Origin of the sequence: Rhodococcus sp. X156 (assembly GCF_004006015.1) — a bacterium.
Taxonomy (GTDB): domain Bacteria; phylum Actinomycetota; class Actinomycetes; order Mycobacteriales; family Mycobacteriaceae; genus X156.
Map to the genome: position 1 here is coordinate 3,667,846 of NZ_CP034766.1, position 55,873 is coordinate 3,723,718.

A 55,873-nucleotide genomic window follows, 5' to 3' on the forward strand; every position below is an offset into this window, starting at 1 on the left:
ACCCAGCCGCCCAGCGAGTTGCCCGCGACGTGCGGCCGCGCCTCGTCCGGGGCCAGCTCGTCGAGCATCCCGTCCACCGCGTCCAGGATCACCCTGTGCACGTCCTTGGTGCCCGGGGGCACCAGCGGGGAGTCGCCGTGGCCGGGCAGGTCGACGGTGACCACGCGACGACGCTGGACCAGCTCGGGCAGCACCGGGTCCCACGCCTGGCGACGGTGGGTCAACCCGTGCACCAGCACCAGGGTGGGGCCGCGACCGTGAACCTCGTAGGCAAGCTGCATGAGCTCATCCTGCCTGGTCCAAACGTGCTGTGCGCCACGGCTCGCGCGGGTCCGGGCAGCGGGGTCGGGGAGCAGCTTGCCTCGGCTGTGACACCTGTGGGACAAAGGAGGCGGGTCCACCCGGCTCACCGGACGAGCACCGCCGTACCCGGACAGCGACAAGACGGCGCGCATGGAGGTCGTGGTGTCCTGGCTCGTTCTCGTCCTGTCGGGCGTGCTGGAAGCGGTGTGGGCGTCGGCGCTGGGGCGCTCGGACGGCTTGACGCGGCCGGTGCCCACGATGGTGTTCGCGGTGGCGCTGGTGGCCAGCATGGGCGGGCTGGCGTACGCGCTGCGGGAGCTGCCGGTGGGCACGGGCTACGCGGTGTGGGTGGGCATCGGTGCGGTCCTCACCGTGGCCTACGCGATGGCGACCGGCACCGAGGCGGCCTCGCCGATGCGGATCCTGCTGCTGCTGGGCATCGTGGGCTGCGTCATCGGGCTGCGCCTCATCAGCTGACCCGGCCTCATCAGCTGAGCCACCCCTCAGAGGTCGCCCATCCTGGTGTGCATCTCCCACACCAGGACCTCGGCACCGCAGCCTCCGGCCACCACCCGCTGACACTCGCTGCCGGTCACCCGGGCCGCGTCGCCGGCCACCAGGTTCGGCGCACCCTCCGTCCCGTCCTCCAGCGCCACCTCGCCGACCGCCACGAACAGGTGCGCGAACACCGCGGCCGGCAGCTCCACCTGGGCGCCAGGGGCGAGCCGCGCCACGTGCAGGGCGGCGTGGCGCTGGTTGATCCGGATGGCCGCAGCACCGCGGTGCTTGGTCATTCCCGACGCCAGCGGCACCAGCCCGCCGCGGGCGAGCTCGTCACCGATCTCCAGCTGTTCGTAGCCCGGAGGCAGGCCGGGCTCGTCCGGTGGCACCCACATCTGCACGAGGTGCACCGGCTCGTGGTGCTCGGCCGCGCCGGTGAGCCGCCAGGAGTCGTTCTTCTCCGAGTGCTGGATCCCGGTTCCCGCGCTCATCCGCTGCGCCAGTCCCGGGTAGATCACCCCGTTGTGGCCCTCGGAGTCCTGGTGCACCAGGGAACCGCTCAGCACCCAGGTGACGATTTCCATGTCCCGGTGCGGATGCGTGTCGAAACCCGCACCCGCAGCGACCGTGTCGTCGTTGTTCACCAGCAGGAGACCGAAGTGGGTGTTGTCCGGGTCGTAGTGCGAGCCGAAGGAGAAGGAGTGCCGGGAGTCCAACCAGTCGATCTTGGTGTGCAGGCGGTCCTGCGCCCGGCGAATGTCGGTAGCCACGCCACGTTCTCCCGTCAGTCGACTCTGCCCTCGCCATTCTCGCTGCCCGTCCTGACTAGTCTCTGCACAGGCATCCGCGCGACCATCCGCGCGACGAGGGGGAGGAACGCGCCATGAACCCGGTTGAGGCGGTGCGGGGGCCGCTGGGGCGGTTGGGGTCGTCAGTGCTCAACGGCCTGGAGGTGCTCCGCCTGGGCGGGCTGGACACCGAGGACGAGTCCGCGCCCTACGAGGTGGTGACCGAGCGTCGCAACTTCCGGCTGCGCCACTACTTCCCCGCCGCCGACGATGCACGCGACCGTCCGGTGGCGCTGCTGGTGCCGCCGATGATGCTCGACGCCGGGGTCTTCGACGTCTCGCACAGCTCCAGCGCCGTCACCGTGCTCGACTCGCTGGGCATCGACACCTGGGTGATCGACTTCGGCGCACCCGACCGCGAGGAGGGTGGCCTGGAGCGCAACCTCACCGACCACGTCCTCGCCATCAACGAGGCGGTCGACCTGGTGTGCGAGGCGGTGGGCCACGACATCTCCCTCGCCGGCTACTCCCAGGGCGGCATGTTCTGCTACCAGGCCGCCGCCTACCGGCGCAGCAAGAACCTGGTCAGCGTGGTGACCTTCGGCAGCGCGGTGGACACCCGGCCGATCATCGACCACTTCGGCCTGCCCGAGGACCTCACCCTGCGCGCTGCCGGATTCCTGGCCGAGCACGTCTTCCCACGCCACCAGGTCCCGGCGTGGCTGTCCAACACCGGCTTCCGGCTGCTCGACCCGGTCAAGTCGGTGCGCTCGCAGGTGGAGTTCGTGCTGCAGCTGCACGACAGGGAGGCGCTGCTGCCCCGGGAGCGCCAGCGCCGCTTCCTCGGGGGTGAGGGCTTCGTCGCCTGGTCGGGTCCAGCCGTGGCCGAGCTGCTCACCCAGTTCGTGGTGCAGAACCGGATGCTGGAGGGCGGCTTCGTCATCGACGAGGAGTCGGTCACCCTGGCCGACATCACCTGCCCCGTCTTCGCGGTGGTCGGCACCGCCGACTCCATTGCACCCGCCGCCGCCTGCCGGGCCATCGGCCACGCCGCGCCCCAGGCCGAGGTTCACGAGATGCCCATCCGGGCCGGGCACTTCGGCCTGGTGGTGGGCTCGGCGTCCAACACCGTGGTGTGGCCGACCGTGGCTGGCTGGCTCCACTGGCTGGCCGGCCAGGGTCCACGTCCGCAGGCGGTGGCCGAGCTGGGTTCGGAGAACCCGCGCTCGCACGGGCCGTCGGTGCTCACCCAGGGCGTGAACCTGGTCGCTGACGTGGGGCTGGGCACCTCCCGGTCGCTGGTCAGCGCCGCCACCCGCAGTGCCCGGCTGGTGGCCGAGCTCGGTGGCGAGGCGTTCTCCCAGCTGCCGCGCCTGGCCCGCCTCGAGCAGATCACCCCGCGCACCCGCATCTCGATGGCCTCGCTGCTGGACGAGCAGGCCGACCGCGCGCCCGAGGACGTCTGCTTCATGTTCGCCGGCCGGGCGCACACCCACGGCAAGGTCAAGGAGCGCATCGACAACGTCGTGCGGGGCCTGCTCAGCACCGGGGTGCGCCAGGGCGAGCACGTCGGTGTGCTCATGGAGACCCGCCCCAGCGCCTTCACCGTGCTGGCCGCCCTCAGCCGGGTGGGTGCCGTGGCCGTGATGCTGCGCCCCGACGGCGACACCGCCAAGGAGGCGAAGCTGGGGGGGATCACCCGGGTGATCGCCGACCCCGAGCTGGCCAGCCACGCGGTGGCGGCCGAGATCGGCCCGGTGTACGTCCTCGGTGGCGGCGGTGACCCGCGCGAGCTGGACGGCGTGATCGACATGGAGCGGATCGACCCCGCGGCGGTGACCGTGCCGTCGTGGTACCGGCCCAACCTGGGGCGCGCCGCCGACCTGGCCTTCATCCTGTTCACCGGCAGCCCGGCCCAGACCCGGGTGCGGCGCATCTCCAACCACCGGTGGGCGCTGTCGGCGTTCGGCACCGCCTCCTCGGCGTCGCTGTCGCCGGTGGACACCCTGTTCTGCCTCACCCCGCTGCACCACCCCTCGGGGCTGATGACCACCCTGGGTGCGGCGCTGGCCAGCGGGTCGCGGATCGCGTTCACCACCGGCTTCGACCCCGCCACCTTCTGGGAGGAGGTCCGCCGCTACGGGGTGACCGTGGTGTCCTACACCTGGACCATGCTGCACGCCCTGGTGGAGGCGCCGGTGCAGCCCGGGGAGGCCTACCACCCGGTGCGGCTGTTCCTCGGCTCCGGCGCCCCGCGGGGGCTCACCCGCCGGCTCACCGAGCGCTTCGCCCCGGCCAAGGTGGTGGAGTTCTACGCCACCACCGAGGGCGAGGCCATCCTGGTCAACCGTCGTGCCACCAAGCCCGGCTCGATGGGCCGCGCCCTGCCCGGCACCGCGCGGCTGCGCGTGGCCGCCTACGACGTGGACCGCAACGCCTTCATCGAGGACGAGCGCGGCTACGCCCGGCAGGCGGGCACCGACGAGATCGGCATGCTGCTGGCGCGGGCGGACAACGCCATGGACGCCATCACCGACAGCCCGCTGCGGGGGGTGTTCGCCAGGGAAGACGCCTGGCACGCCACCGGCGACCTGTTCTGGGTGGACGCCGACGGCGACCACTGGCTGGTGGACAACGTCGCCACCCTGATGCGCACCTCGCACGGCGTGGTGTTCCAGCTGCCCGTGCAGTACGCGCTCAGCGACACCTGGGGGGTGGACCTGTGCGCCACCTACCCGGTGCCCTCCCCGGTGGACGGCGAGGTCTACGCGGTGGCCGCGGTGACGCTGCGCCACGGTCGCGAGCTCACCACCCAGGACGTCACCGCCGCGCTGTCCTCGCTGGCGCCGCACCTGCGACCCGACCTGGTGCACGTGGTGGACTCCGTGCCCACCACCACGGTCTACCGGCTGGACACCACCGAGCTGCGCTCCGCCGGGCTGCCCAAGCCCGGCCCGACCACGTGGTGGCACGACCCCCGAAAGAACGCCTACGTGCCCCTCACCGCGGCTCGGCGCCGCACGCTGTCGGCCAGCAAGCCCGCCTCGGCGCGCCGCGCCGAGGTTCGCGACCCCGCCTGAGCACACCGGAAAAGCTCGGCTGCTCTGGTGGTGCACGCCGGCGCGGCGACTAGGCCACGTCAATGGTCTCCCTTCTCGGGTCCTCGGCGGGGCGGGTGAGGATCTCGCGGGGACGAGAAGTCGTTGACCGGCGTCGGCGGGCGCACCTATGCTCACTGAAATGATTTCTAGTTATTGAGCCCGTGCCCGCGAACCCCAGGAGCGCCTCGTGCTGACCGACTCGTACACCGCCGCCATCGCCGAGGCCGAGAAGCTCATCGAGAGCGCACCGCACGTGCGCAGCGAGCAGGACCTGGTGGAGGGCTACCAGTACCTGGCCGGGTGCATCCTCGGCGCCACCCACTCCGCCTGGGCCACCGACAAGACCCACCCCACCTTCACCGAGGGCACGAGCCTCTACACCAAGCAGGGGCTGGACAACCCGGACACCTTCTACTACGGCACCCGGGTGCACGCCGACACCGAGTACGTGGTCACCGGCGTGCGCGGGACCACGGTGGACCTGGCCTTCCAGGTGATCGCCGGGGGCTACACCGACGACAACGTCCCCGGCAGCGCCGCCGCCTTCGACGACCGCGAGATCGACGTGGCCGCGGACGGCACCTTCGAGGTCCGCTTCGGACCCGAGCCCGCCAATGGGCGGCGCAACTACGTCACCCTGGCCCCGGGCTCGACCACGCTGGTGGTGCGCGAGGTCTACAACGACTGGTCGGAGAAGCGCGGCACCATCCGCATCCAGCGGGCCGACGCCATGGGCACCGCCCCGGCCCCGCTGGACCGCGACACCGCCCAGCGCCGCTACGACCGGGCCGGCCGCGACCTGGTCACCCGGGTGAAGACCTGGCTGCAGTTCCCCGAGTGGTTCTACCTCAAGCTGCCGGTGAACACCCTCACCGAGCCGCGCATCACCCCGGGCGGCCTCACCACCCAGTACTCCTCGGTGGGCCACTACGACCTCGCCGAGGACCAGGCCATCATCATCACCATCCCGGTGCCCAGCGAGGAGGACTCCCCCTACCTGGGCTTCCAGCTGGGCAGCCTCTGGTACGTCTCGCTGGACTACGTCAACCACCAGACCTCGCTCAACCGCTCCCAGGGTCAGGTGGACCCGGACGGCAAGATGCGGCTGGTGGTGAGCGAGCGCAACCCCGGCGTGACCAACTGGCTGGAGACGCTGGGCCACTCGCGCGGCTACCTGCAGTTCCGCTGGCACCGGGTGGGGCGGCCGATGACCGCCGCCGACGGCCCCACCATGGAGATCGTGCCGGTGGCCGAGGTGGCACAGCACCTGCCCTACGCCGAGCGCAACGCCATCACCCCGCAGGCGTGGGCGCAGCGCATCGCCCAGCGCCAGGCCCAGGTGGCCGACCGCATGCCCGGCTGAGCAGCTGCGCACCGGCCCCCCGAAGCCGCGGGGCTCGGAAGGGACACCCGGACTCGGAAGGGACACAGGGGCGCAACGGTCCTGACGCGTCCGGGAATCCATCTCGCCCGGGGTGCCGCGCTGGGGCATGCTGCGGTGGGAGTCCACTGTCGTACTCGAGGAGACCGCACCATGGCGATGCCGAGCATGCTTCATGACCACCGCCCCTGCGCCGTGGTGCGCGGGACTCCGGTGATCACCGAGCGCCGCGTCCGGGCCAACGGCTTTCGCAGCCGCAGCCTGTCCGTGGACGGCGGCGGACCGCCCATGCTGATGCTGCACGGCTTCTCCGACACCGCCGACACCTGGCGACCGGTGATGCGGGAGCTGGCGGCGCGGGGGCAGCAGGCCACCGCGGTGGACATGCCCGGCTACGGCCGCGCCGACCGCACCCGGCCCGGGGCGATGCTCCCGCAGATCGAGGGGTTCGTGGCCGAGCTGCTCGAGCGCAGCGGCCCGGACACCATCCTGGTGGGCAACAGCCTGGGCGCGCTGGCCTCGCTGCGCACCGCCGCCGCGGTCACCAGCGAGCTGGGCGGGGTGGTGGCCATCTCCCCGGCGGGCTTCGGCCACTCCCGGTTGATCCGCTACGCCGAGCACGCGGGCCTGGCCACCAACCTGCTGCGAGTGCCGTTCGTGCCCAACCGCCTGATGGAGGCGATGGTGGGCAAGGCCTTCGCGCGAATGGCCTGCGGCAACCACGCGCTGGCCGACGCCGAGGCGGTGAAGGCCTACGCCGAGCAGTTCCGCCAGCGGGCCGACGTGCGGCGCATCCTCGGGGCGGGCCCGGCCATCATCCGGGAGATCAAGGCCGCCGCAGACACCCTCACCCTGGACTGCCCGGTGCTGGCCATCTGGGGCTCCCGCGACCGGCTCACCCTGGTGGGTGGCAGCGAGGAGCTGATGGACACCCTGCCCGACAGCGAGCTGGTGGTGCTGCCCGGCTTCGGCCACTGCCCGCAGCTGGAGGTTCCCGACGGCGTCGCCGAGCTGCTGCTGAACTTCTCCAGCCGGACGGCGGCCGCACCCGCTCGGTAGCCTCAGCCGCATGCCGAGCACCGCACGCACCCGTCCCACCGCCCTCGTCACCGGCGCCACCCGCGGCATCGGTGCGGCCACCGCCCGCGCGCTGCACACCACTCACGACGTGCTGCTGGGCGGTCGTGACGTGGCCGCCCTGGAGCGCCTGGCCGCGGAGCTCCCCGGTGCACAGCCGTGGCCGGTGGAGATCACCGACGACGACGCCCTGGCCGCCGCCTGCGCCGACGTCGCGACGCTGGACGTGCTGGTGCACTCCGCGGGCATGGGCGGCATCGGCCCGGTGGCCAGCACCTCCGCCGCGCAGTGGCGGGCGATGCTCGACCTCAACGTGGTGGCCGTGGCCGAGCTGACCCGCCTGCTGCTGCCCGCGCTGCGCAGCGCCCGCGGGCACGTGGTGATGATCAACTCCGGCGCCGGGATCAACGCCAACCCCGGGTGGAGCGCCTACGCCGCCAGCAAGTTCGCGCTGCGCGCGCTGGCCGACTCGCTGCGCGCGGAGGAGGCCGACAACGGCGTGCGCGTCACCTCGGTGCACCCGGGCCGGGTGGACACCGACATGCAGCGCGAGCTGCGGCGCACCGAGGGCGGGGAGTACGAACCGAACAAGTACCTCACCCCGGAGTCGGTGGCCTCCGCCGTGCTCACCGCCGTGCTGGCCGGCGAGGACGGGCAGTACACCGAGCTGGTGCTCCGCCCGCTCACCCGCTGACGGCTAGGGAACCACCGCGCTACAGGACGACGTTGACCAGGCGGCCGGGCACGTAGATCACCTTGCGCGGCTCCTTGCCGTCCACCAGCGCCGCGATCTTCTCGTCGGCCAGGGCCGCGGCGAGCACGGCGTCCTTGTCGGCGTCGGCGGGCACGGTGATCACCGAGCGAACCTTGCCGCCCACCTGCACCGGGTACTCCAGGGTGTCGGCCACCAGCCAGCGCTCGTCCGCGGTCGGGAACGGGCCCTTGACCAGCGACTCGGCGTGGCCCAGCCGCTGCCACAGCTCCTCGGCCAGGTGCGGGGCCAGCGGGGCGACCATGAGCACCAGGGCCTCGGCCACCGTGCGCGGCGCACCACCGGGGTAGGCCTTGGTGAGGTGGTTGGTCAGCTCGATCAGCTTGGCGGTGGCGGTGTTGTTGCGCAGCGCCACGTAGTCCTCGGACACCCCGGCGATGGTCTTGTGCAGCAGCCGCAGCGTCTCCTCGCCCGGCTGGTCGTCCACCACGCGCAGCTCACCGGTGCTCTCGTCCACCACCGACCGCCACAGCCGCTGCAGGAAGCGGTAGGCGCCCACCACGTCCTTGGTGGCCCAGGGGCGGGAGGTGTCCAGCGGACCCATGGACATCTCGTACACGCGCAGGGTGTCGGCGCCGTAGGCGTCGGCCATCTCGTCCGGGGAGACGGAGTTCTTCAGGCTCTTGCCCATCTTCCCGTACTCGCGGTTCACCTCCTGGCCCTGGTGGAAGTACTTGCCGTCGGCCTCGGTCACCTCGTCGGCGGGCACGTAGACGCCCCGGGAGTCGGTATAGGCGTATGCCTGAATGTAGCCCTGGTTGTAGAGACGCCGATACGGCTCTAGCGAGCTCACGTGCCCCAGGTCGTGCAGCACCTTGTGCCAGAACCGGCTGTAGAGCAGGTGCAGCACCGCGTGCTCCACGCCACCGACGTACAGGTCCAGCCCGCCGGGATCGTTGGGGCCGTGCACGTCGGGGCGCGGACCCATCCAGTACGCCTCGTTCTCCGGGGCGCAGAACTGCTCGTCGTTGGTGGGGTCGATGTAGCGCAGCTGGTACCAGGAGCTGCCCGCCCACTGCGGCATGACGTTGGCGTCGCGGGAGTAGTGCTGCAGCCCGTCGCCCAGGTCCAGCTCCAGGTTCAGCCAGTCACTGGCCTTCGCCAGCGGCGGGGCCGGCTCGGACTCGGCGTCCTCGGGGTCGAAGCTCACCGGCTGGTAGTCGGCCACCTCGGGCAGCTCGACGGGCAGCATGCTCTCCGGCAGGGCCACCGGCGCGCCGGCGTCGTCGAAGACGATGGGGAACGGCTCGCCCCAGTAGCGCTGGCGGGCGAAGAGCCAGTCGCGCAGCTTGTACTGCACGGTGCCGCGGCCCAGGCCGCGCTCCTCCAGCCACGCGATGATGGTGGCCTTGGCCTCCTCCACCCGCATGCCGTCGAGGAAGCCGCTGTTGATGGCCACGCCGTCGCCCAGGTAGGCCCCGTCGGTGAAGCCCTCCGGCGGGGCGATGGTGCGCACGATGTCCAGGCCGAACGCGGTGGCGAAGTCCCAGTCGCGGGAGTCCTGGGCGGGCACGGCCATGATGGCGCCAGTGCCGTAGCCCATCAGCACGTAGTCAGCCACGAACACCGGGACCTGGGCCCCGTTGACCGGGTTGGTGGCGTAGGAGCCGGTGAACACCCCGGTCTTCTGCTTGTTCTCCTGGCGCTCCATGTCGGTCTTGGCCGCGGCGGTGCTGCGGTAGGTGGCCACCGCCTCGGCGGGCGTGGGCGCGCCGCCGGTCCAGCGCTCGTCCACCCCCTCCGGCCAGGCGGCGGCGGTGAGCTGGTCCACCAGCGGGTGCTCCGGGGCCAGCACCACGTAGGTGGCGCCGAAGAGGGTGTCCGGGCGGGTGGTGAACACCTCGACCGCCGGGGCCTCGACCGGGGCGTCCACCTCGGCCGGGCTCACCGCGAAGCTGACCTGCGCGCCGCGGGACCGACCGATCCAGTTGCGCTGCATGGTCTTGACCTTCTCCGGCCAGTCCAGCAGGTCGAGGTCGTCGATGAGGCGGTCGTTGTAGGCGGTGATCCGCATCATCCACTGGCGCAGGGTGCGCCGGAACACCGGGAAGTTGCCGCGGTCGCTGCGCCCGTCGGCGGTGACCTCCTCGTTGGCCAGCACCGTGCCCAGGCCGGGGCACCAGTTCACCGGCGACTCCGACAGGTACACCAGGCGGTGGGAGTCGACCACGCGACGCTGCTCGGTGCGGGAGAGCTCCGCCCACGCCCGGCCATCGGCCAGCTCGCGGGTGCCCGCCTCGTACTGGGCCACCAGCTCGGCGATCGGGCGGGCCTTGTCGGCGTCGGTGTCGTAGTAGGAGCCGTGGATCTGCAGGAAGATCCACTGTGTCCACTTGTAGAACTCGACGTCGGTGGTGGCCACCCGGCGGCGCTCGTCGTGGCCCAGGCCCAGCCGGCGGATCTGCGCCAGGTAGCGCTCGATGTTGGCCTCGGTGGTGGTGCGCGGGTGGGTGCCCGTCTGCACCGCGTACTGCTCGGCCGGCAGGCCGAAGGCGTCGAAGCCCATGGTGTGCAGCACGTTGCGCCCGACCATGCGGTGGTAGCGGGCGTAGACGTCGGTGGCGATGAACCCCAGCGGGTGCCCGACGTGCAGGCCAGCGCCGGAGGGGTAGGGGAACATGTCCTGCACGAAGAGCTTGTCCGCGGGCACCGGCCCGTCGGCCAGCGGGCCCACCGGGTTGGGTGCGGCAAAGGTGTTCTGCTCGGCCCAGCGGGTCTGCCAGCGCTGCTCCAGCTCACCGGCCAGCTCGGCCGTGTAGCGGAACGAGGGGATCTCTTCGGTACTCACGGTCAGCAGCGTAGTCGGCGGCCGAGAGGGTCCTGCCGCCCTGCTCAGCGGGTGCTCGTACCCTTGTCCCGTGCTCGACACCGTCGCCCTCGTCCTCGCCGTGCTGCTCGTCGTGGCTGCCCTCGCCCTCGCGGCCGTGGCGCTCGCCGGACTGCTGCAGCGGCTGCCCCGCAACCGGTGGGCCGGCGTGCGCACCCCCGCCTCGCTGGCCAGCGACGACGCCTTCCGCGTGGCCAACAAGGTGGCCGCAGCACCGATGCTCGCCGCCGCCGCGTTCTGCGCCGTGGGCGCGGGCGCGCTGCTGGGCCTGGACGGGTGGCTGCGACCGGTGGCCGTGCTGGTGGCCGTGGCCGCCGCGCTGGTGACCGCGGGTGCTGGTGGCGCGCTGGGCGCCCGCGCCGCGGAGGCGGCCCCGAGCTGCGCTCCCGAGCAGTGCGCGTCGTGCACGGGCTGCTCGCTGCTGGACGCCAGGCAGGGCTAGCCGGTGACCAGCACGCGGCCGGACGGTGGGGTCTCGGCGAGCGTGCTGGCCGAGGTTGCCGCCGCTGGCGCCGAGGACGCCGGTGGCCTGCCCGTGGAGCTGCTGGGCGACTTCCTGCCGGTGGTGACCGCGGCCGTGGTGTCCGGGCGTCCGCTCACCCGCCGCCAGCTCACCGGCTACCAACCGTTCGGGGAGACCGCCGCCCGCCAGGGAGTGGCCCTGCGCGCGCTGCTGGACCTGTACTCCTCCGCGGCCTGGCGGCTGTGGCGGCACCTGCCCGCCGTGGTGGGCGCGCGCCGTGACCCGGAGGCGGTGGTGGTGGCCGGCGAGGTGATGCTGCGCGCGGTGGACGACGTGGTGGCGGCGCTGGCCGAGGGGTTCCAGCTGGCTCAGCGGACGCTGGTGCGCAGCGAGGAGTCGGCCCGTCGGGAGTTCATCGACGACCTGCTCACCGGTGGCGCCGGGGTGGCCAGCGTGCTGCAGCGTGCCGCCGGGTTCGGCCTGCACCTGTCCGGCCCGCACGCGGTGGCGGTGGTGGCCGCCGAGCGCCCCTTCTCCGACGGCACCCCGCTGATCGGCATGCTGGAGCGCGCCGTGCTGGGCAGCAAGGGCGACTCCGACGCGCTGGTGGCCAGCAAGGAGGGCCACCTCATCGTGGTGTTTCCGGCGCCCGACCCGGATGCGGTCAGCCACGTGATGCACCAGCTCACCTCGCGGCTGGGCCCGCGCCCCGACGCGGCCGAGGCACGCGCCCGGACGTGGCAGATCGGGGTGGGCCGTCCCGGGGTGGGCGCCGAGGGGGTGGTGGCGTCCTACCAGGAGGCTCGTGACGCCCTCGACCTAGCCGGGCGCCTGGACCTGCAGGACCCGGTGGTCGACGCCAAGGACATGCTGGTCTACCACGTGATGCTGCGTGACCGCCCGGCCATCAGCGACCTGGTGCGCAGCGTGCTCACCCCGCTGCTGGAGGCCCGTGGTGGGGCAGAGCCGCTGCTGGCCACCCTGGCCGCCTACTTCGGCTCCGGTGGCAACGCCGCCCTCACCGCCCGCCGGCTGCACCTGTCGGTGCGGGCGGTGACCTACCGCCTGGAGCGTGTGCAGCAGCTCACCGGCCACGACCCCACCGAGCCGTCGCAGCAGTTCCCCCTGCAGGTGGCCATCATGGGCGCCAAGCTCCTCGACTGGCCGCACGTCCCCCTGCCCTGACCCCCTTCTTCCGCGGGGCGTTCAGGGCCCTTGACGCCCTCTTCGGGCCGTCCCGGGGGGAGGGCGGCGACGTGAGGACGGTCGCACCTGGAGCAGTGACCTAGGCGCCCAGGGCGATCGACGGCCACGCGCCGCCTCCCCGGTGAACCGAGTGGCCCGGATCGCTGCGCACACCTTGCGACCGCGGCACACTGCGAGGTGACGGCCCGGCCACAGCTCGGCTACGGCGACCACGCAGCCTCGCCAGGGTGTGGGTGGGTCTGGACGAGGACGGGAGCCCCGCTGATGCTGCACCTTCGACGCCTGCCCCGCATCGGGCGCTCGGTGCCGGTGACGCTGTCCTACCTCGGCGCCCTGGGCACGGTCGGGCTGGCGCTGAGCACGGTCGGCACGCACTGGAAGGACGCGGTGATCTCCGCGGCCAGCACCAACGTGCACAACCTCAGCCAGTGGCGGCTGAGCACCCTGGTCTCCAGCGCCTTCGTCATCGCCGAGGGCCCGGTGTGGTTCACCTGCCTGGGCGTGGGCGCCACCCTCGCGCTGGCCGAGCGGGCCTGGGGCGGCTGGCGGATGCTCAGCACCTTCGTGGCGGGCCACCTCCTCGCCACCTCGCTGGTGGCGGTGGGCCTGTGGTTCGGCATCAGCAGCGGCTGGTTCCCGGTCTCGTGGAGCCAGGCCACCGACGTCGGCGTGAGCTACGGGGTGTTCGCCGTGCTCACCGCCCTCACCTTCGCCGTCCCGCGCGGCTGGCGGCTGACCTGGGCCGCGGTGTGGCTGGTGCTGGCGGTGCAGGCGGTTCTCAGCGCGCCCACGTTCACCGCGGTGGGCCACCTGGTGGCCGGCGTGGTGGGTCTGGTGCTCGCGGCGCTGGTCCACCGGCGCCACCCGCTCACCCCGCGCCGCCCGATGACCACCCGCGGCTCGCTGGCCCTGCTGGCGTGGGCGTCGCTGTTCGGGCTGTGCATCGTGGGGTGGGCGACGCCCGGCTGGTGGTCGGCCCCGGTGCTGGCGGCCGTGGTGGTGCTGGCCACCCGGATCCGCCCGGTGGGCCGTGCGGACCTGCCGGTCAGTTGCGCTCCAGCTCGATCGGGTGCGTCGCCAGCAGCGCCATCGGCATCGGTTGTCGTCGCAGCACCCGTCCCCACAGGTCGACGCGCCCTGGTACCACCACGTCGCTAGGCAGCGCCGGCACCACCAGCCAGTCCTCCCGCTCCAGCTCGGCCTCCAGCTGCCCGGCCGACCAGCCCGCGTAGCCCACGAAGATCCGCACGCCCTCGAGCACCGGCGCCAGCTCGTCGGGCTCCGCGTCCAGGTCCACCATCACCACCCGCCCGTGCACCGGGCGCAGGCCGGAGACCCCGTCGGCGTCCGCCCCGGGACGCAGCAGGCCGAGGCACAGCGCGGAGTCCCGCTTGACCGGCCCACCCACGAACAGCGCCTGCGGGCGCACCGTGTGCGGCGCCCAGCCGGGCAGCACGTCGTGCACTGCCGTGTCGCTGGGACGGTTGAGCACCACGCCGAGGCTGCCGAGCTCGTTGTGCTCGATCACGTAGATCACCGTGCGGCGAAAGGTCTGCTCCACCAGCTCGACCGAGGACACCAGCAACGACCCCGACCGCACCTGCGTCAGCTCCACGCCTCAATCCTGCCATCGCCGGTGGTCGGCGGCGGGTGGAACTCGGTTCGCCGCGATGCGGGCCCGCTCAGCCGAGGCGGTGCACGAGCCCCTGGTAGCGGGCGCCGAGCAGCCGCGGCAGGGCGGCGATCACCCGGGAGTCCGGGCCCACCAGGATCCGCGGCTTCTCCCGCTCCAGCCCGCGCATGATGGACCGTGCAGCGCCCTGCGGGGTGGTCATGGCGATCTTGTTGAACGCCTTGGCCGACTCCATTTTGTTCTCCGAGGCGGTCACCCGGGCGTTCTCGGCGATGTTGCTGCGCACCCCCCCGGGGTGGACCAGGCTCACCTGCACCGGCACCTGGTCAGCCAGCAGCTCCATCCGCAGCGCCTCGGTGAAGCCGCGGATGGCGAACTTCGAGCCGTTGTAGGCGGCCTGCTTGGGAAAGGCCATCAGCCCGAAGACGCTGGAGACGTTGGCCAGCTGGCCGTCGCCGCTGGCCGCGAGGTGCGGCAGGAAGGCCTGCGTGCCGTGCACCATGCCGAAGTAGTTGATGCCCATGATCCAGCGGTGGTCGGCGTCGGTGAGCTCGGCGACCCGGCCGGTGACCGACACCCCCGCGTTGTTGACCACCAGGTCCACCCCGCCGAAGTGCTCGACCACCTCCTCGGCGTGGGCGAGCACCGCCTCCCGGTCGCTGACGTCGAGCTTCCACGCCCGGGCCTGCGCCCCCTGCTCCTGGCACTGCCGCACGGTCTCCTGCACGGCGTCGCCCTGCACGTCGCTCAGCGCCAGCCGGGCGCCCCGCTCGGCCAGGTTCAGGGCCAGCGCCCGGCCGATGCCCGAGCCTGCGCCGGTGACCACCGCGGTCTTGCCCGCATACCCGCGGCGCGCCTTCACCGGGTCCGCCGGATCAGGCCGCCCTTGGCCGGGGCCATGGTCACGTGGGAGTGCTTGTGCTTCTCCGCCGCGGGTCCAACGTGCTCGAAGTCCATCGCGTCCAGGATGGTCCGCAGCGCCACCACCATCTCCTTGTGCGCGAACAGCGCACCGATGCAGCGCCGCTTGCCGCCGCCGTAGGGGATGAACTCGTTGGTGGCGAGCTTGCGGTCCAGGAACCGCTCCGGCCGGAACACCTCCGGGTCGCCCCAGATCTTCGGGTCGTTGTGGATGGCCTCCAGCTGCGGGTTGAGCATGGTGCCCTTGCCGAAGGTGTAGCCGCCCAGCTCGATCGACCGGCTCGTCTTGCGGCCCACCCCAGGCAGCACGGTGCGCATCCGCAGCGTCTCGTTGACCACGGCGTCGAGGTAGCTGTCGTCAGAGGTTCGCGCCTTCTCCCGCACCGCGGGGTGCCGGGAGAGCAGCTCCATCGCCCAGGCCAGGGAGGTGGTGGTGGTCTCGTGCCCGGCGCCCACCAGCGACATCAGCTGGTTGCGCAGCCACTCGTTGTCCTTGCCCGAGCTGCGCACCAGCAGGGACAACGTGTCGGTGCGCTCGTCCAGGTCGGACGCACCGCGGCGCTCCTCGATGAAGGCGTCCAGCAGCTCGTTGGTGCGGGCGATGAGCCGGTCGAAGGACCGCCACGGCGGGATCTTGCCCAGCTGGGGGAAGACCATCCAGGTGCTGCCGACCAGGGTGATCTCCGAGGCCTTGGTCACCGCGGTGCGCAGCTCGTCCATCTGCGGGCCGCTGACCGCACCGAAGACGGTGCGCAGGATGACCTCGAGGGTGATGGCGCGGGCCTCGTCGACCATCTTGATCTCGTCGCCGACCTTCCAGGAGGCGATCCGGCGCTCGGTCTCCTCCCGCATGATGTCGGCGTAGCCGTTGATGGCCTTGCCGCGGAACGGCGGCATCAGGGCCTTGCGGGTCTGGGTGTGCTCCTCCCCGTCCACGGAGAGGATGCCCCGCTCCCCGAAGATGGCCTTGAGGAAGATGCCGTTGGTGACGCCGGCGTGCAGCGTGTCGTGCGGGCCGGCGAAGATCGCCGCCACCAGCTCGGGGTCGGCGATGTAGACCGACTTGCCCATCGGGAACGCCTTGGCCACGTGCACGTCGCCGAAGCGGCGCTGCGACCAGCGGGAGAAGCCGATGGTGTGCCGCAGGCCCAGGTACAGCTGGGCGATCCCGGGCATGCGCGACCCCCGGGCTGGCTTGCGGCCGTGGGCAACCGGGCACTGACCTGCGGCCGCGGCGGGTGTCTGCTCCTGGGTGCTCATGCATCAGTTCCTGAACGACGGGGGCAACGACGGGTCAACAGTACGTGCCGCGGCACCGTTCTCAGCACCTGCGCCGCATCCCGCTGGTCAGGGCGTCACCCGACCTTGGGTGTGCTGCGGGCGACGATGGCGGCAGTGTCCAGCCCGGACGGCAGGGTGCCGTAGACGCTGCCCCAGTCCCCACCGAGGCGGCTGGCGCAGAAGGCGTCCGCCACCGCGGGGTGGCCGCTACGGACCAGCAGCATCCCCTGCAGGGCCAGGGCCAGGTGCTCGGCGACGCGGCGGGCACGGTGCTCCAGGTCGCCGGGGTCGGCCAGGTCGCGCTTGACCACGGCGACGGCGGCGTCCAGGCGGCGGTCGGCGCCAGCCACCGAGTCCAGCTCCGCCAGGAACACCGCCAGCGCCTCCGGCTCGCGGGCCATCGCGCGCAGCCCGTCCAGCGCGGCGACGTTGCCCGAGCCCTCCCACACGCTCAGCAGCGGAGCCTCCCGGTACAGCTTGGGCATGCCCGACTCCTCGACGTAGCCGTTGCCGCCCAAGCACTCCAGCGCCTCCGCGGCATGGCCGGGGCCGCGCTTGCAGACGAAGTACTTGCTCACCGACAGCCCGATGCGCCGCAGCGCCGCAGCGTGGGTGTCGCCGGCCTCGGCCTGGTCGGTCAGCCCGGCCAGCCACAGCGCCACGGTGGTGGCCGCCTCGGCCTCCACGGCCAGGTCGGCCAGCACGTTGCGCATCAGCGGCTGGTCCACCAGCTGGGCGCCGAAGGCGGCCCGGTGGGCGGCGTGGTGGCTGGCCTGGGCGATGCCGGTGCGCATGCCGGCGGCGCTGCCGATGATGCAGTCCAGCCGGGTCATGTTGACCATCTCGATGATGGTGCGCACCCCGCGGCCGGGCTCCCCGACGCGCCAGGCCACCGCCTCGTCGTACTCCACCTCCGAGCTGGCGTTGGAGTGGTTGCCCAGCTTGTCCTTGAGTCTCTGCAGGTGCATCCGGTTGCGGGTGCCGTCGGGCAGCACCCGGGGCAGCAGGAAGCAGGACAGGCCGGCGTCGGCCTCCTGCGCGAGCACCAGGAAGACGTCGGACATGGGCGCGGAGGTGAACCACTTGTGCCCGGTGAGCAGGTAGGTACCGGCTCCGCCCGGGACGGCGCGGGTGGTGTTGGCCCGGACGTCGGAGCCGCCCTGCTTCTCGGTCATGGACATCCCGGCGATCAGCCCGCGCTTGCCCAGCGGCGCCCGCAGGCCGAAGTCGTACTCCCGCGAGGTCAGCAGCGGCTCGTAGGCCGCGGCCAGCTCGGGGTTGGCCCGCAGCGCCGGCACGACGGCGTTGGTCATGGAGATGGGGCAGCCGTGGCCGGCGTCCACCGTGCTCCACACCAGGAACTTCGCGGCCCGGGCCACGTGCGCACCGGGGCCGGGGTCGCTCCACGGCGAGCCGTGCAGCCCGTGGGCCACCGCGGTCTGCATCAGCTGGTGGTAGGCGGGGTCGAAGTCCACCTCGTCCACCCGGTGGCCGTAGCGGTCGTGGGTGCGCAGCACCGGTGGGTGTGCCTCGGCCAGGGCGCCCCACTGCTGGGCCTGCTCGCTGCCGGCCAGGCGGCCCAGCTCGTGCAGGCTCTCGGTGACCCAGGAGGCGTCCTCGCGGGCCAGGCCCTCCAGCAGCACGGGCCAGTCAGCCGCGTCGTGGCCCACCAGCGGCGGAACCTGGTTGGTGACCTCGTGCGTGGGCGTCATGCCGTCCTCCGATGCTGCGCTGGGCGCTCACTCGCTGGCAGGCGCGGGCCGGGTCCGGCACCGCCTGCGCGGCCGCGGTGGACGCGGCGACCTCACGGCTGCAGGCGGTGCGGACGACCTCGGCGAAGAGCTCTGCCTTGGTGGGGAAGTACCGGTAGACGGTGCCCGTGCGCGGCCTGCAGCAGGTCGTGCCGCACCGCGTCCAGTCGCTGCTGGACGGCGGGCGTCCTGCGGTAGGCCACGCACGGAGTGAATCACTGTTCAGAACATCACTCAAGGGGCTCCGGGACCCCCGGGATGGACTACTCGAAGAGGGGCAGCACCGACTGCAGCTCGTCGGCGATGGAGGTGGGGACGATGTAGCCGTCCTGCTTCTCGATCTGCTCCAGGTTGGCGGCGATGTCCTCGACGCTCGGCTTGGCACCCTTGCCGGCGAACCAGCCCGGGGTGAGGCCGGTGAAGACGCGGGCGTAGCGACCACCCAGGGCGGAGAAGGCCTCGTGGGTGAGCTCGCTGGCCTCGCTGGCCAGGAACACCGTCATCGGGACGACGAGCTCGGGGGAGAACTGGTCGCCGTTGGCGCCGAGGAGCTCCTCGGTCATGCGGGTGTAGGCCACCGGCATGATCACGTTGCTCTTGATGTTCGACTTGGCGCCCTCGATGGCGAGCACGTTGGACAGGCCCACCAGGCCGGCCTTGGCCGCACCGTAGTTGGCCTGGCCGAAGTTGCCGAACACGCCCGCGTTGGAGGCGGTGAAGACGAAGCGGCCGTAGCCGTGCTCCTTCATGTTGGCGAACGCCGGCTGGCTCACGTAGAACGCGCCGCGCAGGTGCACGTCGAGCACCGCGTCCAGGTCCTCCCAGGACATCTTCAGGAAGCTCTTGTCCCGCAGGATGCCGGCGTTGTTGATGACGATGTCGACCTTGCCGAAGCTGTCGATGGCGGTCTGCACGATCGCCGCGCCGCCCTCGGGGGTGGACACCGAGTCGTGGTTGGCCGCCGCGCGGCCACCCTTGGCGACGATCTCGTCGACGACCTTCTGGGCGGCGCTGTCCGAGCCGCCGACACCGTTGACGGATCCGCCGAGGTCGTTGACCACGACAGCGGCACCGCGGGCCGCCAGCTCCAGGGCGTAGGCGCGGCCCAGGCCGCCGCCCGCGCCGGTCACGATGGCTACGCGGTCATCAAAGGTGATCTCGGACATGTGGATCCTTCCGATCGAAGTCAGGTGGGGTTACCAGCGGGTACACGGTAGCCGCGCGCCGCTCTCCGCCCACCTCCGCGTCGGCGAACCCGTGGTGCGGAACGGGCCCGTGGTGATGAACACTCGACCCACGCGGTGGCCGTCGTGGCTGCTGTCGGACCGACACAGGAGGCGACGAGGATGACCGAGCCAACCACGGCCGGGACCCAGGCGACCCACGGCGAGCTGGGTGCCCCGCTGGTGACCAACAACCCGGACGAGAGCCGGTTCGAGCTGCGGGTGGACGGCAACCTGGTGGGGCTCGCCGACTACCGCGTGCACGCCGGCCGGATGGTGTTCACCCACACCGAGGTCGATCCCGGCCTGGGCGGTCGCGGGCTGGGCGGGGTGCTCATCGGCGCCGCCCTGGCCGAGGTGCGCAACCAGGGGCTCTCCGCCGATCCGCAGTGCTCCTTCGTCGACGACTACCTCAACCGGCACCCCGAGCACGCCGACCTGCGCCACCGCCGCTGAGCATGCTGGTCCCGCGGGCGCTCAGCCCAGGTGGGTGCTGAGCTCCGCGCCCACCACCTGCAGGTGCGGCGGGGCGATCACCTCGGCGTGGGTGCACGGCAGGTCCACCACGCGCACCGAGCCGGACACGTGGTCCTGCCAGCCGCGCGGGTCGAGCCAGTGCTCCCGGCGCGGCGCGGTGGCGGCGAAGAAGAGCACGTCGCCGTCGAAGTGCTGCGGTTGGTGCGCCCGCATCAGCTCGGTGTTGCTCACCACCACCGCCACCATGGCCGAGAGCACCTCCGGGCTCAGCTCGGCCATCGCGCTGTTGGCGGTGCGCAGGGCGGCCACCACGGTGGCGGTGTCCAGCGCGGGCACGGTCTCCGGGTCGATGCCGGCCATGGTCAGCAGCGCCCGCCGGGAGTCCTGCTCGTCGGGCAGCTCCAAGCCCTGCCACTGCTCGGCCGGGTAGGCGTCCAGCAGGGCCAGCAGGGCCACCTCCTGCCCGGCGGCGCGCAGCTGCACGGCCATGGCGTGGGCGACCGCTCCGCCGACCGACCAGCCCAGCAACCGGTAGGGACCCTCCGGCTGGCGGTGCTGCAGCAGCTGCACGTAGCTGGCCGCCATCTCCTCCAGGGACGCGGGCAGGGCGTCGGTTCCGCCGGCGAGCCCGGCCGCCTGCAGGGCGTGCACCCCCACCTCGGGGGGCAGGTGCGGCAGCAGGCGGGTGTAGCACCAGCCCAGCCCGCCGGCCGGGTGCACGCACCACAGCGGGGCGGCGGTGCCCTCCCGCAAGGTCAGCACGCTGCCGGTGCCCGTGTCCCCGCTGCGCTCGCCGCCGTCTGCCAGCACCGCTGCCAGCCGTCGGGGGGTGGCGGCTCCCACCACCGCGCCCACGGAGACCTCCGTCCCGAGCGCCGCGGTCACGCTGCGGGCCAGCACCGCGGCGAGCAGGCTGTGTCCGCCGAGGTCGAAGAAGTTGTCGTCCGGACGCACCTGTCCGACGTCGAGCACCTCGGCGAACAGCCGGCAGAGCAGCTCGTCGCGCGGGGTGCCGGCCACCGTGTGCGCCCCGGTGGCCAGGGTGGGGGCGGGCAGCGCCGCGCGGTCCAGCTTGCCGTTGGCCGACAGCGGCAGCTCGTCGAGCACCACCACGGCGGTGGGCACCAGGTGCGCCGGCAGCTCTCGGCCCACCGCGGCCCGCAGGGCGCCGGGCAGGTCAGCTCCGGGCAGGTCAGCTCCGGGCTCCGCACCGTGGCTTGGCTCGGTCACCACGTAGCCCACCAGCCGCTGGTCGCCGGGGCGGTCCTCTCGCAGCAGGACCGCCGCGGCGGCCACCGCCGGCAGCCGCCGCAGCGCGCTCTCGACCTCGCCCAGCTCGATGCGCATGCCGCGCAGCTTCACCTGTCCGTCGGTGCGGCCCAGGTAGCGCAGCGCGCCGTCGCTGCGCCACTGGACCAGGTCCCCGGTGCGGTACATCCGCCCCGGGCCGAACGGGTCGGACAGGAAGCGCTCCGCGGTCAGCTCGGGGCGGTGGAGGTAGCCCTCGGCCAGCTGCACGCCGGCCAGGTACAGCTCACCGGTGACACCCACCGGGACCGGCCGCTGGTGGGCGTCCAGGACGTAGGTGCGGGTGTTCCACACCGGACGCCCGATCGGTGTCTCGGTGTCGTGTGGTCGGCACGTCCAGGCGGTGACGTCCACGGCAGCCTCGGTGGGCCCGTAGAGGTTGTGCAGGTCCACCCCGGGCAGGCTCCGCAGGAAACGTCCGGCCGACTCCACCGGCAGTGCCTCCCCGCTGCAGAACACCTGGCGCAGCACCACCGTGCAGCGCGACCGGGCTGCGGCGTCGCTGGCCAGCTCGTCCAGGAACAGCCGCAGCATGGACGGGACGAAGTGCACGGTGGTGATCCGCTCGGCGCCGATGAGCTCGGCCAGGTAGCGGGGGTCTCGGTGCCCGCCCGGCTCGGCCAGCACCAGCACCGCCCCGGCGATGCTGGGCCAGAACAGCTCCCACACCGACACGTCGAAGCCGGACGGGGTCTTCTGCAGCACCCGGTCGGCCACGTCGATGGGGTAGGTGGCCTGCATCCACAGCAGCCGGTTGACGATGGCCCGGTGGCTGACCACCACACCCTTGGGGTTTCCGGTGGAGCCGGAGGTGTAGATGACGTAGGCGGGGTCCTCCGGGCGCGGGTCCTCCGGCGAGGCTGCCGCAGCCGGGCCTGCGGGGATCGGATCTGCGGCGGCCAGGTCTGCGGCGGCCGGGTCCACGGTGGGCACGCCAGCAGCTGCGGCGACGTGGGCCAGCCCCACCTCGGCGGTGGTGACCAGGCAGGCGGGGCGGGCATCGGTCAGCAGGTAGGCCAGCCGCTGCTCGGGGTAGCCGGGGTCCAGCGGCAGGTAGGCGGCGCCGGCCTTGAGCACGGCGTGCAGGGTGACCAGCAGCTCGGGACCGCGCGGCAGCCCCACGGCCACCACCGTGCCCCGGCCCGCGCCGGTGGCCCGCAGCGCCGCGGCCAGCGCGTCGGAGCGCTGCGCCAGCTCGGCGTAGGTCAGCTCCCCACCCGCGCCCCGGACCGCCGGAGCGTGCGGGGTGCGCTCGGCCTGCTCGGCCAGCAGCGCCACCAACGTGGTGTCCGGCACCGGGTGGGCGGTGTCGTTCCAGCGGTGCAGCACGGTCTCGCGCTCCTCGGCGGTGAGCACCTCGACCGTGCTGGCCGCCACCCCGGCGCCCTGCTCGCCCACGCTGCGCAGCAGCCCGAGCACCCGGTGCAGGTGGGCGGCGGGGGCGCTCGCGTCGTAGCAGGCGGGGTTGGCCTCCACCGACAGGCTCAGCGCCGGTCCCGCCGCGCGCTGGCGGCGCACCACGGTGAAGTGCAGGTCCTCCACCGGACCGGTGGAGAGCGTGTGGGAGGTGGCTGGAGCACCGCGGAAGGACAGCGTGGGGGCGTAGGCGATGACGTTGACCAGGGGGCCGAACAGCCGCTGGCCGGGCCCGGAGCGGCGCAGGTCACGGCGCAGCTGCTCGTAGCGGTAGTGGCGGTGCCGGGCCAGGCGACGGCGCTGGGCGGTGACCGTGGCGGCCACGTCGGCCACCGTGTCGTCGGGGGCCACCGGCACCGGGGTGGCGGCGATGTTCATGACCATGGCGGGGGTGCTGGCCCCCACTCCGCCCAGGCGGTTCATCTGCGGGATGCCCAGCACCGGCTGGCTGCTGGTCATCCGGTGCAGGTACACCGCGTGCACGGCGAAGAGCAGGTCCAGCCACGACGTCCCGGCCTCCTCGGCCGCGGCCTCGACGGCGGCCAGCTCCTCCGGGCCCAGCTCGGCGGTGGCGGACAGCGCCACGGCCGCGGGGGCAGCCGTGCCGTCGGTGAGGCTGCGGGCGGGCTCCACCTCGGCCAGCATCTCGGTCCAGAACTCCCGGTCGGCGGTGGGCTGGTCGCTGGTGCGGTAGTCCTGCTCGGCGTCGAGCACCTGGGCGAAGCCGCCGTCGGGGCGCACCGGCACCGGCTCGCCCGCGCACAGGGCGGTGTAGGTCTCGGCCACCCGCTGCTCCAGCAGCGCCACGGCGTAGCCGTCGACGGCGAGGTGGTGTGCGCGCTGGTACCAGAGCACGTCGCCGCCGGGCAGCACCAGCAGCGCTGCGCCGTAGAGCGGGTTGGCCAGCGCGCCGGGCAGCGGGGCGGCGGTGCTGTCCAGCTGGGCCGGGCGCGCGAGGTCGGCGTGCATCCACTCCAGCGCCGCCGCGTGCGCGGCCGGTCGGTCGACGTGCCCGGTGAGGTCGACCACCTCCACCCGGGCGGGCACCGGCGGGCCCACCTGCTGCCAGGGCTCACCGTCGGCGCCGGTGCCCAGCACCAGCCGCAGGCTCTCGGTCTCGCTGCTGACCAGCCGGATGGCCTCGCGCAGCGCGGCCAGGTCCACCGGTGCGGGGATCTCCACGTACGCCGCGGTGGACAGCGCGGGGCTCGTCGGGTCCAGGCAGTGCGCCATCCACAGCGCCAGCTGCGCCTCGGTCAGCGGGCGGCGCAGCGGCCCAGCCGGCGAGGGGGTGGGTGACGGGGCGTCCAGGGTGGTGCTCATCGGTACCGGCTCTCCTGCTCAGTGCTGGAGCACGGCGTGCCAGGACCGCACGGTCGGCGTCTCGGACAGCTCGGCGAAGCTCACCGTGGTGCCCGCAGCCACGGTGGACTCCACCAGGCTCATCAGGCGGATGGAGTCCAGCCCCAGGTCCACCAGGTTGTCGTCGTAGTCGATGCTCTCCGCGGGCTCGCCGAGCAGCGCGGCCACCCGGTCCCGCAGCGCGTCCAGCCCGGCCGTGTCGGTCTCGGTGGCGCTCTCGCGGGATCCGTCGCCCAGCTCGGTGAGCAGCTGGTCGGTGTCCAGGACGCGGGCGCAGCGGCGGGCGGCGTAGGACAACGCGCTGGCGTGGTCGTCGCGGCTGAAGTCGGCCACCGCGTCGGCGACCAGGAACGCCTGCACGTCGTCCATGAACGCCTCGGTGGCCGTGACCTGGCAGCCGATGTGGGCGTAGACGCCGGTGATGAGCAGCTGGTCGCGGCCCCACTCCCGCATCAGCTCCCGCAGCGGGGTGCGCTGGAAGGCGCTGTAGCGCCACTTGGTGAGCACGGTGTCCTCGCTGGTCGGGGCCAGCTCGGCCACCACGTCCGGGGCCCCGCCGGCAGCGGACAGGCCCGGACCCCAGAAGTCGGTGAGCAGGGCGCGCTCGGCGGGGTCCTGGTCGCCGGGCTGGCAGGTGAACACCACCGGGATGCCGGCCGCCGTGGCGGCCTCGCGCAGCTGGCGGATGCGCGGGACCACGCTGGCCAGCGGTTCCTGCCCGCGGGGGAAGACGTCGACGAAGTGGTTCTGCATGTCGTGCACCAGCAGCACCGCGCGGGCGGGGTCGGCCGGCCAGCTGACCTTGTTGGCGGGGGCGTCGGCCGCGGTGGGCGGGACGTAGCTGGCGATGGTGGGCAGGCCGCTGGGCCGGGTGGCCGTGCTGGTGGGGAGGGTGCTGGCGGGGAGGGTGCTGGTGCTCGTCTGCTGCGAGGTGCTCATGCGGGGCTCCTTCGGGCGTCAGGTGAGGTCGGTCAGGCGTGCGGGAGCAGCTGCTCGGCGATGGCGGTGCGCAGGTCGCGCTTGCTGGTCTTGCCCACCCCGGTGGCGGGGAAGGCCGCGACGGCGACGACCCGGTCGGGCACCTTGTAGGCGGCCACCCCGCGGGCGGCGAGGAAGGCCGCCAGCACTCGTCGGGTGAGGGTGGTGGGCTCCACCTCGGCGCGGGGCACCACGAAGGCGCAGGTGCGCTCGCCCAGCATGGCGTCGGGCATGGCCACCAGGGCCGCGTCGTGCACGTCGGGGTGGGCCAGCAGGTGGTTCTCCACCTCTTCCGGCGCCACCTTCTCCCCGCCGCGGTTGATCTGGTCCTTGGCCCGGCCCTCCACCCGGACGTGGCCGGTGTCGGTGACGCTGGCCAGGTCGCCGGTGCGGTAGAAGCCGTCGGCGGTGAAGGAGCGGCGGTTGTGCTCCTCGGCCCGGTAGTAGCCCTGGATCGTGTAGGGCCCGCGGGTCAGCAGGTGCCCGGTGGCGCCCACCGGAAGCGGCTGGTCGTGGTCGTCGACGATGCGGAGCTCGTCGTCCGGGGAGATCGGCCGGCCCTGGGTGGTGACGACGAGCTCCTCGAGATCGTCCAGGCGGGTGTAGTTGACCAGGCCCTCGGCCATCCCGAAGACCTGCTGCAGGGTGACGCCGAGGGTGGGCCCCACCCGGCGGGCGGCGCTCTCCGGCAGCGGGGCGCCGCCGATCTGCAGCACCTGCAGGCTGGACAGGTCGTGGCTGCGGGCACCGCCGTCCACGGCCTGCAGCCACACCAGGGCCAGCGGCGGCACCACCGCGGTGATGGTGACCCGCTCGCGCTCGATGAGCGCGAAGGCCACGTCCGGGCGCCCACCGTCGGCCAGCACCACCCGTCCGCCGACGCAGAACACCCCGAAGCAGCCGGGCGAGCTCATCGGGAAGTTGTGCGCCACCGGCAGCACCGCCAGGTAGACGGTGTGGGCGTCCAACCCGCAGATCCGGGCGCTCTCCCACAGCGTGTAGAGGTACTCGTCGTGGGTGCGCGGGATGAGCTTGGGCAGGCCGGTGGAGCCGCCGGAGAGCTGCAGGAACGCCACGTCGGTGGAGCACGGAGCAGCCACCTCGGCCAGCGCCTCCTCGGCGTCGGCCAGGCTGTCGGCGTAGCAGTCGGCCAGCGCGGCAAGGTCGCCGTGCGCACCCGGCGCGCCCACCACCAGCGCGTGCTCCAGGGTGGGGCTCTCGGACAGCAGCTGGGCGGCCAGCGGGCGCAGGTCGGCACCGTCCAGCTGTTCACCGAGCACGTAGGCCCGGGCCTCGGTGTGCGCGACGAAGTAGCTGATCTCGCTGCCGCGGTGGGCGGGCAGCGCGAACACCGGCAGCGCCCCGAGCCGGTACAGGGCGAAGCAGACCTCGAAGAACTCGGTGCAGCTGCCCACCTGCACCACCACCCGGTCCTGCGCTCCGATCCCGCGGCGGTGCAGTCCCGCGGCCAGCCGCTGGGAGCGCTCCTGCAGCTCGGCGTAGGTGGTGCGGCGCTCGCCGTCGACCAGGGCCACGCGGGCGCCGTGGGCGTCCACCTGCTCGTGCAGCAGGTCGGTGAAGGTCTGCCCGGTCCAGTAGCCGGCGGCCTGCCAGCGGGCCACCTCCGCCGCGGGTCGTTGCACGGCGCCGGGCAGGTAGCCGCTCACAGCGAGTGCTCGATCCCGAGCGCGGTCAGCATGGTCTGGAACTTGGCGCCGGTCTCGGCCGCCTCGGCCGCGGGCGTCGAGCCGGCGACCACCCCGGCGCCGGCGTACAGCCGCATCCCAGTGCCCGCGGTCTCCGCGCAGCGGATGGCCACCGTCCACTCGCCGTCGCCGTCGGCGTCCACCCAGCCCGCTGCACCAGCGAACAGGCCGCGGCCGAAGGGCTCGAGGCGCTCGATGGCCGTGGCAGCCGGGGCGGGCGGCAGCCCGCAGACCGCCGGGGTGGGGTGCAGCGCCACGGCCAGGTCCAGCGCGGTGGTGGCCGGGTCGGCCAGGGTGCCGGTGATACGGCTGGCCAGGTGCCACATCGAGGCGGTGCCCACCACCACCGGGGTGGGCGTCACCAGCGTGGTGGTGCACAGCGGGCTCAGCACCGCGGCGACGTCGTCGGCGACGATGGCGTGCTCGTGCAGGTCCTTGGCCGACACCAGCAGCGCCTCGCGGCGGCGGCGGTCCTCCACCGGGTCGCTGCTGCGCGGCGAGGACCCGGCCAGCGGGGTGGCGGTGACGGTGGTGCCGGCGCGGGAGACCAGCAGCTCGGGGCTGCACCCGACGAAGGCAGTTCCGGCGCGGGTGGGCACGGCATAGGCGTAGCCGGTGGCGTCGCCGCGCAGCAGTGCGCGCAACAGGGTGGGCACGTCGATGGGGGTGTCGCCCCGCACGTCCAGGGCGCGGGCCAGCACGATCTTGTCCAGCGTCTCCGCACCGATGAGCGCCAGCCCCTCGGCCACTGCGCTCTCGTAGTCGGCGACGGCCGGCACCGGGCGCACCTGCCAGTGCTGGTCCACCGCAGGTGCGGTGACGGGCGCGTCCAGCGCTGGGTCCACCGTCCACAGGCGCTCGGGCACGAACAGCTCGGCGGGCTCGGCGGCGGAGAACGGGATGGCCCCCACCACGGTGCCCACCCCACCGCGGTCGGCGGCCGCGCGGGCCGCAGCCGTCGCGACCCGGCCGAGGGCGGCGCGCGCCGTGTCGGCGGGCAGCTCGGTGTGGCGTCCCCTGGCCAGCAGGCAGCGGCGGGCGGAGCGGAAGAACAGGTCGTCGGCGGTGTAGGTGTCGAGCAGGTCGGCGCAGGTCCGGGGCTGCTCGGCCACGGAGCCGGGGTTCCGCGCGGGTGCTGCGGTGGTGGGCTGGGGCACGAGGGTCCTTTCGGTGCAGGGCAGTCGTCAGCTGGCGAGCGAGGCGCCGCCGTCGACCCGGAGGTCGTGCATGGTGATGTGGGAGGCGGCGTCGGAGAGCAGGAAGACGACGGCCTGGGCGACAGCCTCGGGATCAGCCACCCGGCCGAGCGGGATGCCGATCTTGTGCTGGGCGACGGTGCCCTCGACCAGGGCGTCGGGGCCGGCGCCGTCGAGCATCCGGCGCAGCATCGGGGTGTCGGTGGACCCGGGGGAGACCACGTTGGCGCGCACTCCCGCCGCCGCGAGCTCGAGGCCGAGCACCTTGGTGTACATCGCGGCTGCGGCCTTGGACGCGCAGTAGGCCGCCATCCCCACCCGGGGCACTGCGCCGGCGTTGGAGCCGACGGTGACGATCGCGCCGGTCCCCCGCCCCGCCATCCGTTGCCCGACGGCGCGACTGACGTGCATGACGCCGGTGGTGTTCACCGCGAAGGTGGCCGCCCAGCTGTCGTCGTCGAGCTCCAGGGCCGGGCTGCTGGCGTGCAGCACCCCGGCCACGTTGGCCAGCATTGTGATAGGTCCCAGCTCGTCCTCGACGAGTGCGACTCGGTGCTCCACATCTTCTGCACTGGTGACGTCGAGAGCGACGGAATGCACCCGGCCGGACAGCTCGGACGCCATTTCTGGCGGCTCTCGATCGCCGGCCACGACAATGGCGCCGGAGTCGGCGAGCGCCCGCACCACGGCACTTCCGATGCCGCCCGCCGCGCCCGTCACCACCGCCAGCGGACGGGGTGCAGCGACGCGAGCCTGACCAATCATGTTGGGCTCCAGCTCCTGTGCGGTCGGCGCCGCGCTCGGCAACGAATGGGTAACAGTCAGAGGTTAGGCTAACCTAAACCGACGTGAGCGTCCATTCCCGCCGAGGGAGTGCACTGAGGACCCCGCCGCACCGGTGTTTCTGCCGGAGCGTCACCCGCCCGCAAAGAAGAGCCCGCCGCGCGGCGGCACTGGGCCGTGGTCGCGCGGCGGGCAGGTGAGGTCACTCAGCAGAGCGGCGGCCCGGATCGAGCCGCCCTTCAGACGGTCAGCTCGCCCATCTCCGACCAGCTGGTGCCGTCCACCTCGACGTTGATGATCTCCGGTGTCTTCACCAGCAGCGGCTGCATCAGGGTCATCGCGTCCTGGAAGTGCTGCGAGCTGACGTGGGCGGAGCCGGCCGGACCGTCGCGGAAGGCCTCCACCAAGACGTACTGGTCGGGGTTGTCCACGCTGCGCGACCAGTCGAACCACAGGTTGCCGGCCTCGGCGCGGGTGGCTTGGGTGAAGCCGTCCACAGTGCTGATCCACTGCTCGCTGTGCTCGGGCCGGACGGTGAACTTGACGACGATGAAGATCATGAGGACATCGTCGTCGGCGCGCGCCCCGATCGCCAGTCGCGGGGGACCTAGCGCCGGCCGTACCGGGCTTCGTAGGCCTCGCGGTCAGACTGGTGCAGCGCCGCCGCCCTCGCTGACTGCAGGTCCGGGGGGAGGCCGTTCATCTCCAGCCGGCGCGCACGGTTCTGGTCCATGTACGACACCGTGTAGAAGGTGCTCAGCAGCAGCGCGAGCAGCACCATCAGCGCCCGCACCCAGAACGGGCCGGGAAAGAGCAGGAACACCACGAAGATCGGTGAGTAGGCCAGCTCGGACCGCAGCACGTGCCTGATCGCCGCGTGCGGGCCGGTCAGGTCGTGGCGGACCCAGTCCCGCAGCTCGGCCGGCAACGGTCGGCCAACCATGTACGTCAACCACTGCCACACGGTCGGTCGACGGCGCGCCTCAGTCATCACGTCTCCATCGTCCCACCAGGTCAAGCACGGGAGCGATCAGGCGGACAGCTGCTCCGCCTGGCGGTCGGTGTCGAGCTCCAGCTCCGCGGCGGTGGTGGAGTGCACCGTCTTCAGCAGCTCGGGGTGCTCGGCCAGCTTCTTGCCGTAGGAGGGAACCATGGTCTCCAGCTGCGGCTTCCAGCCGTCGATCTTGTCCGGGAAGCACTGCGTGAGCAGCCGGATCATCACCGGCACCGCGGTGGAGGCACCCGGAGAGGCGCCCAGCAGGGCCGCGACGGTGCCGTCGGCGGAGTGCACCAGCTCGGTGCCGAACTGCAGCACCCCGCGGGTCTCGGTGCCGGGCTTGATCACCTGCACGCGCTGACCGGCGGTGACCAGCTCCCAGTCCTCGAGCTTGGCGGTGGGCACGAAGTTCTGCAGGGTCTTGAGCCGCGCCTTGGGGGTCTGCAGCAGCTGGCCGATCAGGTAGATCACCAGGCTCAGGTTGTGCAGTGCCACCGAGAGCATCGGGATGAGGTTGTTGGGCTTCACCGAGGACGGCAGGTCCAGGACGGAGCCGTTCTTGAGGAACTTCGGCGAGAAGCCGGCGTAGGGGCCGAACAGCAGGTCGCGCTGGCCGTCGATCACGCGGGTGTCCAGGTGCGGGACGGACATCGGCGGGGCGCCGACCTCCTCCTGGCCGTAGACCTTGGCGTGGTGCTGGGCCACGACCTCGGGGTTGGTGCAGCGCAGGAAGCGGCCGCCGACCGGGAACCCGGCCAGGCCCTTGCCCTCGGGGATGCCCGACTTCTGCAGCAGGTGCAGGGCACCGCCGCCAGAGCCGATGAACACGAAGCGGGCCGAGACGGTCTTGCGCTCGCCGGTGCTGAGGTCCTTGACCGTGACGTTCCAGCCACCCTGGGGGCGACGCTTGAGGTTGCGCACCTCGTGGCGCACCTGCACCGACGCGCCGGACTCCTCCAGGTAGCTGATGAGCTGGCGGGTCAGGGCGCCGAAGTTGACGTCGGTACCGGTTTCCACCCGCGTCATGGCAATGGGCTCAGAAGGGTCGCGGTCGACCATCATCAATGGCGCCCACTTGGCGATGATCTCCGGATCCTCGGTGTACTCCATGCCCTCGAACAACGGGTGGTCATGGAGCAGCTCATAACGCTTGCGGAGAAAGGCGACGGACTTTTCCCCGCGCACGAAGCTGTTGTGCGGAACGGGGTTGATGAACTCCTTGGGCTTGCTGATCAGGCCACTGTCGACCAGGTATGCCCAGAACTGCTTGGAGACCTGCAGCTCCTCGTTGATCGAGAGCGCCTTGGTGATGTCGATGCTGCCGTCGGGCTTCTGCGGCGTGTAGTTCAGCTCGCAGAGGGCGGAGTGTCCGGTGCCGGCGTTGTTCCAGGCGTCAGAGCTTTCCTGCGCAACAGCATCCAGCCGCTCGTAGACGGAGATGGACCAGTCCGGCTGCAGCTGCTTGATCATGGCGCCCAGCGTGGCGCTCATGATTCCGCCGCCGATGAGAATGACGTCCTGGTCTACGTCTGCCTCGGTGCCCGTGGTGTTCTGCATCTTGCCCTCCGCGTTGTCCAGGCGCGATGCTCAGCGTTGTTCCTCGCGCAGCACAGCAGCGTGCGAAAAGATCGTGACGACGCCAACACCTTCGTGCCTGCTTTACGTTCTAGCCCGTGGCGGCAAACGGTCAGAGCTCTCCCAGGAGAACAACTGTTGCCTGAAGTAAAGGCTAGTGCAGGCGTGCCAGCAGGTCACCCCGAAGGGGGATGACTCCGGTCACACCAATGGTGACCCAGGCCACGACGCCGCGTTTCGACAACGGCTCCCGCGAGGTGTCGCGCAAGGCTACCTCGGCGTTCTCACGACCCGAATCCGGGGTCCCCGAGGTGCCGGGTGAGGTCGGCCAGCCCGTCCCCGTCGAGGTCGAGCACCTCGGTGTCGAGCACGCCGTCACCGTCGGTGTCGGAGAACAGCCGGTCAGGTCGGCCGGTGTCCTGGCCGTGCACCAGCACCGTGTCGGCGGTGCCGTCCCCGCTGGCGTCCACCACCAGGTCGTCGTCGCGGCCGTCCCCGTCGTGATCCACCGACGCAGCCTCCGGCACGCCGTCGCCGTCGAGGTCCACCTCGGTCGCGCTCCAGCGCCTGGCTCCGGAACCGTCCACCCACCGCAGGCCACCCGCCGCAGGCACCGGCGCGGCGGGTGGCGGTGGGCCGGCGCCTTTCCCGTTCCAGGTGCCCAGCCCGGTGGGGTCGGTGTAGAAGTGCTCCGCGAGGCCGTCGTCGTCCAGGTCCAGCCCGGCGGTGTCCGCGACGCCGTCGCCGTCGGAGTCCCAGAGCACGTCATCCACCCGGCCGTCGCCGTCGAAGTCCAGCGCCACTGCGTCGGCGGTCCCGTCGCCGTCCAGGTCGCGGTCGGCGGTGGAGTCCCACACCCGGGGTGGGCCCGCGCCGGTGCCGAAGGAGTACCTCACCCGGGTCCGACGTCGCGCTGACCTGCCCGGTTCCGGGGGTGCTGACCTCCGGGCCCCGTCAGACTCCCGCAGCGCGACGGGCGGCCCGGGCAGCCCTGGCGGCGCCGGAGGCCGCGACCGCGTTGCGCAGGTAGGGCCAGGCCAGCTCCGGCGGCACGCCCCCGCAGAGCGGGTCGAGCACCAGGGGCACGCCACCGGCGATGATCTCCTGGGCCTGCAGCGGCGTCACCACCCGGTAGGCGCCACCTGCCTGGCGCAGCTCCTCCACGCTCGTTGCGCCGGAGAGGCTGGTGATGGTGGAGCGGTTGGGACGGTGGGCGTTCCACTCCGCGTACGCGGAGGCGTCGTGCAGCAGGTAGGGGCCCAGCTCCGCCCAGCCCCGCTCCACGTCCTCGGCCACGAACACCGCGGTGGGCATGGCGGGGTCGGTCAGCACGCACCCGGCGGGTGTCACCCCGCAGCGGGCGGCCTCCTCGGTGTACACCCGCTCCAGCTCCGGGTCGCCGGTCTCGGCGAACAGCGCCATCCCGAAGCGGGCAGCGCGGCGGGCGGCGGCGGGCGAGTGGCCGCCGTAGCTGAGCACCGGCCCGCCCGGGGTGTGCGGCAGCGGACGCACCCGGACGGGTCCCCGGGTGGGATGGGTGAACTCCTCGCCGGTCCAGGCCGCGCGCAGGATGGTGATGGCCTCCTCCATCTGCGCGCCGAGCCCGGTGGGAGCCACGCCGAACATGGCGCGCTCCTCGGCCCGGTAGCCCAGGCCCAGCACGTAGCTCACCCGCCCCTTGCTGACCAGGTCGAGCACCGCCATGTCCTCGGCCAGCTTGACCGGCTCGTGGTGCAGCAGCAGCAGGGCCATGCACAGGATGGGGATGCGCTGGGTGCGGGCGGCGACGGCGGACGCCAGCACCAGCGGGGAGGGGAGGTAGCCGTCGAGGCTGGCGTGGTGCTGAGGCAGCTGGATGCCCAGGGTGCCGCGCTGGCCGTCGAGGTACTCGGCCATGTCCAGCGCCGCCGCGTAGTACTCGGCAGGAGCAGGCCCGTCCAGGCCGGCGGGAGCTCGCATGGCCAGGCGGGTCATCAGCATGACGGTCGTCCTCAGGGCTCCGGGCGGTGCGCACGACGGTGCGGCACTGCACCGTTGCGGTCTGTATAGCACCGCGCGGGCACCGCTGGCGGACGACGCCGCGGGCTAGTCGGAGCCGAGCACGCCCTGTTCCCGGGCCCAGGTCAGCAGCGCCTGCTCCGCCTCCTCGCGCGGCAGCGGACCACGCTCCAGGCGCAGCTCCTTGAGGAAGCTCCACGCCCGGCCCACCACCGGCCCGGCCGGCACGCCGAGCAGCTCCATGATCGCGTTGCCGTCGAGGTCCGGACGCACCCGCGCCAGGTCCTCCTCCTCGGCGATCCGGGCGATCCGCCGCTCCAGGTCGTCGTAGGTGGCCTGCAGCATCGCCGCCCGGCGCTTGTTGCGGGTGGTGGAGTCGGCACGCACCAGCTTGTGCAGCCGGGTGAGCAGCGGACCCGCGTCGGTGACGTAGCGCCGCACCGCGGAGTCGGTCCACTCGCCGCGGCCGTAGCCGTGGAAGCGCAGGTGCAGGAAGACCAGCTGCGCCACGTCGTTGACCATCTGGTTGGAGTGCCGCAGCGCCCGCAGCCGCTTGCGGGTCATCTTGGCGCCGACCACCTCGTGGTGGTGGAAGCTCACGCCGCCGCCGCCCTCGTGCTTGCGGGTGGCCGGCTTGCCGATGTCGTGCAGCAGCGCGGCCCAGCGCAGGACCAGGTCCGGGCTCTCGTGGTCGGGGTCGGCCTGCTCCAGGTCGATGGCCTGCTGCAGCACGGTGAGCGAGTGGGCGTAGACGTCCTTGTGCTGGTGGTGCTCGTCGATCTCCAGGCGCATGGCCGGCAGCTCGGGCAGCACGTGGTCAGCCAGCCCGGTCTCCACCAGCAGGTCCAGCCCCTCCGCGGGGTGCTCGCCCAGCAGCAGCTTGTCCAGCTCCACTCGCACCCGCTCGGCGGTGATCCGGGTGATCTCCCCGGCCATGTCGGTCATCGCCGCGCGCACCCGGTCCGCGGGCGCGAACCCCAGCTGGGCCACGAAGCGGGCGGCCCGCAGCATCCGCAGGGGGTCGTCGGCGAAGGACTCCTGCGGGGTCTGCGGGGTGTCGAGCACCCCGGCCAGCAGGTCGTCCACCCCGTTGAAGGGATCGACCAGCTCGGAGTGTTCCCCGACGCGGACGGCCATCGCGTTGACGGTGAAGTCTCGCCGCGCCAGGTCGTCGTGCAGGCTGGAGCCGTAGATCACCTCGGGGTTGCGGCTGACGCGGTCGTAGGCGTCGGCGCGGTAGGTGGTGATCTCCACCTGCTGGCCGTCCTTTGCCGCGCTGACGGTGCCGAAGGCGATGCCGGTGTCCCACTGGTTGTCGGCCCACCCGCGCAGCAGCTCCTGCACGGTCTCCGGCCGGGCGTCGGTGGTGAAGTCCAAGTCGGAGCTGAGCCGGCCCAGGATCGCGTCACGGACGCTGCCCCCCACCAGGTACAGCTCGTGGCCCGCGTCGGCGAAGCGCTCGGCCAGCGGGTTGACGACGCCGGAGAGCGCGCCGATGGTCACCGCGGCACCGGCCAGCAGCCGAGTGCGCCGGTCGGCGTCCTCGGAGGAGGGGTCAACAACGTCTGCAGGCACGGGAACCCATCTTAGGGCGGCGGCGGGCGAGGCCACCGCCGCGTCTCGCCACGGCAACGCGGTTGAGCGGAAGGAGAACACCCGCGCACTACCATCGCTTGCATGCCCACTCCTGCCGACGCTGCCGGTGGCGCGGACCACTCCTCCGGCCGCGCACGCAGGAAACCGCAGCCGCCGACGAACGGGCCACGCTCGGGCTCGGCACGGCGCGCCCCGGGCCCACGGATGCGCACGGTGGACGAGACCTCCGCCGGCGGCCTGGTGGTGGCGGGCCTGGACGGTCCACCGCAGCAGCGGGAGGCGGCACTGATCGGACGCACCGACCGGCGCGGACGGCTGCTGTGGTCCCTGCCCAAGGGGCACATCGAGGCAGGTGAGACCGCGGAGCAGGCGGCGGTGCGCGAGGTCGCCGAGGAGACCGGCATCATCGGTGAGGTCATCGCCCCGCTGGGCAGCATCGACTACTGGTTCGTCACCGACGGCCGCCGGGTGCACAAGACGGTGCACCACTTCCTGCTGCGCTTCCTGGGCGGCGAGCTCTCCGACGAGGACCTCGAGGTGACCGAGGTGGCCTGGGTCCCGCTGGCGGAGATGGACTCCCGCCTGGCCTACGCCGACGAGCGGCGGCTGGTGCGCACGGCGGATGCGGTGATCTCCGACTTGAACGGCCGATGAGCCGGCGGTACCGCCCGCTGGCTGTGGCCGTTCTCGCTGTCCTGCTGGGTTGCGTGGCCCTGCTGGGGGGTCTGTCCTCGGCCTCGGCGGCCGGACGGGAAGCCGCCGCGGCGATCGAGCAGGTGCCCTCCGTGCCCAACCCCCAGTTCGTCAGCCTGCAGGTCGACACCATCAGTCCCAGCACCGTCACCACCGGCACGTTAGGACTGGTGACGGTGACCGGGTCGGTGGTCAACGACGGTGACCGGGACGTGCGCCGGGTGCAGGTGCGCCTGCAGCGCGGCGCGGCGATCGACTCCTCCGGCCAGCTGCGCACCGCCCTGCGGTCCAGCCCGAGCGAGCTGGTGACCCAGGCTCCCTACGTGGACCTGGTGGAGGTGCTCCGACCAGGCGAGTCCGCGCCCTTCTCCCTCACCCTGGGCCTGACCGGCGACCTCACCACCAGCCTCGCCCTCACCGAGCCAGGGATCTACCCGCTGCTGGTCAACGTCAACGGGATCCCCGACTTCGGCACCCGCGCCCGCCTGGACGAGGGGCACTTCCTGCTTCCGGTGCTGAGCCTGCCCCCCACCCCCGGTGCCGTCCCCGTGCCGCCCGCCCCCGCACCGGCCCCGGCCCCGACGGGCGTCACCGTGCTGTGGCCGCTGGCCGACCACACCCGGGTGGTGGCGACACCGCTGGGCGCCCCGGCCCGGCTGAGCAGCGACGACCTGGCGGCCTCCTTCGTCGACGGTGGTCGGCTGGCGGGCCTGCTCTCCGCCCTCGAGCAGGGCACCACCCCCGTGGCCGACCCGACCGGCGCAGCGCGCACCAGCACCTGCCTGGCGATCGACCCCGACCTGCTGGTCACCGCCCAGACCATGGTCCGCGGCTACGAGGTGCTCGACGACAACGGCGCCGTGCGCCCGGGCACCGGTGGCGCGGCGGCCGCCGGCTGGCTGGAGCGGCTGACGTCCGTGGCCAAGCAGCGCTGCGTGATGGCGATGCCTTGGGCCCAGGCCGACCTCAACGCCCTGAGCCGTGCGTCGCTGGACGAGCTGACCACCACGGCCGTCAGCACCGGCCGCGAGACGGTGGCCAGCATCCTCGGGCTGCCTTCGCTGCCCAACGTCGTCTGGCCCACCGACGGGCTGCTCGCCGACCGGACCGCGAGCACGCTGCGCGGGCTGGGCACCACCGCGGTGCTGCTGGCCCGGGACAACGTCAGCCAGCCGGGGGAGACCGGGGCCGCGGTCGACGCCGCCACGGTGGAGCTCACGGCCGGCTCCACCACCCTGTCCGCCGTCCTGGTCGATCCCACGATCACCACCGCGCTCGGCGCCACCTCCCGGGACGACCCCGCCCGCCTGCAGGACGCGCTGGGTGCCCTCACCTGGCCCGCGCTCAACCGGGCGCAGGCCGGCAGGGCCGGGGTGAGCCCGACGGCGGCGTCCGCGGCGGCGCTGCTCACCCCGCCCCAGGTCTGGGAGATCGACGAGCAGGGCGCCCGGGCCGTGCTCGCCCAGGTGGGGGCGCTGACCCAGGCCGGGCTGGCGACGCCGACCGCACTGCCCACCCTGCTGAACCAGGCCAAGGGCTCCGCGGCCGACGGGGCGCTGAGCTACCCGGTGCAGGCCTCGGCCGCCGAGCTGCCCGCCACCGTCACCTCCGACATCGCTGCGCTCAGCGCGGAGATCCGCGGCTTCCGGGGCGCGCTGGTGCAGGACGCGCAGGGTGGCCTCAGCCCCGATGACCTGCTCGCGCCGCTGCGCCTGGGACTGCTGCGCGGGGCCCCCGCCGCCGACGGCCTGACCACCCGGGAGCGCACCAGGGTGGAGGCCCAGCAGCTCGGCGCCGTGCGCGAGCTGCTGGGCCAGCTGCACGCCAGCGTGTCGCTGCAGGCACCGGGAGGGACGTATACGTTGGCCTCCGCCCAGAGCCCTCTACTGCTGGTGGTGCGCAATGATCTGCCGGTCGCGGTGAACGTGCGCGTGCGCGCCACGGGACCGCCCGGGGTGGACGTGACCGACATCGGGGTGCAGGAGCTGCCGGCCCGCAGCGGCCGCCAGCTCCAGGTGCCCACGTCGGTCAACCGCACCGGGCAGTTCGCCATCGACGTGTCGCTGGCCACCGACACCGGGCAGGCACTGGGTGAGCCGGCCCGTCTGCAGGTGCAGTCCACCGCGTACGGTCCCGCAACAGCCCTTGCCACCGCCGCCGCGGCCCTCGTCCTGGTGGCCCTGGTGGCCCGCCGCTTGTGGCACCGATTCCGCGGCCAGCCCGACCGCGCCGACGAACCCTGGGTGAAGCAGTGAGCACGCAGCCCGAGACCAGCCCCTCCACCGCGAAGGAGAGGGTGGCTCCCGCCGCACAGGCCACCGACCTGTCGGAGAACAGCGACGCGGGCCTGCTGCGCAACAGCGGGTCCCAGGTCATCCCCACCCTGATCAGCCGGATCACCGGGTTCCTCAAGGTGGTCGCGCTCGCCGCCACCATCGGCCTGGAGGCGGCCGCCAGCTCGTTCACCGTCGCCAACACGCTGCCCAACATCATCGCCGAGCTGGTGCTGGGGGCGGTGCTCACCAGCATCGTCGTGCCGGTGCTGGTGCGCGCCGAGCGCGAGGACACCGACGGCGGCAAGGACTTCACCCGACGGCTGATCACCATCGCCGGGGTGGTGCTGGTGGTGGCCACGGTCGTGGCCATGGCCACCGCGCCGTGGCTGGTGCGGCTGTTCATCGACTCCGACGGCGAGGTGGACCCGCGCCTGGCCACGCTGTTCGCGCTGCTGCTGCTGCCGCAGATCCTGTTCTACGGCCTGGGAGCGCTGTTCGGGGCGATCCTGAACACCCACGGGGTGTTCGGCAAGGTCGCCTGGGCCCCGGTCCTCAACAACGTGGTGACCCTCGCCGTCATCGTGCTGTACCACTTCACCCCCGGCGACCTCGAGGTCTCGCTGACCAACCCCAAGCTGCTGGTGCTCGGCATCGGCACCACCCTGGGCATCGTCGCGCAGGCCCTCTACCTGGTGCCCTCCCTGCGCCGCGCCGGCGTGGACCTGCGCCCGCGGTGGGGGCTGGACACCCGGCTCAAGGCCTTCGGCGGGATGGCCGTGGCGGTGCTGGCCTACGTGCTGATCAGCCAGGCCGGCTTCATCGTCACCAACCGGGTGGCCTCGCAGCACGACCCCGGTGGACCGGTGCTGTTCGCCAACGCGTGGCTGCTGCTGCAGGTGCCCTACGGCGTGCTCGGCGTCTCGCTGATCACCGCGATCATGCCGCGGATGAGCCGCGCGGCGGCGGCCGACGACACGCCCAGGGTGATCGGCGACCTGTCGCTGGCGTCGCGGCTGTCCACCGTCGGGCTGCTGCCGATCATCGCCCTGTTCACCCTGCACGGCACCACGCTGGGCGTCGCGCTCTTCTCGCTGCGCGGCACCGAGGCGGCGGTGGAGAACGCGTCCCGGCTCGGCGCCACCGTCGCCGTCTCCGCGTTCGGGCTGCTGCCCTTCGCCATCGGCCTCGTCCAGCTGCGGGTGTTCTACGCGCGCCAGCAGCCGTGGATCCCCACCGTGCTGATGGTCTGCCAGGTGCTGTTCCGGATCCCGCTGATGCTGTGGATCCCGCCGGGCATCGAGGACGACCAGGTGGTGGGCTGGCTGGCGTTCACCAACGGCCTCGGGTTCCTGGTGGGCGCCCTCGTCGGGGGCGTTCTGCTGCGCCGGCAGATGGGCAACCTGGAGACCAAGGCACTGCTGCGCACCATCCTCACCGTCGGCCTGGCCAGCGCCGTGGGGGTGGCGGTGGACTTCCTGGTCTCGCTGGTGCTGCCGCTGCAGGCGGTGGAGGACTCCTTCGGTGCACTGGCCGGCGCGCTGGTGTCGATGACCGTCCACACCATCCTGATCCTGGGTGTCGCCTACGCCGTGCTGCTCGTGCTCCCGCTGCCGGAGACCGAGGGTCTGGTCAACGCCATCTGCGCGCGGCTGCCCGCGCGCTTCGTCACCGGTGTCCTCCGGCGCAAAACCCCAGAGGCTCAACCGGACCCGGGTGACGCGACGCTGTCCGAGGCGATGCTTCTGCCGCCGGTGCCCACCAGCTCGCTCCCGTACCCTTACCCGGTAGCGACCAGCCAGGACGACCCCAACGACGGAGGTGGTGCAGTGCCGGACCACGCCCTGCACGGCCAACGACCCGACCAGCAGCGCGCCAGCGCCGACGCCCCCACCGTCGCCACCCCGGCAGCGCGTCGCTCTGTGCGCGGTCCGCGCCTGGTGCCCGGCGCCGCCGTCGCCGGGGGCCGCTACCGCCTCCTCGCCGAGCACGGCGAGGCCGGCACGCTGCGGTTCTGGCAGGCCAGGGACACCGTGCTCGAGCGGGACGTGGCGCTGACCTTCGTCGACGCCGACCAGTCGCAGGTGGGTGCACCCCGCCCGGCCGCCACCGCGGAGGAGGGCCCGCAGGCGGTGCTCACCCGCACGCTGCGGCTGGGGCGGCTGGACTCACCCGGCCTGGCCCGGGTGCTCGACATCGTGCGTGGCAGCTCCGGCGGCATCGTGGTCGCGGAGTGGACCAAGGGCCGCTCGCTGGCCGACGTCGCCGCCACCACGCCGCCCGCCGTGGGTGCCGCCCGCTCGGTGCGGGCCCTGGCCGGCGCCACCGAGGCTGCGCACCGGGCCGGCACCGTGCTGGGCCTCGACCACCCCGACCGCATCCGGATCAGCACGGCCGGAAACGCCGTGCTGGCCTTCCCGGGCATCCCCGCCACCGCGACACGCCAGGACGACGTGGCTGGCCTGGGCGCGATCCTCTACGCCCTGGTCACCGACACGTGGCCGCTGGCCGCCCCTGGCGCGCCGCAGCACCGCAACGACGACAGCATCGGCGGGCTGCCCACCGCACCGCGCCGGGACGACGGCACGGTGCCGCCGGCCCGAGAGGTCCGCGACGGTGTTCCGTTCGAGATCTCCGCGCTCATCGAGCGGGCCCTGCAGCCGCACAGCGGCATCCGCTCGGCGGCTGCGGTGCAGACCGTGCTCGACCAGGCGGCCGTCCTGGACCAGCGCACCGACTACATGCCGGCCCTGGACGACCGGACGCTGGCGGACTACCGGGGCGAACCGAGCCCGGTGGAGTCTCCGCTGGAGTACGACCTGCCCACCCCGGCACCCAGCGCCGCGCCGCGCACCAACCGGCCGCGCGGCGCGGTGGCCGCGCCCACCCGGCGGCAGGCGCGCTCGCGCAAGCTGGTCGCCGCGCTCGTCGCGCTGGCCGTCGTGGCCCTGGTGATCGTGGCCTACCTCGCGAACCTGGCGGTCTCGGCGTTCAGCGGCAGCGATGCGCCGCTGCCCAGCCTGAGCCTGCCCGGGGTCTCCTCCAGCGCCACCCCCAGCGCGGTGGCACCGCCTCCGGCGCCGAGCGCCACCCCGCCGAGCAGCGCTCCGGTGCAGCCCACCGCGGTGTCGGTGTTCTCCCCGCAGGGCACGGCCGACAACGCCGGCGGGGCGGCACGCGTCATCGACGGCAACCCGGCCACGCAGTGGACCTCCGACCAGTACCTGCAGCAGTTCCCTGCCCTCAAGCAGGGCCTGGGTCTGCTGGTCACGCTGCCCGAGGCCGGCCGGCTCACCTCGGTGGCGATCGACTCGCCCAGCGCCGGGACCGTGGTCGAGATCCGCTCGGCCACCTCGGCCACCCCCACCCTGGCGGGCACCCGGGTGCTCAGCACCGCCACCCTGCAGGCCGGGCGCACCGACGTCGCGCTGCAGAACGCACCCGCCACCCAGCACGTGCTGGTGTGGATCACCAGGCTGGGTGGATCAGGGGCCTCGCTCAGCACCAAGATCAGCGAGATCACGTTCCAGAAGAGCGGGTGAGCGGGGGCGCATGAGCGACGCGGGGGGGCGGAGCCGGAGCGGGAGCGACTGGGGGTCGCCGAGCAGCCGGACCGAGAGCACAGACGTGGAGCTGGTGCGCGCGCACGTCGCCGGCGACCCGCACGCCTTCGGGGAGATCGTCCGACGGCACCGCGACCGCATGTGGGCCGTGGCGCTGCGCACCACGCGCGACCCGGAGGAGGCGGCCGACGCGCTGCAGGACGCGTTCCTCTCCGCCCACCGCGCTGCCGGTCGGTTTCGTGCTGACGCCGCGGTCTCCACCTGGTTGCACCGGATCGTGGTGAACGCCTGCCTCGACCGGATGCGCCGCCGGCAGGCCCGGCCCACGGTCGCCCTGCCCGACAACGACCACGAGGAACCGGCGGCCCCTCGGGACGCGATGGCCGACCGGGACCTGCAGCTGCTGGTGCACGAGGCCCTGCTGCAGATCCCGGAGGACCAGCGCGCCGCCATCGTCGCCGTCGACGTGGAGGGCTACTCCGTCGCCGACGCCGCCCGTGCGCTGGGCGTCGCCGAGGGGACCATCAAGAGCCGCTGCGCGCGGGGCCGGGCCAAGCTCGCCGTGCTCCTCGGACACCTGCGCGCCGAACGGTCGGCAGCCGCGTCCGCACCCGTGGGAAAGCTCCCTCCCGGCGCAGGGAACCGATCTACCGGGCGCGGCGTCACACCTCCCAGCACGTCACGACGAGGGGAGGATCTGTGAGCCACAGCGACGCACCGGACGACGGTGGCTGGCGCACGCTCCTGGATCCGCCGTACCCGCTGGACCTGATCGCCGACCTGCACGCCGGCGTCCTCGAGCCCGACCTCGCCGAGGCCCTGTGGCCGCGTGCTGCGGCCGATCCCCACGCCGCGCAGATCCTGGCCGCGCTGGACGCCACCGTGGCGCAGCTCTCCACGGCACATGCCCCGGACGCCGGGCCGGTGCCCGCCGAGCTCGCCGCCCGCATCGACGCCGCTCTCGCCGCTGAACCCGCCGGGGTCGGCGACCTCGCCGCCGCGCGCACCCGCCGGCGGTCGTCCCGTCGCACCACCACCGCAGCCGTGGCCGGCCTCAGTGCCGCCGCAGTGGCCGCAGTAGTCGCGCTCAGCGTGACGCTGGGGCCACAGGACGTCACGGGTACCCCGCAGGCCATCAGCACCCCCAGCAGCGCGGCAGTGGCGCCGCTGGACCTCGGCAGCGGCACACCGGGTCCCCAGGCGCTGCGGGCGGTGGGCAAGCAGGACCTCGGCCCGCTCGCCGCCGACGCGCTGGCCGGCTGCCTGACGGCCAACGGCTTCCCGGCCACTGCGCCGGTGCTGGGGTCCTCGGAGGTCGTGCTCGACGGTCAGCCCGGGGTCTTGCTGCTGCTGCCCACCGGACAGGCCGCGGTCTTCACCGCCCTCGTGGTGGGGCCGGACTGTGCCACCGACAACGCTGCCACCCGCTCCCGGGTTGACATCGGCGCACGCTGACCTGCGGCTCCGGCGGCCGGAACAAGCGTCGGGCCACTGGTGTTGAATCAGTGCGTGACCGAAGACCTCGAGGAGGCGCACGTGTCAGATTCAACCGAATCTTCCACCGTCAGCACCACCACCCAGCCTGATGCCATTCGCGACGTCATCGTCGTCGGCTCTGGCCCGTCCGGCTACACCGCCGCGGTGTACACCGCCCGCGCCCAGCTGAAGCCGCTGGTGTTCGAGGGCAGCCAGTTCGGTGGTGCGCTGATGACCACGACCGAGGTGGAGAACTACCCCGGTTTCCGTGACGGCATCATGGGCCCTGACCTGATGGCTCAGATGCGTGAGCAGGCCAAGCGCTTCGGCGCCGAGCTGCGGGCGGAGGACGTCGAGTCGGTCGACCTGTCCGGTCCGGTCAAGACGGTGGTCGCCCACGGCACCACCTACTCCTCGCGCGCCGTCATCCTCGCGATGGGCGCGGCGCCGCGCTACCTCGACGTTCCCGGCGAGCAGCGCCTGCTCGGCCGCGGGGTCAGCTCTTGCGCCACCTGCGACGGCTTCTTCTTCCGCGACCAGGACATCGCCGTCGTCGGCGGCGGCGACTCGGCGATGGAGGAGGCCACCTTCCTCACCCGCTTCGCCCGATCGGTCACCCTGGTGCACCGGCGGGGGGAGTTCCGCTCCTCCCGCATCATGCTCGAGCGGGCTCAGCAGAACGAGAAGATCCACTTCCGCACCAACTCGGTGGTCACCGAGGTGCTCGGGGAGTCCAGCGTCACCGGGCTGCGCCTGCGTGACACGGTCACCGGGGAGGAGTCCACCCTCGACGTCACGGCCATGTTCGTCGCCGTCGGCCACGACCCGCGCAGCGAGCTCGTGCGGGGCCAGGTCGAGCTGGACGGCGAGGGTTACGTCGTCGTGGCACCGGGGTCCACCGCCACCTCCGTCGACGGTGTTTTCGCCGCCGGGGACCTGGTCGACCGCACGTACCGCCAGGCCATCACCGCGGCCGGCACCGGCTGCTCGGCCGCGATCGACACCGAACGCTGGCTCGCCGAGCACCACCTGGACCCCGCGGCCGAGACCGCGCCCGAGCTGGTCGGCGGCGGCTACGGCGTCAGCGGCCACGCGCAGGACTGACCCACACCCCCCTTCGCCTCACACAAACCTCACATTCAAGGAGCACTCATGTCCGCCCCGATCACCGTTACTGATGCCACGTTCGCCAACGACGTCCTGGGCAGCAGCAAGCCCGTTCTCGTCGACTTCTGGGCGACCTGGTGCGGACCGTGCAAGATGGTCGCCCCCGTCCTGGAGGAGATCGCCAAGGAGCACGGCGAGAAGCTGACCATCGCCAAGATGGACATCGACGCCAACCCGTCGATCCCGCGCGACTACCAGATCATGTCCATCCCGACGCTGATCCTGTTCCAGGACGGCAAGCCCGTGAAGCAGATCGTCGGCGCCAAGCCGAAGGCCGCACTGCTGCAGGACCTCTCGGACGTGATCTAACTCTCCACACCGCAGCCACCAGCCACAGACGTGGCTGGTGGCTGTGCTGTGCCGGACGCGCCGCACGGTGACCAGAGGTGCATGAGCAACCGTCCGTGTGGCACCCTCGCTGGTGATCCTCAGACCTCCCCCCCCTGTCCCAGGAAGGCCCTGCATGCAGCTCCTCCGCCTTGGTGACCGCGGCGCCGCGGTAGCCGAGGTACGCACCGCCCTGGCCGATCTCGGGCACCTGCCGACCGCTGACGGCGAGCCCGTGTTCGACCTCTCCGTCGACCACGCCGTGCGGGCGTTCCAGCAGCGCCGCGGGCTCATTGTGGACGGACTGGTGGGAACCGCGACCTACCGTGCGCTCAAGGAGGCTTCCTACAAGCTGGGTGCGCGGACCCTCATCTACCAGCTCTCCGCACCGATGTCCGGCGACGACGTGGTCGGGCTGCAGACTCGGCTGCTCGAGCTGGGATACAACTCCGGCCGACCGGACGGCATCTTCGGCGCCCAGACCGACCAGGCGCTGCGCAGCTTTCAGCGCGAGTGCGGCATCACCAGCGACGGCATCTGTGGGCCGGCCACGCTGCGCGCGCTCGGCTACCTCGCTCGGATGGCCTCCGGCGGCTCGCCCCAGCGCATCCGCGAGGAAGAGGCGGTCCGGCTGTCCGGGCCGCAGCTGCGCGGCAAGCGCATCGTCATCGACCCCGGGCACGGCGGCGACGACCTCGGCGTCCTGGCCAGCCACTACGGCGTCCAAGGGCCCGGGGCCGAGCTGAACGAGGCCGACGTGGTGTGGGACCTGGCCACCCTGCTCGAGGGCCGGCTGGCCGCCACCGGCGTGGAGACGTTCCTGTCTCGACCCAAGCACGCCAACCCGCCGGACAGCGAGCGCGCGGCGTTCGCCAACTCGTGCGGCGCGGACCTGCTCATCTCGCTGCACACCGATGCGTGGAGCTCCCCGCACGCCCAGGGTGTGTCCAGCTTCTACTTCGGCAACGCCGAGGGAGTCAGCTCCACCGTCGGCGAGATGCTCGGTGGCTTCATCTTGCGCGAGATCGTGGCCCGTACCGGCATGCAGAGCTGCCAGCACCACGGCCGCACGTGGGACCTGCTGCGCCTCACCAAGATGCCCGCTGTCCACGTCGAGCTCGGGTACCTCTCCAACGACGAGGACAGTGCAGTGCTGGCCCACCCTCGCATGCGGGATGCCATTGCCGAGGCCATCGTGGTAGCGGTCAAGCGTCTCTACATGCTGGGCATCGACGACCAGCCCACCGGCACGTTCACCTTCGCCGAGCTTCTCGCTGAAGAGATGACCGGGTAGAGACCGCTCTGGCTCACCCGGCAGTCCACAACAGGTCCGTGCTGGTCCACAGCAGCCGCACTGCGCCCCGGGTGCCACCCAGGTAGGCCCCTTTCCCTGCCGGGACGTCTCAGGCCGCCACAGCGGCCATCACGCTACATCGCGTGGCTCGGCGCCTTGCCGACCGTGGTGAGGCTGACGCTCTCCAGGAGCCGGTCCAGGGCGGCCTCGACGTCTTCCTTCCAGCTGATGGCCGCGCGGAGCTCCAGGCGCAGGCGGGGCCACTGCTCGTGCGGACGCACCACCTCGAACCCGGCCCGCCGGAGAAACCCCGCGGGAATGACACATCCGGGTTTGCTCGGTGACGTTGCGGAGGCCAGCCCCTCCCGGCCGAACGCCTCGACGGCCTTCACGCCGCGCTTCACGAGGTCCTTGGCCACGGCTTGCACGAGCACCTTCCCCAACCCGCCACCCTCGTAGCCGTCCACCACGTGCAGCGCGGTCAGCAGCACCGCATCAGAGCTCACTGGAGAGGTCGGGAAAGCCGCGGCCCGGGGTACGGACGTGGGCGGCGCGTAGATGGCGTAGCCAACCGGACGGCCGTCGACCGAGATGATCTTCCCGCACGAACCCCAGTCCAACAGGACGCCGGACAGCCACGCCTCCTTCTCCAGGTCGGTCTGACCGTACTTCGCGGCAAGGGTTGCCGCGTGGGGCGAGAGCTCCCAGAAGACACACTGCCGGCACGTGCCCGGCAGCTGCTCGAGCGAGTCCAGCGTGAGATTGGCGACGCGGCGCGACACGGGTTAGCTCGACCTCCACGAGTACGGTGCGCCCGACCCACCATGAGCAGGCGCACCCCAGAACCAACGTTCAGGATAGTCGGGCGGGGTGCCTGGTGGCTGCCACCCGCAGCGCAGCCAATGGCTCTCGTTTCACGTGAAACGAGTACGTGCCAACAACGGCATGGTCCCCGCGGACCAACCACGCCCCAGTGAGATTGCGGCGGCGGCGAGGCGTGCTGGCGATCTTCGGGCGAACGCCGCTCCTCTGCACAGGCTGTGCACACCCAGCACTGATCCTCATCCCGTCGGCCCCGGAGAACGACCGGGAGCTGTCGACCTGGCTTTCACTGCAAACGGCACTGCGCAGTGGCGAGCCCACGGCACACTCCTCCGCTTGTCCAGCCACCTCTTGGTCACACGAGCTGTGCTCGCTGATGGCACCGCCCGATGCGGCGGCACAGAGACGGATGGCGGCACGTACCGCGCTTGCCTGATGGCATCAGAACAACCGCCACCCAGGCGTGGCTGGGCGTGGCCAAAAACCGCCCAGGAAGGCCTGAATACACCCAGGCCGCAACCCCAGCCAGTTTCGTCACTGTGACTCATGAGAATGGTGTGATCTTGAGGAGCGAACGAACCATGCGGCGCCCCTTTTTCGCCTTCTTCGGACAGCCTGCTCGTTTCACGTGAAACAGCGTGAACGGCGAAAGGGCCCAGCTGAGCGCCGGGGAGTGACACGTCATTGAGGCAGCATTCCGCGGAGTGGCCGGCTGAAGCGCCGGTATCGATGCTCGGTGCAATTGCAGAACATCCGCGGGCTGCGGCGGACAAGGCGGACATCTCCGTGCGGTACTCAAGGAGCTCCAGCAGCGGGGGTGTCTTTCCCACTGCCTGGTGCCGGGCAATCTCAGGGACAACGTTGAGCCGTGAACCGACACCGACTTCTGGCAGAAAAGGTGCGGGTGGCCGTCGGTACGGCCCCGAGAAAGCCTGGCCAGACTTTGTCGAGCGCCAACGCAGCAGCATCGGGATCGCTGGCAGAAAATGATTGGGAGACCACCGAGCTCCGGCTACGCGAGCTCTCCCGACCACGTCCGCCCAGAGGAACCTTTATCGCCGGACCGGAGATCGGCGACGCCACCTGATCCCGCGCCGGCGGTCAACCACTACTGGATTCCGACCGCAACAGCTGGAGCGTAAGGGTTTGGGTGCAACCCCCCTGGTGGTGCGCTGCGCCACCGCCCCGGCCCCGGCCCCGGCCCCGGCCAGGATCTCGGTAGACACTAGGCCCCGCAGGGCACTGTCGAAGGGCGCGGGTGTCGCTGCAGGCCCGGAGCCCCCGTCCTGCCATCGAACCCGCGGGAATGCGCGGTTCGCCTGCCTCACCTGAACCATCGCACCCCGCCGCGTCCACGGGGTTGTTCCCGGAGGCCCGGCTCGGACCCCTGCACGTCCAGCGGAGTGGCCCGATCCGATTCTGCAATCCGCCATCAACGAGCTCCCGGTAGCCGGGCACCATGAATCCATGGTGGGTCGAGCACCCGGCAGGCCTTCACGCGCGGGCACAGGACGGGGAGCTGCGTGCCCAGGGCGCCGCCAGCCCAATGCCTGAACCTAGCGGGTGGAGGAGCAGTGGTCGGCACCGCTTTGCCGTGCGCGCATACCGCTGAAGCCCCCGCGACACCGCGGTTAGGGGCTCCCCCATGGACAGCACCGTGGTGTTTCACGTGAAACACCGCCTTGCAGTATCGGTTCGGGGCCGCGGGATGCTGCCCAGGTGCCACCGGATCGCGAGACATTGCGGCCACCGAGGCCGGCCCGCGGGGTGCGAGTGGTGCGGACCAAGTTCGTGGGGCCGTCCGGACCGCTTCACCGCCCTGGCACCTTCGGCTGACGCGGTGCGCGGTGCGCGGTGCGCGTTGCGCGGTCCAGCCTGAACGGGGGTCTATTGGTGCGGCCATCGCCAAAATGCCGAATCTGGTGGACTCGGTATTTCTGGCGTAGCGACAGGAGACCGGATGACAATCCCTCGGTCACCGTGGTGCTGAACTGCGTGATCAGCCCCACGCGGCACCCTCCGCGGCGAGAAGCCGGTGCTGGAAGGAGCGCACCGATATCTGATGGACGCCTGACTGGCGTGCACGCCGGTCGATGTGACGCTGGTGGACGCCCCCGCTTCCTCCATGAGGGCGGGCCGAAACACAGTGGATTGGGAACCGACGGGTACCCATTGAGCGGCGCTCACCGCCACGTCCCTGTCATCGTACGAATAGCTCGCCGCCGGGTGGCATTCGCGGTCTATCCGTACACCGGGGAACCACCCCGACGCACTGCGCTGAACGACCGGCACCGGCGCTACGCGAAAGCCGGGCCTCCGACCGAAAGTACTGCCAAGTCAGCGTTCGGAAATGCCCACTTCGCGCCTGGGTGTTTCACGTGAAACACCCCGGTGGCCGATCTTCGGCGCAGACGCAGCCGGAACATGCACCGCGACGGCAGGATCTTGACCGGCACCAATTGAGCGAGGGTCGCGCTGTTGGCGCAGCGAACCCGATCTCCCCCAAACCGGCAACGGCGGCGCATTCCCCAGGCCGATTGGCTATCCAGGGCGAACGAGACGTTCCCGGTGCCAGCGCTGAGCGGCAAGCGAGTGGACGAGCCGGACCAATCCAGCTGTCGAACACCAACTACTGGCTACTGCATAGGTGGGGGCTGAACGTCGCCAAATCCCCGACGAATAGCCATTCGCTGCAGTATCGACACTCTGCCCGACTGACTAGCGGTTAGAGCGCGGGGTCAACTCGCACACCGGGTGTTTCACGTGAAACACCCGGTGTAGGAAGCGCCGCCCCACACCGGTACATGGCGCGGACACGGTTGCGGGGGATTGGGTGACAATCCCACCAGTACCGAGAACCGCCGAGGTAGGACCTTGGGACACCAGGTGGTCCGTCGGGCTCACGTACCCAGCGGCTGACCCCCAAGTCGTCCACCGACAGGGTCATTGCGTCAGTTGCTGGCGGAGCACCACACTTCCGGGGCGTCCGCCCTGAGGTCCGCGCTGGAGTGCGCCGGCACTCACCTAACGGCCCCAACCTCATCAGCTGCGGCACCTCGAACGGGGACCACTAGAGCGACGACGTTCAGGACTTCCTGTTGAGCAGCGGCTCGCTAGCACTGCCCTGGCATCCGACGCGGCCGGGCGCGGTCGGCCTGGCAGTGGTCGCGCCCAGCGGCACGTTCACCCGGTCCGTCCACAATGGATCACACGCCATCGAATCGCTGGGCTACCTACCACTATCGACAGGAGCCGACCGGCATCACAGTGATGAAACTACGGCGCGTCCCCGGAGGGGCGGACCACAGTGGTTCCATCGCCCTGGGAGCTCATCAAACCAACGATGCGATCGAGATCGTCGACCGACCCGAACTCCACCACGATGCGTCCCTTTCGCTGACCGAGGCTCACCGTCACCTTGGTGTCGAAGCTGTCCGACAGCCGGGCAGCCACCTCCTGCAGCACCGGGGGACGGGCGGGCCGACGATCAGAGCCCCGGGCCGACGGCCGCGCCTCATCCGCGTGGCGGCGGGCAAGGGTGATCGCCTCCTCCGTGGCCCGGACCGACAGCCCCTCAGCCACGATGCGTGCGGCCAGGTCTTCCTGCGCCATCGGGTCGCCGTCGAGGGACAGCAGCGCGCGGGCGTGCCCGGCAGAGAGCACCCCTGCCGCCACCCGACGCTGGACGGGGACCGGCAGGCGAAGGAGCCGGATGGTGTTGGACACCACTGGCCTCGATCGACCGATCCGAGTGGCGAGCTCCTCGTGCGTCACGCCGAACTCCTCGAGCAGCTGCTGGTAGGCCGCCGCCTCTTCCAGCGGGTTCAGCTGCACTCGGTGGATGTTCTCCAACAGCGCGTCCCGCAGCATCGCCTCGTCCGCGGTGTCCCGCACGATGGCGGGAATCGTCTCCAGTCCCGCTTCCTGGGTCGCGCGCCACCGGCGCTCGCCCATCACCAGCTCGTAGTGCCCGGGGGAGTCCTCCCGGACCACGATCGGCTGCATCAGACCGAACTCACGGATGGAGTGCACCAGCTCGGCGAGGGCCTCCTCGTCGAAGGCAAGTCTCGGCTGCTTCGGGTTGGGGCTGATGTCGGCGGTCCGCAGCTCGCGGTAGACCGCGCCCACTGGGGAGTCCGAGACCGGCGTGTCCGGGCCACCGACCGGGGCCGGGTCAGCCACGGAGGACGGGGCGCTGCCTCCGGTGGTGGGGGTGACCTGGTCCGACTTCGGCGCGGCGGCGGTCTGTGCACCGAACATCACGTCGGCCGCGGCGGCGCCCAGCCGCGGGCCCTCCGTCGGACCGGACGGGATCAGCGCAGCCAGGCCACGTCCCAGGCCGCCACGTCGCTGCTGACTCATTGTTGCTGCACCTTCTGCTCGCTGGGTCCATCAGGGGAAAGGGGTTCATCGCCAGGCTCTGCGGGCTCCGGCGACACCAGCGTGAGGTCGCCACGCATGGCGAACTCACGGCCAGCGTCCAGGTAGCTCATCGCGCCCCGCGAGCCCGGGTCATAGGCCAGGACCGTCTGCCCGTAGCCCGGCGCCTCGGACACCTTGATGCTGCGGGGGATCATCGTGCGGAGCACCAGCTCGCCGAAGTGGTTGCGGACCTCGTCCGCCACCTGGTCGGCCAGCTTGGTGCGGCCGTCGTACATGGTGAGCAGGATCGTGGAGACGTGCAGCTCAGGGTTGAGGTGCGCCTGCACCAGCTCCACGTTGCGCAGCAGCTGACCGAGTCCCTCGAGCGCGTAGTACTCACACTGGATGGGGATGAGCACCTCGGGCGCCGCCGCCAGCGCGTTGACGGTCAACAGCCCCAGCGACGGGGGACAGTCGATGAGGACGAAGTCGATGCCCAGGTCGGTGAGCGTCTCCTCGCTGAGCGCACGGCGCAGCCGCTTCTCCCGCGCCTCCATCGACACCAGCTCGATCTCCGCGCCGGCCAGGTCGATGGTCGCCGGCACGCACCACAGGTTGGGCGAGTGGGTGCTGGTCTGGATCGCCTCCGCCAGCTCCACCTCACCGATCAGCACCTCGTAGATCGAGGGAGTTCCGGACGGGTGCGGAATGCCCAGCGCGGTACTCGCGTTGCCCTGCGGATCGAGGTCGACCACGAGCACCTTGAGGTTGAACATGGACAGGGCCGCGGCCATGTTCACCGTGGTGGTGGTCTTGCCCACCCCACCCTTCTGGTTGGCGACGGTGATGACCCGGGGGGAGGACGGCCGCGGAACGACCACCTCACCGTGGTGCTGCACCCGCGCTGCCCGGGCGGCCGCCGCGGCGACGGGGGTGTCGAAGTCGTCGCCCGCTGGTCGAAGCACCACGCCGGCGCCCAGGATGGCCGAGCCGGCCACGTGCCCGGTAGGCGTGGTTCCCCGGGACCCTCTCGTCGGCACATCTGTCTCGCGGTCTCGCTGCCGGGCCATCAACGCTCCTCTAGTCACTCTGTGTCGCATCGTGAACCACAGCGCCGTCGGCCGGAGCTTCCACCGCGGCCGGTGGGGCTCGGCGAGCGCACGTCCACGCCTCGGTCCAGCCGACGCCCGGCTTCGGTGATCCCGGCAGCTGGGCTGTGTCTATCTCACCACGGGCGGGTGGCGTTCCCCCCGGCCGACATACCTTTGTCGACAGAGGGCGACCTTCATCTCTTCCGCGCGCCCCGTCCGGGCAGTCGCTCGGTCTCCACCACCCGGGTCGGGACGTCCAGCAGGGTCGTGCCGCACTCCAGCACCCTGGGGTTGTCCCCGCCGATGCGCTTGATCGCGTTGCGGTCCCGCTCGATCTCCTCCTCCGCCGAGCTGCCCTTCATCGCCAGCACCCGACCCCCCACGCGAGCGAGCGGGAGGCACCAGCCGAGCAGCTTGCCCAGCGGTGCCACCGCTCGGGAGACCACCACGTCCGCGCCGCCCACGGCAGTGCGGGTCGCCGGCTCCTCAGCGCGCCCGCGGTGGACGGTCACACTGACCCCTAGGGCGTCCACCGCCTCCTGCAGGAACGTGGCTCGACGCAGCAGCGGCTCCACGAGGACCACGGTGAGGTCTGGCCGGGCGATCGCCAGCGGGATGCCGGGCAGGCCGGCGCCGCTGCCGACGTCAACCACGGTGCTCGACTCCGGCAACAGCTCCTGCACCACCACGCAGTTGAGCAGGTGGCGGTCCCAGATGCGGTCGACCTCCCGTGGTCCGATCAGGCCCCGCTCCACGCCGGCACCAGCGAGCAGCGCGGCGTACTGCTCAGCCAGCGGCAATCGGTCACCAAATACCTGGGCAGCCACTCGATCGGTCTCCACGACCACACCTCTCGGTTTCACGTGAAACATCAGCGAAGCCACGGAAGGCCCGTAGCGCCGTGTGGCCCCCGACCGAACCGGTCGGGGGCCACAACTGACATCAGTGTCAGTTACTAGCTCTTGGGCAGGACGACCACGCGGCGCGCAGGCTCGGCGCCCTCGCTCTCGCTGACCACGCCCCGCACGGCAGCCACCGCGTCGTGCACGATCTTGCGCTCGAACGGGGTCATCGGGGGGAGCTCCTCGCGCTGGCCGTTCTCCAGCACCCGCTCAGCCACGGTGGCTCCCAGCCGGCTCAGCTCGGCACGCCGCTCGGCACGCCATCCGGCGATGTCCAGCATCAGCCGGCTGCGCTCGCCGGTGACCTGCTGCACCGCCAGGCGGGTCAGCTCCTGCAGGGCGTCGAGCACCTCACCCTTCCGGCCGACCAGCTGGTCCAGGTTGGTACCACCCTCGATGCTGACCATCGCGCGGTCACCCTCGACGTCCAGGTCGATGTCGCCGTCGAAGTCGAGGATGTCCAGCAGCCGCTCGAGGTAGTCACCAGCGACGTCACCCTCCTCCACCAAGGGGTCGTCGGCATCGTCCTCACCGGAGAGCGCGGCATCGGTCGGTGCTGCGGACGGCACGTCGAGCGGAGCCGACTGCTCGGTGTCCGGGTCCTGGCGCTCGGACTCGTCACCACTCACGGTCTCGTTCTCCAACACAGGGTGTTCCTCTCGTGCCGTCGGCGCCGCTCAGCGCTTCTTGCGCTGGCCGCGACTGGACTTGCTCTTGGCGTTGGGCGACTGGCCGCCACGGCGAGGCTTGCCCGAGGCTGCGGCGGGCCTGGCGATCTTGGCCTTCGGCGTGGCCGCCCCGCCGCTGCTCGGTGACTTGGTCAGCGACGGCTTGGACTCCGGCGGCGTAGAGGTGTCCTCGGCCGGTAGCACTGCGTCGTCAGCCTCCTCGGCCGTGCTCTCCGGCGACTCCTTGGACAGCGAGGGAGAGCCGTTGGCAGCGGCCTTGCGGCCCTTCGGCTTGTTGGGGCGGGCACCCGGGCGGGGGGCGTTGCTGCCGCGTCGCTCGATCGCCTCGCGCTTCTTCGCCTCGTCCTCGGCGGCGATCTTGCCGAACACGTAGTGCTGCTGCACCAAGGTCCAGGCGTTGTTGCTCAGCCAGTAGATGAGAATGGCGACCGGCAGGAAGGGGCCACCGACCAGCACGAACAGCGGGAAGACCCACAGGACGAGCTTGTTCATCATCGCCGACTGCGGGTTCGCCGCGGCAGCCGCACTCTGCCGAGCCACCGACGCACGAGCAGTGAAGTGGGTGGCGACGGCCGCGATGACCATCAGCGGGATGGCAACCGCCGCGATGGCGACCTTGTTGACGTCGCCGAAGGCCTCGAGCTGCGCGTCGGTCTGGGTGAGGAAGGACGACAGCGGCGCGCCGAAGAGCTTGGCGTCCAGGAACGAGCGCACCTCGTCGGCACTGAAGACGTAGTTCGCCGTCTGCGCGTTCTGCTCCACCGACATGGGCTCGGTGGGGCTCAGGAACGGGATCTGCGCCTGCGAGCCGGTGCGGTTGAACGAGCGCAGCACGTGGAACAGACCGATGAAGACCGGCGCCTGCAGCAGCACGGGCAGACAGCCGGCGACGGGGTTGAACCCGTGCTCCTTCTGCAGCTTCTGCATCTCCAGCGCCAGGCGCTGGCGATCGCCCTTGTACTTCTTCTGCAGCGCCTTGATCTGCGGCTGGAACTCCTGCATCTGCCGCTGGGTGCGGATCTGCTTCACAAAGGGGCGGTACAGCACTGCACGCAGGGTGAAGACCAGGAAGATCACCGACAGCGCCCAGCCGATGCCGCTGCTCGCGCCCAGAACCGTGCCGAAGACCTTGTGCCAGAACCACAAGATCGCCGACACCGGGTAGTAGATGAAGTCCAGCACTGTTCTACTCGCTCCTAGTCTTTGCGCTGCGCGGCCACACCGAGCCTGCGGGAGGCACAGGATCCCATCCACCAGGGTGCCAGGGTGCGCATTTCAGAAGTCGCCACACCGACAGGTAGGTGCCGCGGAAGGCGCCGTGGACCTCGAGGGCCTCGACCGCGTAGCTGCTACAGGTGGGCTGGAACCGACACGTGGGAAGTCGCAACGGCGACACCCAGGTCTGGTACAGCCGCACCAGGAAGACCATTCCCCGGGCGACCAGCGAGCGCCGTACCGGCGCCTGCACGCTCACGCCGGGGTCGGCTCGAGCGTGAAACCCAGCTTCCGCAGGCCGGAGCGAACGTCGGCGTCGAGCTCGCCGGAGCTGGCCGTGGCCGCGGACGGGTGTGCACGCAGCACCACGTCGGTGCCCGGCGGCAGCGACGCGACCACGGGACGCATCACGTGGCGCAGCTTCCGGGAGATGCGATGGCGAACCACCGAGCCGCCGACCGCCTTGCTCACCACCAGGCCCACTCGGCTGGGCAGCTCCGCCGACTCGCCGTCCCGCCGCAAGGCGTGGACGACCAGCCGGGACCGGCCCGCGCGCCGACCGCCACGCATCACGGCGGAGAACTCGCTGCGATGGGACAGTCGGTGGGCGGCCGGGAGCATGAAGAGGCCGCGGCTCAGGCCGTGAGCTCGTCGCGACCCTTGCGTCGGCGCGCAGACACGATGGCCCGGCCGGCGCGGGTGCGCATGCGCAGCCGGAAGCCGTGAACCCGTGCGCGACGCCGGTTGTTCGGCTGAAACGTCCGCTTACCCTTGGCCACGACTTGAACTCCCTGCACTTCGATGAATCAACGATGTCTCTACGTCCCTCCGGGACGACCACCACGTAGGCGACCTCCGTGCGGGTCCGCCACGCAAGGCGTGGGTGGACACAGCACGATATCGCCACCTGTGTGCAGTGACTGCACGAGACTACGGCAGCCCAAATCGGGCGGTCAAACGTGCTTGCCCGACAGTAGCCGCCGCCGGTGGCACCCGCAGTGCGCACGAGCACCGTTCGGCGGGCTGCCCACGGGGTGGTCGCGGGGTGCCCGTCGCCCGGCCACCTGGGCCGCGGGGGTCTGCCGCGGCCGCCGCACGGACCAACGCCAGCGACCCGTAGCCTCGGCTGCCGGGGGCGGCCCGACCAATTCCCACTGGAGCGGTGCACACCCCTTGTCAGGGGTGTGTGTTGTTGTTACTTTTCCCCGGGCACTCGCTCTGGTGATGAGTGCCACAGGGGGGAGATCCGGCGGTCAGCGTCCGTGCAGCTGGCACGTCCGGAAGCCGTTGCCCACCACGCCACACCGAGCCCCACGGGCTGCGGTGCGACCCGCGTAACTCCGTGCACAGTTGTGGACAACTCTGTGGACGGTAGGACA

Annotated in this window: 44 protein-coding genes, 2 pseudogenes and 1 riboswitch (1 of these 47 cut by a window edge); of the genes and pseudogenes, 17 read left to right on the forward strand and 29 right to left on the reverse strand. The window is 71.9% G+C overall.

Features of this window, described 5'->3' with window-relative positions; translation table 11 throughout:
* Positions 1 to 281: the 5' portion of an alpha/beta fold hydrolase gene (locus tag ELX43_RS17300; protein WP_127784504.1), read on the reverse strand. Its footprint begins 502 nt before the window's first position; only the first 281 of its 783 coding nucleotides appear in the window; the start codon lies at positions 279 to 281; its stop codon lies beyond the left edge, outside the window.
* A 107-nt stretch (positions 282 to 388) separates the two neighbouring features.
* A riboswitch (guanidine-III (ykkC-III) riboswitch) is annotated at positions 389 to 454 on the forward strand.
* Between the two features lie 11 nt (positions 455 to 465).
* Between ELX43_RS17300 and ELX43_RS17305 the strand changes: the two genes are divergently transcribed.
* On the forward strand, positions 466 to 780 hold the full coding sequence (locus ELX43_RS17305) for an SMR family transporter (RefSeq protein ID WP_206518057.1): 315 nt from the start codon (positions 466 to 468) through the stop codon (positions 778 to 780).
* Between the two features lie 26 nt (positions 781 to 806).
* Here the strand turns inward: ELX43_RS17305 and ELX43_RS17310 are convergent, their stop codons facing one another.
* Complete coding sequence (locus tag ELX43_RS17310) at positions 807 to 1,574, reverse strand: pirin family protein (protein ID WP_127784506.1); 768 nt, start codon at positions 1,572 to 1,574, stop codon at positions 807 to 809.
* A gap of 113 nt (positions 1,575 to 1,687) precedes the next feature.
* Here ELX43_RS17310 and ELX43_RS17315 point away from each other — a divergent pair, with 113 nt between their 5' ends.
* The 4 genes from ELX43_RS17315 (at position 1,688) to ELX43_RS17330 (ending at position 7,845) form a co-directional block, all read left to right on the forward strand.
* On the forward strand, positions 1,688 to 4,672 hold the full coding sequence (locus ELX43_RS17315) for an AMP-binding protein (protein ID WP_127784507.1): 2,985 nt from the start codon (positions 1,688 to 1,690) through the stop codon (positions 4,670 to 4,672).
* Between the two features lie 208 nt (positions 4,673 to 4,880).
* Complete coding sequence (locus ELX43_RS17320) at positions 4,881 to 6,056, forward strand: DUF1214 domain-containing protein (protein ID WP_127784508.1); 1,176 nt, start codon at positions 4,881 to 4,883, stop codon at positions 6,054 to 6,056.
* Positions 6,057 to 6,227: 171 nt separating this feature from the next.
* Positions 6,228 to 7,133, forward strand: a complete 906-nt coding sequence (locus ELX43_RS17325; protein WP_127784509.1) for an alpha/beta hydrolase — start codon at positions 6,228 to 6,230, stop codon at positions 7,131 to 7,133.
* A gap of 10 nt (positions 7,134 to 7,143) precedes the next feature.
* Positions 7,144 to 7,845, forward strand: coding sequence for an SDR family oxidoreductase (locus tag ELX43_RS17330; protein ID WP_127784510.1), 702 nt, complete (start codon positions 7,144 to 7,146; stop codon positions 7,843 to 7,845).
* Positions 7,846 to 7,864: 19 nt separating this feature from the next.
* Here the strand turns inward: ELX43_RS17330 and leuS are convergent, their stop codons facing one another.
* Positions 7,865 to 10,711, reverse strand: coding sequence for a leucine--tRNA ligase (leuS, locus tag ELX43_RS17335; RefSeq protein ID WP_241249426.1), 2,847 nt, complete (start codon positions 10,709 to 10,711; stop codon positions 7,865 to 7,867).
* 70 nt (positions 10,712 to 10,781) lie between these two features.
* Between leuS and ELX43_RS17340 the strand changes: the two genes are divergently transcribed.
* From ELX43_RS17340 to ELX43_RS17350, 3 genes are all read left to right on the forward strand, one after another.
* On the forward strand, positions 10,782 to 11,192 hold the full coding sequence (locus ELX43_RS17340; protein WP_127784511.1) for an SdpI family protein: 411 nt from the start codon (positions 10,782 to 10,784) through the stop codon (positions 11,190 to 11,192).
* A 3-nt stretch (positions 11,193 to 11,195) separates the two neighbouring features.
* Positions 11,196 to 12,398 carry a helix-turn-helix domain-containing protein gene (locus ELX43_RS17345; protein WP_241249437.1) on the forward strand — a complete coding sequence of 401 codons (1,203 nt, stop codon included), beginning with the start codon at positions 11,196 to 11,198 and terminating at the stop codon, positions 12,396 to 12,398.
* Between the two features lie 285 nt (positions 12,399 to 12,683).
* Positions 12,684 to 13,577 carry a rhomboid-like protein gene (locus ELX43_RS17350; protein ID WP_127784512.1) on the forward strand — a complete coding sequence of 298 codons (894 nt, stop codon included), beginning with the start codon at positions 12,684 to 12,686 and terminating at the stop codon, positions 13,575 to 13,577.
* Here ELX43_RS17350 and ELX43_RS17355 read toward each other — a convergent pair.
* From ELX43_RS17355 to ELX43_RS17375, 5 genes are all read right to left on the reverse strand, one after another.
* Positions 13,465 to 14,034: a YqgE/AlgH family protein gene (locus ELX43_RS17355; protein ID WP_127784513.1), complete on the reverse strand. Its 570-nt coding sequence runs from the start codon at positions 14,032 to 14,034 to the stop codon at positions 13,465 to 13,467. The genes ELX43_RS17350 and ELX43_RS17355 overlap by 113 nt on opposite strands.
* A gap of 67 nt (positions 14,035 to 14,101) precedes the next feature.
* Complete coding sequence (locus ELX43_RS17360) at positions 14,102 to 14,914, reverse strand: SDR family NAD(P)-dependent oxidoreductase (protein WP_127784514.1); 813 nt, start codon at positions 14,912 to 14,914, stop codon at positions 14,102 to 14,104.
* Positions 14,911 to 16,233, reverse strand: coding sequence for a cytochrome P450 (locus ELX43_RS17365; protein WP_127784515.1), 1,323 nt, complete (start codon positions 16,231 to 16,233; stop codon positions 14,911 to 14,913). The genes ELX43_RS17360 and ELX43_RS17365 overlap by 4 nt, the downstream gene beginning before the upstream one ends.
* Positions 16,234 to 16,328: 95 nt before the next feature.
* Complete coding sequence (locus ELX43_RS17370) at positions 16,329 to 17,966, reverse strand: acyl-CoA dehydrogenase family protein (protein ID WP_127784516.1); 1,638 nt, start codon at positions 17,964 to 17,966, stop codon at positions 16,329 to 16,331.
* 302 nt (positions 17,967 to 18,268) lie between these two features.
* Positions 18,269 to 19,171: an SDR family NAD(P)-dependent oxidoreductase gene (locus ELX43_RS17375; protein ID WP_127784517.1), complete on the reverse strand. Its 903-nt coding sequence runs from the start codon at positions 19,169 to 19,171 to the stop codon at positions 18,269 to 18,271.
* 180 nt (positions 19,172 to 19,351) lie between these two features.
* Between ELX43_RS17375 and ELX43_RS17380 the strand changes: the two genes are divergently transcribed.
* Positions 19,352 to 19,684, forward strand: a complete 333-nt coding sequence (locus tag ELX43_RS17380) for a GNAT family N-acetyltransferase (RefSeq protein WP_127784518.1) — start codon at positions 19,352 to 19,354, stop codon at positions 19,682 to 19,684.
* Between the two features lie 21 nt (positions 19,685 to 19,705).
* Here the strand turns inward: ELX43_RS17380 and ELX43_RS17385 are convergent, their stop codons facing one another.
* The 12 genes and pseudogenes from ELX43_RS17385 to ELX43_RS17435 all read right to left on the reverse strand — a co-directional run bounded on the left by ELX43_RS17385 (position 19,706) and on the right by ELX43_RS17435 (position 34,599).
* The gene (locus tag ELX43_RS17385; RefSeq protein ID WP_127784519.1) at positions 19,706 to 23,752 is read right to left on the reverse strand and encodes a non-ribosomal peptide synthetase; all 4,047 of its coding nucleotides are present in this window, start codon (positions 23,750 to 23,752) and stop codon (positions 19,706 to 19,708) included.
* Positions 23,753 to 23,770: 18 nt separating this feature from the next.
* The gene (locus ELX43_RS18250) at positions 23,771 to 24,055 is read right to left on the reverse strand and encodes a phosphopantetheine-binding protein (RefSeq protein WP_277601733.1); all 285 of its coding nucleotides are present in this window, start codon (positions 24,053 to 24,055) and stop codon (positions 23,771 to 23,773) included.
* Positions 24,038 to 24,649: pseudogene (locus ELX43_RS18255) on the reverse strand (isochorismatase family protein); the annotation flags it as partial. The pseudogene ELX43_RS18255 and the gene ELX43_RS18250, both read right to left, overlap by 18 nt.
* A 113-nt stretch (positions 24,650 to 24,762) precedes the next feature.
* A complete protein-coding gene (locus ELX43_RS17395; protein WP_127784521.1) occupies positions 24,763 to 26,436 on the reverse strand; it encodes an AMP-binding protein in 1,674 nt (557 codons plus the stop codon).
* Positions 26,433 to 27,632, reverse strand: coding sequence for an isochorismate synthase (locus ELX43_RS17400; protein WP_164860692.1), 1,200 nt, complete (start codon positions 27,630 to 27,632; stop codon positions 26,433 to 26,435). Before ELX43_RS17400 ends, ELX43_RS17395 begins: the two co-directional genes overlap by 4 nt.
* Positions 27,633 to 27,659: 27 nt before the next feature.
* Positions 27,660 to 28,436, reverse strand: a complete 777-nt coding sequence (locus tag ELX43_RS17405; RefSeq protein ID WP_127784523.1) for an SDR family NAD(P)-dependent oxidoreductase — start codon at positions 28,434 to 28,436, stop codon at positions 27,660 to 27,662.
* Between the two features lie 257 nt (positions 28,437 to 28,693).
* Complete coding sequence (locus ELX43_RS17410; RefSeq protein ID WP_127784524.1) at positions 28,694 to 29,014, reverse strand: putative quinol monooxygenase; 321 nt, start codon at positions 29,012 to 29,014, stop codon at positions 28,694 to 28,696.
* Between the two features lie 47 nt (positions 29,015 to 29,061).
* Positions 29,062 to 29,445 carry a DUF5313 family protein gene (locus ELX43_RS17415; protein WP_127784525.1) on the reverse strand — a complete coding sequence of 128 codons (384 nt, stop codon included), beginning with the start codon at positions 29,443 to 29,445 and terminating at the stop codon, positions 29,062 to 29,064.
* Between the two features lie 39 nt (positions 29,446 to 29,484).
* Positions 29,485 to 31,008: a malate:quinone oxidoreductase gene (locus ELX43_RS17420; RefSeq protein WP_127784526.1), complete on the reverse strand. Its 1,524-nt coding sequence runs from the start codon at positions 31,006 to 31,008 to the stop codon at positions 29,485 to 29,487.
* Between the two features lie 302 nt (positions 31,009 to 31,310).
* Positions 31,311 to 31,922 carry a pullulanase gene (locus tag ELX43_RS17425; protein WP_127784527.1) on the reverse strand — a complete coding sequence of 204 codons (612 nt, stop codon included), beginning with the start codon at positions 31,920 to 31,922 and terminating at the stop codon, positions 31,311 to 31,313.
* A gap of 58 nt (positions 31,923 to 31,980) precedes the next feature.
* Positions 31,981 to 33,006: an LLM class flavin-dependent oxidoreductase gene (locus ELX43_RS17430; RefSeq protein WP_206518058.1), complete on the reverse strand. Its 1,026-nt coding sequence runs from the start codon at positions 33,004 to 33,006 to the stop codon at positions 31,981 to 31,983.
* 105 nt (positions 33,007 to 33,111) lie between these two features.
* Positions 33,112 to 34,599 carry a CCA tRNA nucleotidyltransferase gene (locus ELX43_RS17435; protein ID WP_241249442.1) on the reverse strand — a complete coding sequence of 496 codons (1,488 nt, stop codon included), beginning with the start codon at positions 34,597 to 34,599 and terminating at the stop codon, positions 33,112 to 33,114.
* A 189-nt stretch (positions 34,600 to 34,788) separates the two neighbouring features.
* On the opposite strand from ELX43_RS17435, the pseudogene ELX43_RS17440 reads away from it, so the two are divergent.
* From ELX43_RS17440 to ELX43_RS17475, 8 genes and pseudogenes are all read left to right on the forward strand, one after another.
* Positions 34,789 to 35,253: pseudogene (locus tag ELX43_RS17440) on the forward strand (NUDIX hydrolase); the annotation flags it as partial.
* Between the two features lie 44 nt (positions 35,254 to 35,297).
* The gene (locus ELX43_RS17445; RefSeq protein WP_127784529.1) at positions 35,298 to 37,568 is read left to right on the forward strand and encodes a DUF6049 family protein; all 2,271 of its coding nucleotides are present in this window, start codon (positions 35,298 to 35,300) and stop codon (positions 37,566 to 37,568) included.
* Positions 37,565 to 41,128 (forward strand): lipid II flippase MurJ, encoded by a 3,564-nt coding sequence (locus ELX43_RS17450; RefSeq protein WP_164860693.1) that lies wholly within the window; start codon positions 37,565 to 37,567, stop codon positions 41,126 to 41,128. The genes ELX43_RS17445 and ELX43_RS17450 overlap by 4 nt, the downstream gene beginning before the upstream one ends.
* Positions 41,129 to 41,138: 10 nt before the next feature.
* A complete protein-coding gene (gene sigM, locus ELX43_RS17455) occupies positions 41,139 to 41,852 on the forward strand; it encodes an RNA polymerase sigma factor SigM (protein ID WP_127784531.1) in 714 nt (237 codons plus the stop codon).
* A complete protein-coding gene (locus ELX43_RS17460; protein ID WP_127784532.1) occupies positions 41,849 to 42,604 on the forward strand; it encodes a hypothetical protein in 756 nt (251 codons plus the stop codon). The genes sigM and ELX43_RS17460 overlap by 4 nt, the downstream gene beginning before the upstream one ends.
* 81 nt (positions 42,605 to 42,685) lie before the next feature.
* The gene (trxB, locus tag ELX43_RS17465) at positions 42,686 to 43,729 is read left to right on the forward strand and encodes a thioredoxin-disulfide reductase (RefSeq protein ID WP_241249444.1); all 1,044 of its coding nucleotides are present in this window, start codon (positions 42,686 to 42,688) and stop codon (positions 43,727 to 43,729) included.
* A gap of 48 nt (positions 43,730 to 43,777) precedes the next feature.
* Positions 43,778 to 44,101, forward strand: coding sequence for a thioredoxin (trxA, locus tag ELX43_RS17470; protein WP_127784533.1), 324 nt, complete (start codon positions 43,778 to 43,780; stop codon positions 44,099 to 44,101).
* Positions 44,102 to 44,255: 154 nt separating this feature from the next.
* Complete coding sequence (locus ELX43_RS17475; RefSeq protein WP_127784534.1) at positions 44,256 to 45,413, forward strand: N-acetylmuramoyl-L-alanine amidase; 1,158 nt, start codon at positions 44,256 to 44,258, stop codon at positions 45,411 to 45,413.
* Positions 45,414 to 45,547: 134 nt separating this feature from the next.
* Here ELX43_RS17475 and ELX43_RS17480 read toward each other — a convergent pair whose 3' ends face one another.
* From ELX43_RS17480 to rpmH, 9 genes are all read right to left on the reverse strand, one after another.
* Complete coding sequence (locus tag ELX43_RS17480; protein WP_127784535.1) at positions 45,548 to 46,195, reverse strand: GNAT family N-acetyltransferase; 648 nt, start codon at positions 46,193 to 46,195, stop codon at positions 45,548 to 45,550.
* Positions 46,196 to 49,511: 3,316 nt separating this feature from the next.
* Positions 49,512 to 50,597, reverse strand: coding sequence for a ParB/RepB/Spo0J family partition protein (locus tag ELX43_RS17485; RefSeq protein ID WP_127784536.1), 1,086 nt, complete (start codon positions 50,595 to 50,597; stop codon positions 49,512 to 49,514).
* Positions 50,594 to 51,667, reverse strand: coding sequence for an AAA family ATPase (locus ELX43_RS17490; RefSeq protein ID WP_127784537.1), 1,074 nt, complete (start codon positions 51,665 to 51,667; stop codon positions 50,594 to 50,596). The genes ELX43_RS17485 and ELX43_RS17490 overlap by 4 nt, the downstream gene beginning before the upstream one ends.
* A gap of 215 nt (positions 51,668 to 51,882) precedes the next feature.
* Positions 51,883 to 52,560, reverse strand: a complete 678-nt coding sequence (gene rsmG / locus ELX43_RS17495; protein WP_127785013.1) for a 16S rRNA (guanine(527)-N(7))-methyltransferase RsmG — start codon at positions 52,558 to 52,560, stop codon at positions 51,883 to 51,885.
* A gap of 83 nt (positions 52,561 to 52,643) precedes the next feature.
* Entirely contained in the window at positions 52,644 to 53,159 is a 516-nt protein-coding gene (locus ELX43_RS17500) for a protein jag (protein WP_241250016.1), read from the reverse strand.
* Positions 53,160 to 53,267: 108 nt separating this feature from the next.
* Positions 53,268 to 54,461 (reverse strand): membrane protein insertase YidC, encoded by a 1,194-nt coding sequence (gene yidC, locus ELX43_RS17505; RefSeq protein WP_127784539.1) that lies wholly within the window; start codon positions 54,459 to 54,461, stop codon positions 53,268 to 53,270.
* A gap of 4 nt (positions 54,462 to 54,465) precedes the next feature.
* Positions 54,466 to 54,708, reverse strand: a complete 243-nt coding sequence (gene yidD / locus ELX43_RS17510) for a membrane protein insertion efficiency factor YidD (protein WP_127785014.1) — start codon at positions 54,706 to 54,708, stop codon at positions 54,466 to 54,468.
* Between the two features lie 41 nt (positions 54,709 to 54,749).
* Positions 54,750 to 55,115: a ribonuclease P protein component gene (gene rnpA / locus ELX43_RS17515; RefSeq protein WP_127784540.1), complete on the reverse strand. Its 366-nt coding sequence runs from the start codon at positions 55,113 to 55,115 to the stop codon at positions 54,750 to 54,752.
* Positions 55,116 to 55,129: 14 nt separating this feature from the next.
* Entirely contained in the window at positions 55,130 to 55,273 is a 144-nt protein-coding gene (gene rpmH / locus ELX43_RS17520; protein ID WP_127784541.1) for a 50S ribosomal protein L34, read from the reverse strand.
* Between the last annotated feature and the right edge of the window lie 600 nt (positions 55,274 to 55,873).

What these genes read in the sequence shown, in the direction of transcription:
- ELX43_RS17315 (WP_127784507.1), top strand. Translation starts at nt 1,688, where the DNA reads ATGAACCCGGTTGAGGCGGTGCGGGGGCCGCTGGGGCGGTTGGGGTCG.
- ELX43_RS17325 (WP_127784509.1), top strand. Translation starts at nt 6,228, where the DNA reads ATGGCGATGCCGAGCATGCTTCATGACCACCGCCCCTGCGCCGTGGTG.
- ELX43_RS17330 (WP_127784510.1), top strand. Translation starts at nt 7,144, where the DNA reads ATGCCGAGCACCGCACGCACCCGTCCCACCGCCCTCGTCACCGGCGCC.
- ELX43_RS17350 (WP_127784512.1), top strand. Translation starts at nt 12,684, where the DNA reads ATGCTGCACCTTCGACGCCTGCCCCGCATCGGGCGCTCGGTGCCGGTG.
- ELX43_RS17365 (WP_127784515.1), bottom strand. Translation starts at nt 16,233, where the DNA reads ATGAGCACCCAGGAGCAGACACCCGCCGCGGCCGCAGGTCAGTGCCCG.
- ELX43_RS17370 (WP_127784516.1), bottom strand. Translation starts at nt 17,966, where the DNA reads ATGACGCCCACGCACGAGGTCACCAACCAGGTTCCGCCGCTGGTGGGC.
- ELX43_RS17375 (WP_127784517.1), bottom strand. Translation starts at nt 19,171, where the DNA reads ATGTCCGAGATCACCTTTGATGACCGCGTAGCCATCGTGACCGGCGCG.
- ELX43_RS17380 (WP_127784518.1), top strand. Translation starts at nt 19,352, where the DNA reads ATGACCGAGCCAACCACGGCCGGGACCCAGGCGACCCACGGCGAGCTG.
- ELX43_RS17385 (WP_127784519.1), bottom strand. Translation starts at nt 23,752, where the DNA reads ATGAGCACCACCCTGGACGCCCCGTCACCCACCCCCTCGCCGGCTGGG.
- ELX43_RS17405 (WP_127784523.1), bottom strand. Translation starts at nt 28,436, where the DNA reads ATGATTGGTCAGGCTCGCGTCGCTGCACCCCGTCCGCTGGCGGTGGTG.
- ELX43_RS17410 (WP_127784524.1), bottom strand. Translation starts at nt 29,014, where the DNA reads ATGATCTTCATCGTCGTCAAGTTCACCGTCCGGCCCGAGCACAGCGAG.
- ELX43_RS17415 (WP_127784525.1), bottom strand. Translation starts at nt 29,445, where the DNA reads ATGACTGAGGCGCGCCGTCGACCGACCGTGTGGCAGTGGTTGACGTAC.
- ELX43_RS17420 (WP_127784526.1), bottom strand. Translation starts at nt 31,008, where the DNA reads ATGCAGAACACCACGGGCACCGAGGCAGACGTAGACCAGGACGTCATT.
- ELX43_RS17430 (WP_206518058.1), bottom strand. Translation starts at nt 33,006, where the DNA reads ATGCTGATGACCCGCCTGGCCATGCGAGCTCCCGCCGGCCTGGACGGG.
- sigM (WP_127784531.1), top strand. Translation starts at nt 41,139, where the DNA reads ATGAGCGACGCGGGGGGGCGGAGCCGGAGCGGGAGCGACTGGGGGTCG.
- trxA (WP_127784533.1), top strand. Translation starts at nt 43,778, where the DNA reads ATGTCCGCCCCGATCACCGTTACTGATGCCACGTTCGCCAACGACGTC.
- ELX43_RS17475 (WP_127784534.1), top strand. Translation starts at nt 44,256, where the DNA reads ATGCAGCTCCTCCGCCTTGGTGACCGCGGCGCCGCGGTAGCCGAGGTA.
- ELX43_RS17485 (WP_127784536.1), bottom strand. Translation starts at nt 50,597, where the DNA reads ATGAGTCAGCAGCGACGTGGCGGCCTGGGACGTGGCCTGGCTGCGCTG.
- ELX43_RS17490 (WP_127784537.1), bottom strand. Translation starts at nt 51,667, where the DNA reads ATGGCCCGGCAGCGAGACCGCGAGACAGATGTGCCGACGAGAGGGTCC.
- rsmG (WP_127785013.1), bottom strand. Translation starts at nt 52,560, where the DNA reads ATGTTTCACGTGAAACCGAGAGGTGTGGTCGTGGAGACCGATCGAGTG.
- yidD (WP_127785014.1), bottom strand. Translation starts at nt 54,708, where the DNA reads ATGGTCTTCCTGGTGCGGCTGTACCAGACCTGGGTGTCGCCGTTGCGA.
- rnpA (WP_127784540.1), bottom strand. Translation starts at nt 55,115, where the DNA reads ATGCTCCCGGCCGCCCACCGACTGTCCCATCGCAGCGAGTTCTCCGCC.